The following is a 54,878-nucleotide window of genomic DNA, read 5'->3' on the forward strand; positions in this document are numbered from 1 at the left end:
GCTTCACGGCAGCGCCCCGAAAGACACCACCACGCTCTAAAGCAAAACACCAAGCGCCCACACTTATCGGCTGTTAGTTTTTAAAGAACATTCACCAAAACCGCAGCATCCCATCCCTCAGAACACCACCGCTTTCGCGTCGCTGCGTTTGCAGCACAGAAACGAGATTATGTAGAACGTTTCGCTTTTCGTCAACAGGTTTTTTACTCAACCCGTGACTTCCGAATTTGCTGCAAGGCCCGTCCTGCTTGGCTCTGCGGCTTCCTCTTGCGCGCCACTGCACCTGCACTTTCTCACTTCCCTTCGCCTCGTTGTGAAGCGAAGGAACGGAATTCTAGTGCCCGTTTCAACACTGCGCAAGGGGTTCGGGAAAAGAATTTTATCGATGCTTAAAATCAGGTTTCCGCTTCTCTACAAAAGCCGCCATCCCTTCCTTCTGATCCTCGGTCGCAAACAGCGAATGGAACATGCGGCGCTCGAAATGAACCCCCTCCGCCAGCGTTGATTCGTATGCGCGGTTGACTGACTCCTTCGCCATCATTACTGCAGGCAAGGAGAAGCTCGCGATTGTCGCTGCAGCCTGCATGGCGTCATCCAGCAGGTTCGCTGCCGGAACGACGCGCGACACCAACCCTGCCCGCTCGGCTTCGTCGGCATCCATCATTCGTGCAGTCAGACACATGTCCATTGCCTTCGCCTTCGATACAGCGCGCGGCAGCCGCTGCGTACCGCCGGCGCCGGGGATAACGCCGAGCTTGATTTCGGGCTGGCCGAACTTGGCGGTATCGGCGGCGATGATGATGTCGCACATCATCGCCAATTCGCAGCCGCCACCGAGGGCGAATCCGGCAACAGCCGCAATGATCGGCTTGCGAATGGTGCGCACCGTTTCCCAGTTACGCGTGATGTAGTCGCCCTTGAACGTATCCATATACGTGTAGTTGGCCATCATGCCGATGTCCGCCCCCGCTGCGAACGCCTTCTCGCTGCCGGTCAGCACGATGGCGCCGATGTTTTCGTCGGCATCGTATTGTTTAAGGACAGTGCCGAGTTCATCCATCAGCGCGTCGTTGAGCGCGTTGAGCGCTTTGGGCCGGTTCAGTGTGATCAAGCCGACACGCCCGCGCACTTCGGTCAACAGATTCTCGTAAGACATTCACTCCTCCTATATGAACTCGCGCGAAATCGCTTCGCGCACGCGTCTCGATAATGCTAACATTCGCATACCAACCGGTCGGTTAATTAATTTTCGAGCGACCCTCATTACAACCAAATCCTTTTGCCGCCATGACCCATCCGCTCTTCACGAAGCACGAAGCGACGCTTACTCAAGCGCTTGCCGCTATTGCAACGCGCGGCTACTGGAGTCCGTTTCCCGAAATGCCGAGTCCCAAAGTGTACGGTGAAACAGCAAATCCGGATGGGGAGGCGGCCTTCAAAGCGCACCTGAACCGCGCGTTCGAACTGGATCAGCCCTCGACCGGCGAGACAGTGGGGAACGAGCGGTCGCCTTTCGGATTCGCGCTCGGCGCTCGTTATCCTAAAGCGGACGTGGACGCGCTGCTCAAAGCCTCCGGCTTGGCGCAACGCCAGTGGCGCGCCGCCGGGCCTGAAGCTTGGGCCGGCGTAAGCCTCGAGATTCTGTCGCGGATCAACAAAGCCAGTTTCGAGATCGGTTACAGCGTGATGCACACGACCGGACAGGCATTCATGATGGCGTTTCAAGCGGGTGGCCCGCACGCGCAGGACCGCGCGTTGGAAGCGGTGGCTTATGCGTGGAATCAGCTCCGCCAAATTCCTGACGAAGCTTATTGGGAAAAGCCGCAAGGAAAGAACCCGCCGCTCGCCATGCACAAGCAATTCACCGTCGTACCGCGCGGCACGGGGCTCGTGCTCGGGTGCTGCACCTTCCCGACCTGGAACGGTTATCCCGGCATGTTCGCTGATCTGGCTACGGGTAACACTGTCATCGTCAAGCCGCATCCGGGTGCGATCTTGCCGCTTGCCATCACCGTGCGCATTGCGCGTGAAGTTTTGCGTGAAGCCGGATTCGACCCGAATGTGGTCACTCTGCTGGCTACCGAAGGGAACGACGGTCCCCTCGTACAAAATCTTGCGCTGCGCCCGGAAATCAAGATCATCGACTTTACCGGCAGCACGCAGAACGGCAACTGGCTCGAACGTAACGCGCATCAGGCTCAGGTCTACACCGAGAAGGCGGGTGTGAATCAGATCGTGATCGATTCCGTTGACAACATCAAAGCCGTCGCCAGCAATATTGCGTTCTCGCTGGCGCTTTACTCGGGCCAGATGTGCACGGCGCCACAGAACATCTATGTTCCCCGCGACGGCATTCGCACGAGCGAAGGCCAAATGAGCTTCGACGACGTTGCGAAGACGCTCGCAGCGGCGGTAGAAAAGCTGATTGCCGATCCGGCCCGCGCCGTCGAATTGACCGGTGCGATACAAAACGACGGCGTGATGGGTCGTATCGCCGAAGCCCGGCAATTGGGTGAAGTGCTGACGGATAGCCAATCGCTTGCTCATCCAGTTTTTCCCGATGCTCAAGTGCGCTCTCCCCTGATGTTGAAGCTCGACGTGAACGCTGATGCCGCGAACTTCACGCGCGAGTGGTTTGGTCCAATTTCGTTTGTCATCGCCACGGATTCGACGGCCCAATCGCTCGAGCTGGCCGGATCGATTGCAGCCGAGCACGGCGCGTTGACCTTCTCCGTGTACAGCACGGACGACGCAGTTGTGGAAGCAACCTATGAAGCTGCCATCCGTGGCGGCGTCGCGCTGTCGATCAATCTGACCAGCGGCGTCTTTGTGAATCAGACGGCCGCATATTCGGACTTCCACGGCACAGGCGCCAATCCTGCCGCGAACGCAGCGCTGTCGGACGCCGCGTTTGTCGCCAATCGCTTCCGGGTCGTTCAAAGCAGAGTCCATGTTGCGCCAAAGAGCGCGCCGCCGGTAGTCAGCCAAACGGCATAGGCGACCGCCCCAGGAAATCGCGGCGAGTCCTAGGCCGTTCAGCCGAATAGCAACTGTAGCCGGGCGCGATTAGTATCGAAGGCATGGGTGTTTGCGCTCATTAGCCAAAGGAGACTTCATGTCTGATCAGAGCAGCTCGATTGTTTTGAACGTCGACAAAACCACGCACGTGGCCACGCTGACATTGAATCGCCCTGAGAAGCTGAACAGCTTCACGCGGACAATGCACGAGGAGTTGCGTGCAGCGCTGGACGAGATCGAAGGCAGTCACGCCCGTGCGCTCGTCATCACGGGCTCGGGCCGCGGGTTTTGTGCCGGTCAGGACCTGGCCGACCTCGACTTCACACCCGGAGCCATGACCAATCTGGGCGCCCTGATTGATCAGTATTTCAACCCGCTGGTGCGTCGGTTGCAGGCGTCACGTCTGCCAGTAATTGCGGCTGTGAACGGAATCGCTGCAGGCGCGGGCGCCAACCTGGCGATGGCTTGCGACCTGATCGTGGCCGCTCGTTCCGCGAGCTTCATCCAGGCTTTCGTAAAGATTGGCCTGGTTCCGGACTCCGGCGGCACCTGGCTATTGCCGAGGCGAGTGGGCGAGGCGCGCGCCATGGGCCTTGCACTGACTGGCGACAAATTGAGTGCGGAACAAGCCGAAGCGTGGGGGCTGGCGTGGAAGGTAGTCGACGATGTCGAATTGCAGGGCACGGCGCTCACACTTGCAGCGCACCTCGCGCAGCAACCGGCGAAGGCCATCGCGGCGATCAAACACTCGATCCGCGCAGCAGCGACCAATACACTCGATCAGCAACTCGATCTTGAACGCGACGTTCAGCACGAACTCGGCGACTCGCACGACTATGCGGAAGGCGTCGCTGCGTTCAAGGAAAAGCGTGCGCCGCGATTCGAAGGCCTTTGACAATCAAACACATCGCTTTTGGAGACGGCAGCAATGAACCCTCAGAAACTCGCCGAAGCAACCGCGCAAACCATGTACGAAGCAGACGCGTGCAGCCGTGCGCTCGGCCTGGAACTGAAGGAAGTACGGCCAGGCTATGCGCGAATGCAAATGAACGTGCGCGACGACTTTCTCAACGGCCACGGGATTTGTCATGGCGGTCTCATCTTCACGCTGGCCGACTCAACGTTCGCGTTCGCTTGCAACTCGTACAACATCAACACGGTCGCGGCCGGCTGTTCAATCGAATTCTTGCGTGCCGTCAAAGGCGGCGATCGTCTGACTGCTGAGGCAACGGAACAATCGCTCACCGGTAGAACGGGTATCTACGACATCCGCGTGACGAACCGTGATGAAGAAACGGTCGCCATGTTTCGCGGCAAGTCCTCCCAGATCAAGGGCAATCTGGTTGCTACCGGGTCCTGACCTGTTTCACACGATGCGCTGAAAAACCATAGCGTCCGAGCAAATTTGATTCGGGCCGCCAACAGATATTTGGAAGGAGACATTTGATGACCGCCCCGCTTCCACTGGACCCTATAGAAACGGCCAGTCGCGACGAACTCACCGCGTTGCAGCTTGAACGCCTCAAGTGGTCGATCGCGCACGCATATGAGAATTCGCCTGTGTACCGGCGCAAGTTCGATGAAGCGGGCGTGCATCCAGGTGACATTAAAAGTCTCGCCGATATCGCGCGCTTCCCGTTCACTACAAAAAAGGATCTTCGCGATAATTACCCGTACGGAATGTTCGCGGTGCCGCACGATCAGGTCTCGCGTATTCATGCATCGTCGGGGACCACCGGAAAGCCGACAGTTGTAGGCTACACGGCAAAAGACATTGATACATGGGCGAACCTTGTCGCGCGCTCCATTCGTGCGGCTGGCGCGCGTCGTGGCGACAAGGTTCATATCAGTTACGGATACGGTCTCTTCACGGGCGGCCTCGGCGCTCATTACGGCGCGGAACGGGCTGGCTTGACCGTGATTCCGTTCGGCGGCGGCCAGACCGAAAAGCAAGTGCAGCTCATCCAGGATTTTCGCCCGGACATCATCATGGTGACGCCCAGCTACATGCTGTCCATTGCCGATGAACTCGAACGCCAGGGCGTTCACCCAGCCGACTGTTCGCTGAGGATCGGGATCTTCGGCGCCGAGCCGTGGACCAACGATATGCGCGCGGCCATCGAGAAGCGCATGGGTATCGACGCCGTGGATATCTATGGACTCTCGGAAGTCATGGGACCGGGCGTGGCGTCGGAATGCGTGGAAACAAAAGATGGCCCGACGATCTGGGAGGATCATTTCTATCCGGAAATCATCGACCCCAACACTGGCGAAGTGCTGCCCGATGGCGAGCTGGGTGAACTTGTGTTCACGTCGCTGACAAAGGAAGCGTTGCCGATCATCCGCTACCGGACGCGCGATCTCACCCGGCTCTTGCCCGGCAGCGCCCGAACCATGCGGCGCATGGAAAAAATCACCGGGCGCTCGGACGACATGATGATCGTGCGAGGCGTAAATGTTTTCCCGACGCAGATCGAGGAGTTGCTGCTCAAGCAGCATGCGCTGGCGCCGCACTACCAGATCGTGCTGACCAAGGAAGGACCGCTCGATGTGCTCACGCTCAATGTCGAACCGTGCCCTGAGACAGCGCCGGATGTCGCCGTGCTGCAGCAGGCGAAGGCCGCCCTTGCATACGATATCAAGGCGTTGATTGGGGTCAGCGCGGTGATCGAGTTGCTGGGAGTGAACGGGATCGAGCGTTCTGTTGGAAAGGCGCGGCGCGTAATCGATCGCCGCAAGGCAGCAATCTGACGTCCGGCGTTGCGCTGAAAAGCAGCCGGTCCGAACGGAACGGCTGCCAGAGTCTTACAAGAGAGTATTGCAAGAGATCCCTACGAATTCGGCAGCAAGAGCCACATGCGCCCGCCCTGCTTCATCCGGCCGGCGAGATCGCCTGCGTCATCGCCCAATCCCCAAAAATAGTCCGCGCGTACACCGCCTTTGATTGCGCTTCCCGTGTCTTGCGCAAACACTAGGCGGTTCATCGGCGAATTGCTCAGAGGGCGCGTGGTCTGCAGGAAAACCGGCGTTCCAAGCGGGATTGCCGAGGGATCGACGGCAATGGAACGCTCCGGCGTCAATGGAACACCCAATGCGCCGACGGGCCCCGTCCCTACGCCTGCGGCGAGAGTCGAAGCCGCCGGCATTTCGCGGAAAAACACAAAACGCGGATTCACGTCGAGCAAGGCATCCACACGCGCCGGATTCGCTTTCGCCCAAGCCTTGATGCCTTGCATCGTGGCCTGTGCGGGCGTCAATTCGCGCCGGTCCAGCAGTTCGCGGCCGATCGATTTATACGGCTGGTTGTTGGTCCCGCCGAAGCCAACGCGCATGGTCGTGCCGTCTTCCATCACGACTTGCCCCGAACCCTGGACCTGAAGGAAAAACGCTTCGATAGGATCATCGACCCAAACCAGTTCGTTGCCATTCAGCGCGCCTGAACTTTCAAGCTGAGCGCGCGACGGTAATGTCGTGCCGGTCTTGAACCGATACGGCCATCGATACAACGCATATTGGTACGCTCCGTGCCGGGTGCGCGAGCCGCGCAGCAACGGCTCGTAATAGCCGGTCACGAGTCCGTCCAGCGTGCCGTCGGTGTTGGCCAACTGGAACGGCGTGAAGTAGGCCTCGAAAAATTCACGAGCCGCGTTCATGTCAAGGTCGTCGAGCCGTTGCGCCGCCGCGCACGCGCGCCGCCAGGTCGGCTGCTGTGCGAGCCGGCTGCAGTTCTGACGCATGGCGGCAGTTGCGCCAAGCAGTGAATCGTCCTGCCAGCCGGGGACCTGCTGCCAGCTCACGGCGGTCAGCCGGGTAGCCGCGCGCTGTCCCGTGACGATCGGTGCGCCACTCGGCGGAGCTTGATAGCCGGATTTGATGGCGCCACCGCCGCCACACGATGCCAGTAATACGGCCGTGGTCAGGGAAGCCGCCCAAGCCGCCAATCCGGCGAGCGAAGAGGTGAAACGCTTACAATGTTCGTTCTTGATGAGAACCGCCATGTCAGATCTATTCGACGAATATCCAATGCTTGTTTTTGCGCTCGAGTCACTCGTGGCGCTGCTTCTGCTGATTTTTATCGTCGCGTGGACGGCGTCGGGCAAAAAGAAAAACAGGCGTTAGCAGGACCCAACGCATGCTCAGTGCAGCGTGCGCGGCATGTGCAGCGCGAACTCGGCAATGGGCGCCTCGAAACGCTCGCCGTCTTCGGCCACACAGAAATACGATCCGCGCATGGTGCCGACCGGCGTTGCGATCACGGCCCAACTCGTGTACTCGAACTTCTCGCCCGGCGGCAACAAGGGCTGGTTGCCAACCACGCCAAGCCCTTTCACTTCCTGGACCACGTTGTCGCTATCCGTGATGATCCAGTGTCGCGAGATCAGTTGCGCGGCAACCTGACCGGTGTTTCGAATGGTCAGCGTGTACGCGAACGCAAACTGGTGAGCATCCGGTTCCGACTGTTCGGGAAGGTATTGCGTCTGGACCGCTACGCTGAATTCATACTGGCTCATCGCTTTTCCAATTCAAAATATGCTGCGCGCAGCGACGCCCGGCAGGGCGAACAGCGGCACGATTACGCGAATTTGCGTGAACATCAGGTGACGCATTCTGCTTGATGCAGCCGGTACCCGCAACCAACTGCGGTGGCTTGCGACGGCTTTGTCATGCGCCTGAAACGTTGCCGGAATCCTGCGACGACGGGAAAAGCGCCCGCAGCCGGCCCCGCGCGTTAGCCGTTCGGCCGACGGTCAAAAACGGCGTGTCGCGGTAAAATGTGTTTCCCGCTTGCAACCGGCAGACGTCATGACGCAATTCCGCTTGTCCCCCAGTATCTTGTCCGCCGACTTCGCCATTCTCGGCGAAGAGGTTCGCAATGTCGTCGCCGCCGGCGCGGACTGGATCCATTTCGACGTCATGGACAACCATTACGTTCCGAACCTGACAATCGGCCCCATGGTCTGCAAGGCGCTGCGGCCGCATACGACCGTGCCTATCGACGTGCATTTGATGGTGCGTCCGGTGGACCGTATCGTGCCTGACTTCGCGGAAGCCGGTGCGAATGTGATCAGCTTTCACCCGGAAGGTTCGGATCATATCGACCGGACGCTTTCACTGATTCGCGATCACGGCTGCAAGGCTGGCCTGGTGTTCAACCCGGCGACATCGCTGAATCACCTGGATCACGTGATGGACAAGGTCGATCTCGTGCTGATCATGTCGGTGAACCCGGGTTTCGGCGGCCAGTCGTTCATTCCGGAAGCGCTCAATAAGCTGCGCGAAGCGCGCCGGCGTATCGATGAATACAACGAGCGGACGGGACGCGAGATTCATCTGGAAGTAGACGGCGGCGTGAAGATCGAGAACATTCGTGAAATCGCGGAAGCAGGCGCGGACACATTCGTGGCGGGGTCGGCGATTTTCGGGCATCACAACTACGCCGAGATCATCGGCAAGATGCGCGAGGAACTGGCCAAAGTGAACACCGGGGATTCAAGATGAGCGAACTCAGCGCCGAGCTTCCGGCATTCACGAACAAGACGTTGCGAGCGGCGATCATCGACCTGGACGGCACCATGGTCGATACGGCAGACGATTTCACCGCGGCGCTGAACGGCATGCTCGCGCGCATCGGCGCGAAAGCGACTGATCGCGACGAGGTGATCGGCTATATAGGAAAAGGCTCGGAGAATCTGATCCGCAGCATTCTGGCCGTGCGGTTTTCGGCGCTCGAGGCATCCACGAAATTCGAAGATGCCCTCGCGATCTATCAGATCGAGTACGCGCGCATCAACGGACAGAGCGCAACGCTTTATCCCGAAGTCGCCGAAGGGCTGAAGGCGTTGCGGGATCTCGGCTTGCCGCTCGCGTGCGTAACGAACAAGCCGCACCGGTTCGCGGTCGAATTGCTGACGAAGTTCGGCCTCGCGGAATACTTCAAGGTCGTACTCGGTGGCGACTCGGTCCCGCAGAAAAAGCCCGATCCGGCGCCCATGCTGATCGCCTGCGAACGCCTGGACGTTTTGCCGCGGGAAGCGGTTGCCATCGGCGACTCGGAGAACGATGCGCTGGCGGGCCGAGCGGCCGGAATGGCGACGCTGACGGTGCCTTACGGCTACAACCACGGCAAACCCGTGCACCTCGTGAAATCCGATGGTATAGTTTCTTCCCTGCTGGCTGCCGCACAGGCAATCGCAGCAACCATGGCCGCGCCCGAAGCACCCGGCGCGACAACATTGACTGACTAGCTTAATCCCTCATGTTTCTGAACAAAAAACGGAGTCTGAGCAGCATCGACCGGGGAGCCTGGCCCTGGCGTCGCTGGTCGCGCTAACCTCGCCTGAGGTCCGCTGAAGCTCGTCTTCAGCACCGTTTTTTGTTTCGCTGCGCACTCCGCGCGCCGATCCCGCTGACTTGCCTTATCTTTGATGCCCGGCTTGATGCGCATCATTCGCTGCGCCCGATTGTGTCGTGAGTGTCTCGAGTCCACACGGTTCCCGTGAACGGCCCGAGCCCTGATAATCGGACATGCAGTGCGTGAAGCCCCGGCCGACGCACAAACCCAAGCGGGTTAAGCGCCGCGCGGTGAATTTTCCGCAGCGCCCAGTATGTGCTCGATGTCGCAAAACCCAACAAGCGACACGCAAAGGATCAGAACATGACCGAACTCGAATTCCAATCGCTGGCGAATGAAGGCTTTAACCGCATTCCGCTGATCGCCGAGGCGCTCGCCGACCTCGAAACGCCGCTTTCGCTTTATCTCAAACTCGCTCAGACCGAGCGCAATGGCGCCAACTCCTTCCTGCTGGAATCCGTGGTCGGCGGCGAGCGCTTTGGCCGTTATTCGTTTATTGGCTTGCCGGCACGCACGATGATTCGCGTGCAGAACGGCGTGTCGGAAGTGGTGAAGGATGGTCAGGTAATCGAAACGAGCGAAGTTGATCCGCTGACGTTCATCGAAACATTCCAGAAGCGGTTCAAGATTGCGCAACGCCCGGGATTGCCGCGCTTTGGCGGTGGTCTGGCAGGGTACTTCGGCTACGACGCCGTGCGTTATATCGAGAAAAAGCTGGCGCACTCGGCGCCGCGCGACGATCTCGGCCTGCCCGATATCCAGTTGCTGCTGACCGAGGAAATGGCGGTCATCGACAACCTCGCCGGCAAGCTCTATCTGATTGTCTACGCCGATCCGACCGTGCCGGAGGCTTACACGAAAGCCAGGCAGCGCCTGCGCGAACTGCGTGCGCGTTTGCGTACGACCGTGCAGCCGCCGGTGACGTCGGCGAGCGTGCGTACGGAGACGTATCGGGAGTTTGCGAAAGAGGACTACCTGAACGCCGTGCGCAAGGCCAAGGAATACATCGCGGCGGGCGAGTTGATGCAGGTTCAGGTCGGCCAGCGCCTCGTGAAGCCGTTTCGCGATAATCCGCTTTCGCTGTATCGCGCGTTGCGGTCGCTGAATCCGTCGCCGTACATGTATTACTACAACTTCGGCGGTGAATTTCATGTGGTCGGGGCATCGCCGGAAATCCTGGTGCGCCAGGAAAAGCGTGGCGACGAACGTATCGTCACCATTCGTCCGCTCGCCGGCACACGGCCGCGCGGCAACACGCCCGAGCGCGACGCCGAACTCGCCACCGAATTGCTCAACGATCCAAAGGAAGTCGCCGAACACGTGATGTTGATCGATCTGGCGCGAAACGATGTCGGCCGGATTGCGCAAACGGGTTCGGTGGTCGTGACGGACAAACTGGCGATCGAAAAGTATTCGCACGTTCAGCACATCGTGAGTTCGGTGGAAGGCAAGCTGAAACCCGGCACGACGAACTTCGACGTGCTGCGCGCGACCTTCCCGGCCGGCACGCTTTCGGGCGCACCGAAAGTGCGGGCGATGGAAATCATCGATGAACTGGAGCCAGTGAAGCGCGGCCTGTACGGCGGCGCTTGCGGGTATTTGTCGTTCACGGGCGAGATGGATCTCGCCATCGCGATTCGCACGGGCCTGATTCACAAGGGCAATTTGTATGTGCAGGCCGCCGCCGGCGTGGTCGCGGATTCGGTGCCCGAGTCCGAATGGCAGGAGACGGAGAACAAGGCGCGTGCAGTTTTGCGCGCCGCCGAGCAAGTGCAAGACGGCCTCGATAGCGACTTCTGATCCGGAGAAAGACCATGCTGCTGATGATCGATAAGTACGAAGTGCATTTTTCGGCATTTTGATGCATTTACTAAATGTTAAAAATCAACGACTTATCGGCGTAATCATTTTTTTGCATTTCGTTGCATTTAAAAAATTGGGGCTAAACGGGGGCTAAATTCCGGGTATGCTGGTTCACAACTAGCATTCACCGGAGGTCCCTGAATGACCGCAAAAGCCCTGACCCAATCGGCGATCAACGCCGCGAAGCCGAAAGACCGCCCGTACAAGCTGAGCGACCTTGACCGCCTGTTCGTGCTTGTGAGCACAGCGGGTTCGAAGACGTGGAAATGGTCCTACCGCCTCGACGGCAAGGACTGCACGTACACAATAGGCCGCTTCCCCGAAGTGACAATTGTCGCGGCCCGTGCGGCACGCGCGGCGGCGGCAAAGCTTGTAGAAGCCGGGCAGCACCCCGGCGCGGTCAAGGCCGAGGCAATCGCCGCCGTAGCGAAAGAAAAATCGAAAGTGTTCTGGCCGATCTGTCAGGAATGGATCGATGAAAACCGCGCTACGTGGTCGCCCTACTACCTACAGCAAGTCCAAAATTTCATGGGCCGCTACGTGCGCGACGGCGAACTAGGCCCCCGCCCTATCGGCGCAATCGAAACCCCGGAAATCGTTGCCCTGTTGAAAAGCGTGGCGTCACGCACGAAGGCGACCGGCGCGGAACGCAAGCAAACGGGTAGCCCGACCATCGCCGTGCTGTTGCGCATGTGGATATCGGCGGTGTTCAGTCACGCGATGATCGACGGGCGCTGCAAGGCAAACCCGATTGCCGGTGTGAAGGCGTCGAAAATCATCAAGCGCGCGCCCGTCAAAAACAATCTGGCGCTTAGCGAAGCCCAGTTCAAAAATTTGCTTGACCGCGTAGACACGTACGGCGGCAACCGTGCGACGCGGATCATGATCGAATTGCTTGCCTTGTTCTTTTGCCGTACCGGCGAACTCCGGCAAGCGCAATGGCCTGAATTTGACTTTGACGCCCGCCGCTGGACTGTCCCCGCCGTACGCATGAAAAAGAAAGGGTTCGGCGACCACATCGTGCCGCTTAGCGATCAAGCCATCGTCTTGTTGATTGAGCTACGGTCGATCACCGGAAAGGCGAAGGAAGGCCCTGACTACTTGTTCCGAAACACTCGGCGGTCCGAGGCGTGCATGTCCGCGACGACAGTCAACCGTGCGCTTGAAAACATGGGCTTCAACGGCGCGGAAACAATCGGTTTCAGCGCACACGGCTTTCGCGGAACGGCCAGCACGCTGTTGCACGAACGCGGTTTCAAGCCGGACGTGATCGAGGCACAACTAGCGCATCATGAAAAGAACGCCGTCAAAGCCGCGTACAACAAAGCCGTGTATTTGCCGGAACGTATTGAATTAATGGCGCGCTGGTCCGAGTTCGTAACCGGTCTTAAAACCGACATCGGCGAAAACGCAACGGCCTGAGAACATTTTGTTTACTTTCGTTGTGTCAAGCGTTAATCTGGTCGGGTAGTAAAACACCATACAGCAAGGAGTGCGAGCCGGGTTCATTCGGCAAAGGGTGTCAATAGGTCCGCAATGGATCACCTATGCACTCCGGCGCTCAAATTTCCCTGAGCATTGTTTTGACGCCGGTTTTCACTTTAACCGGCGGCGCTTGTGCGTCCGCCATTAGCATGCGGAGCAAAAAATGTGGGATGCCAACGGAAATTTGTGTACGGAGCTTTCGAAGATAGATACCGAAACACTTGAAAACACACCCAAAGGGTACGCAGTCGTGCCGTCCTGGGTTCACTCCATAGACAACAGTCAAGCCTCAGTTCTAACCGAACGACTGAAAACGGATAAGTTTAAGGCGGCTAAAACGCTGGTTGATTACGCTAAAGAGATTAGAGAGCTTGCCGCCACAGCCGATATTCTCGCTAGGGTATGGGAAATAGACGCGCCCGCGTTTGCGCGGATAGCAACGAATGCTAAATCAACCGTGAAGAACCTGAACGGTATAGCGGACGCCGCGACAGTTATTCAGAACGCACAGTGCCCTAACTAATCTCGGCTCCAATCGTACATAGCGTGGATAATCATGACTGATATAGAACAGCGTCACGAGAAGAACCTCGAAGCCCGTGCACGTCGCGCCGCACAAGCGGCGGGTTTGATCGCAAGAAAGACCCGATGGCACGCGAACACCAGCGATAACTACGGGGGTTTTATGCTGGTTGACCCGTACACAAACTTCGCGAAGGCTGGTTTTCAATTCGACTTGTCTGCCGAAGCCGTAATTGAGTACTGCCACGAGCCCGAAGACGAAGAAGACGAACGCGAATCCGAAGCGGTGCCCGCTTAATCCGACTTAACAATGCCACGGAGGGCGCAATGCAAGGAATGTCATGCCGATCAGATTTAAAGCACCCACGCCCGCCGTCATTGTCCCGGCAAAGCCGAAACGTAAGTCTTGGAACGTTCAGCCTAAAGCACCGTTGATTTCGCTGGACCAGCCGGGCTATATCCGTAACGCAAACTTTCAGGCGTTGCTGGGTAATCTGTCCTCGCCCGCGTTTTTTCAGCGCCGCAAGAAAGGCCTGATACCGCCGCCTGACGGCTTTGACCCGCGCCCGTTTTGGCGGACCGAAACGGTCAAGGCGTTCCTTACGGCTTGCGGAGAAACGAAATGACCGCCGCAAAAACATTCTTAGTAGCCTTAGGTTTTTTGACCGGATTCACAACAGTGTACGCGGTAACGACTGTCGGTTTTCAGCCTAAATCCACTGTAATGGTTCAGGCGGTTTTTCATCATCGGGCAACTCGCTAACGCAACTAGACGTTTCGTCAATTGAATCAGAATTGCAGTCAAGTGCATTCTGGGGACGCATCAGATGGTTCGCCCCATTTCGGCTGACGAACGGCAAGACGACGGCTGTAGACATTTTTGACACTCCATTGAAAATATTTTGCGCGGGCGCGGAATGCGCAAACGCATAAAAACCCCGGTAAAACCGCTGTTATTGTCTGTCTGCGTTTCTAATTAGTTTTAATGCGCGGAACAGCCGAATTTTGTTGCTGGCGGTTATGTGCCTGAATGTGTAGGCTACACGATATCTTAACACGGAGGTAAATCAACCATGGCCGAAATTAGCCCCCTTAATACCCGCGCACATATTGTTATTCCGAAAGCGCTGAAGAAACAAGTTGCCGAGATCACTAGTGAAACCGGTGCACCGTTTTCGGCAATCGTGCGCATTGCGCTTGAGAAACACGTGGCGTCAAAAGAAAAACAACAACCGCAAACGGAGGCAGCATGATTAAGGTACAAGGCCGCAAGTTTTATACGATAGTACCGGCAGCACCGGATACATACGTTATTCCTAGCGATCAGGGTGGAATTATTGCGGAAGAAGTTTTGATTGAATATCCGGACTACTTAACGGCCCGTCAGCCCGAAGCTGACAGATGCGCGCGCATTTATGCTACGCCGGTAATAGCTTGGGCAATCGAGAAAGACAACGAGGAATGCCGCAATGCCGGTATCGATATGACCCCGGTCCCCATATGCATCGGCGGCTTATATACTGACAGTTATATGATGCTTTGCAGTGACGGCAGAGTTTTGCGTAACAGCGATGAGGCTTGGGATAGTCTCGGTCTTTTTATCTGGCTTCAGGTATGCGAACGAAAAGGGATTGACTCGGATACGGGCAAGCTCTCAGAAAATGATTAAAAATAAAGCCCGATCCACGCAAATGGTATCGGGCTTTTAAAACAGGTTGTCCGGCAAAGAACGACCCCTGCATCGATTATATACGATTTCAGGGGAATTGAAACATAATCGATTGGTAATCCCCATGTCAGCACTTCCTAGCGCCGCCCTTTTCAAAGAATTCATCTTTATCGATAACGCGGTACGGTGCAAAACCACCGCCGCGCTTGACCTCACCCCGGCTAAGCCTACGCCAGTTAAAAAGCCGGAACGGCGCTATGACTTCGCCGTGCGCGATGACAAGGCCGAACACACGTTCGTACAGTTCCGGGCCGAGTACGTTGAACCCCTCCATAACGAAATCAATGCGGCGCTCATGCTGTCGGCGCTCGTAGGCTGGTATCAGCCGAACGGCAAGGGTGAAAGCAAGCTTCGCAAGCAAGACGGCAACGGCGTGTGGTGGATCGCTAAATCACATTCGCACTGGCTCACCGAACTCGGGCTGTCCCGCAAGGAAAGCACACGCGCCACGGAAATCCTTGTGAAGTCCGGTGTCATCGAGGTATGGAAGTACCCTTTCGACGGTCACGCGTGCAATCACTACCGGCTGAAATGCGCTGACGGCGGTTCGATGCTTGACGGCGTACCGTCATTCAAAGAACTTGCCCATGTACCCGGAGGGCACACGGCCATGTACCCGGCGGGTACATCATCATGTACCCCGGGGGTACAACTCATAACAGACATACAAACAAAGACTACTTACACACCTACATGTAAACAAGCCGTTTCCGAAGAAACGGCAGAAGCAGGACAGGCACCCGGACAGGGGAAAGGCGAGCCAGGGAAGAAGGGAAGTGTCAAACCCGTACCCGAATACGAATACCTGAGTCAAAGTAAAACCCCGCACCGCTTAGACCTGTTCAACAGGATCATGGATAAGCACGGATACTCGACCCTGAAATTTGAAAAGTTCTGCCAGCAGGACAAATACGAAAAGGCCCTGTGTGCTGTTGAGGAAGCGGTGACAGGCTCGAAGCACTACAACACGCTAGAGACGTTCCTTGAGGCTACCGCTGACGATTGGGAACTGTACAAGGCTGTCTTCGAAGACCTTTTGCCGAACAAGTACGTACCCGAGCAACCCCGGCCCGTCTTTCTTAGTCAGCACATCGGCGCGTTGCTTAAACACTTTGACGCGGTCACCGCTGAATCCGTTGAACCCGAGGCACCTGTTACCGCACCGGAACCCGTCACGCCCCCGGCAATCGCATTAGAACCGTCCGCGCATCAACTGTTCTTGGATAAGGCGGAGATTGAGGGATGGGCGGCATCTAACCAAGCGAAGAAAGACGCCGAAGCGGCAAAGAAGGCGAAGCAAACATTCCATGCCTAACGGCTTGCCGCGCCCCGCCGTATACCCGCCCCGCCGCCCGCCCGGGTTCGGATAGGCCGACATAGCCACTTGCCCCGGCGGCCCGCTACAGAGGCGAGGCGCCGAGTCTGCCCCTAATATGCAATCATTGCAGTCAAGGCATCCGTTTGACAAACGTGATAATTTCATTAGTTAGGACGACGAAAATATTTTCGTTAGATGTTCCCCGTTAGAGGTTGAATCCGGACAATGAAACAACTGTTCCATGGAAATGAAAATGCACCACACACCTGAACCGACCGAGGCACCAGTGGAGTCTTTTCCCTCGCCAATTATCGAAGACGTTTTGAGGCAAGTAGCGGCGGGCCGTTCCCTTGTTAGCGTGCTTGATTCAAACCCCGCCTACCCTAGCCGCACGTCGTGGTATCGCGCCGTCGCCGCTAACCCGGTGTTCAGCGCGCGTTATGTCGCGGCGGTGCAAGCCGGAGTGGGTCAACGCAGCTACGTAACGATTTGAGGACTTTATATGACCTACGGAAATTCGATCAGCCTTACCGGTCCGCTGTACACACCCGGACCGATCAACGAACCCGCGCAAACCCGTGCCGATTCCGTTCAGCCGGGAAAGCTCGTAGAGCGCGTCACGATTTGCCCGGAAACCGGCAGAAAAATCCGTGAGTTCACCGGCGACAAACGTGTGTGGATGGCCCCGCATATGGGCGAAGCGCGTTTGATGGTCAGGATCAACAAAAACCCGGCACCGAACCCATACCTTATGTTGAAGGGAGGCAAGTAATGGCCTATGAGATTGTTGAAATAATCGCCGAGCCACATCGTTTCGGCGCTAATTCGTACACGAGCGAGCAGCGTCAGCAAATCAAGGTGGTGCAAACGCGTGCCGACGCGGTGTTTCGTGAGTACGGGCGCGTGTCCCCTGAGCCGAACACCGGCGAAACGCCGTTCGCATATCGCAAGCGGCTTGCCGAAACACTTGCGCGTGAAACCAAGTTGCACCGGCGCGGGCTTGATATGTCCCGTGTGCCCGACGTCGCATCGTTTGAACGCAAAGAAGCGGCGATCTATGCGGACGCCCGCGCACAGGCACGGCACCCCTTGGATTTGAAGGTCGGCGAATTTCGCGAGGTTCGAAAGACTCAGGGCGGGCGCGCGTATTCCGAGTTTGTCACCGGCGCGAATGCCGACGGCACCACGCGCGGCGCGTTCAAAGCCTTGTATGCGGCCCATATCGCGGTCCCGCAAGGCAATGCTATCGGCCCCGGCTTAGGTTCGGATGACAAGACGGTTGTATCGATTCCAAACAACATTCCCGGCAGATAGAGTCATGGCGCAAAAGCTAATCATCGAAGTTTCGGTCACCGGGTTCGGACTCGCGGATTTGGTCGATAAAGGCCAGATTACGCAATACGATGCGGACCAGATTGAAGCCGACGCACGGCAGGAATTGCATGATGTCCTCGCTGCGCATTCGCACCTTGCGCGTCACCGCTATGTCGTCAGAACCGGTGCGCAACGGCAAGACATTGACGACCTGTAACGGCCATGACGACAAAGCTTTGCTCAAAGTGCCGTGAAACCAAGCCTGTTACCGCGTTCAGTGCGGACGTGCGAACGAAAGACGGCAAGTGTCTGCGGTGCAAGGCGTGTGCGTCGGCGGCTTTCGCGGCTTGGTATTCACGCAATGCCGAGGCTGAAGCATTACGTACGGCGGCATGGCAACGGGAACACCCGTTAAGCGTCCGGCAATACAACTTGCGGAAACGTAAACATACAGGTGCGTGATATGGACGGTGATAAACGTGAATACAAGGTCATGCATCGGGGCCGCACCCCTTTCGACCTCTCCAATATCCGCCGCCCGCCCGCGCGCAAGCTGACGGTTAAGGAGCGGGAGGCGTTGAACCGTTCGCGCTGGGACGTCGCAAAGATCATTGCAAATACAGTGCGCAACGGATCGGAGGATACGCCGTGACATGCCTTGCCGATGTTGTGACCGAATTGAACACCGGCTGGCGCGCCCTCAGTGCCTTACGCGCGTCGCCCGATGCCAGCGATGACGTTGTGCTTGCACGCGCCGAGGCCGAAGCGCTCGTGCACGCGGCGAAACGTCTAGGCGCGTTGTGCACGGCTGAACCCCATGACCTTTATGTCCGTTCCGTCGAGGTAACCATCGCGCGCCGCGCATGTGAAGCCGTGGGACGACTAGCCGCGTTGCAAAGGCATGAACGCCGCGACGCTTTTAACGATTACCTGAATTACGGATTGCGGAGCGGCAATGACTGAAGTCGAAGAATTTTTGATTACCACGGGCAAATTGCTGACCGAGCTTGAACGTGCATACGCGCTGCGTGGCGGTGCGCCGATGTTCGCGGATGCAATCGCAGATGTACTTGACGAAACGCACCGGATTTTGGCCGGGCTGTACGAGGTGCGCCCTGATGCCGAAATTGCGCAAGCGCTTGAAATCATCGCGCCGCACCGTGCGTTTGCCCATGACCGTCTCGCCGTGATAACCCGGACGCTCCACTAGCGCAACATCAGCGTTAGTCAAATTCTGCACTTGATTGCAATTTTTAGGATTACCAAATGGACAAGCCGGTCATCGTCATAAACATTGACGACACAGCGTTCACTCAATTTCAGGATCGGTACAACAAGTACTATGAATCGCTCGAAACCATGCCCGCGTTATGGAAAGACATTAATGCGGAAATGGCGGTGACCAACGCGTCCATGGACAAGCTTGCGAATCAGGCGAAGGCCGAAAAGAAGCCCTTAGACCCGCGCGCCGAAACACTCGATAAAGCAAAAACGCTGCGCCTGAAAGAAGATGAAAAATCTTGGGCAAAAATTCAAAAGCACGCGACGACGACAAGTCGGGAAGTCAGCGGTCTTGCCCGGATGACCATCGGCTTGGCTAGCGGCGGCAAACTCGGTAGCCTCGGCGCGGGCTTAGGTGTTGCGGGTGCCTTCGGTGCGCTTTACGGTGCAATCGAAAGCGCGGCTAAAAGCCTTGCCGCCTTAAATTTGCAAGGCCGCGCATTGAATCTTGCGCCGGGGCAAGCCCAAGCGTTCACCACCGCGTATTCGGGTATTGGCGCGAGCGAAGACCTGTTGTCAAAACTCGCCTCGGCAAAAATGGATTCGACAAAATGGACGCCTCTGTTAGCCGCCGGGTTGACGCCTGAGCAAATTCAGAGCGAGGACCCGATTGAACTATCCGAAAGCTTGTTTAAGGCCGTGCGCAAGGGCGATTTAGAACGCGGGGTGTTAGGCGGCGGCCAATGGCGTCGCGGCACAGGCATTTCAAACCTTATTGATGACGCACAGGCAAATCGTCTTTCGTCGTATAGCGATGACGATTTGAACGGCATGCACGCCGAGTACCTTAAGGACGTGCCGAAGTTTGCCCGCAGTCAAGCGGACGCCGACGCCGGGACCGGCCTGAAAAATCACCTTGCCGAAAACTGGGCCGATATTTCAAAGTCGTTTGATCACGCGGCGATCATCCTTGCCCCGCAACTCGAAGCATGGTCAGACGCGGCGACGAAGTTAAGCAAAGACGTCCTCGAAAAATTGCCGGGCTGGCTGAAAAAAGCCGAAGACTTCTATGATAAGGACGTCGCCCCCGTCATGCCGAAACTCGGCACCGGCGGTGACGCACTCGATGACGCGGCTATCACCGTCGGGCGAACACTGACCGACAAAGACAAATGGAAAGCCCTGTGGAGCGGCGTAAAGAATTCGGGTATCAAATCCGGCGGCGCTTCACTGAAACCCGCATGGGACATGGATCACCCCTTTGGCACCTGGAATCACTCGCAATCCGCTGACCCGGCGGGTGACGCCACGGGCACGGACGCACGGCACAACCCCGGCAACATGCGCCCCCGGGCGGCACGGGTTTTCAGACGTTCAAGACCGACGCCGAGGGCGTGCGCGCGGCGGACCGACAGCTACAGCTTTATTACTACCGCGACAAGATCAGCACCGCTGACGGTTTCGCCAACAAATGGGCACCGGCCAGCGACGGTAATCACCCGCGCGAATACGCGGCGTTCCTTGCTAAGGGCATGGGCGTTGCCACGAATGATGAACTGGATTTCAACGACCCCCGGGTGCGCGCGAAATTCGAAAGCCTTGTTTTCCAGTTCGAATCGAGTAAGCATCGTGACTTGACGCCCGAACGCGTGGCGGCGATGTACAACCCGGACTACACCGACGCACCCAAGGCCGCCCCCGGTGATGACAACGCCCGCGCGGTTAAGTCGGCGTCAGGTGAAGCCCAAGACATGACAATCTATGCGGAGAACGATCCGGCGCTGGCCGCGCACGCCGAAACGCGTCGCGTCTTGAAAAAGATCGCATCACAAAAGATCGACCCGCAGATTATCCAGATTGACGATGACGGCAAAGACAAACCGATGCCGCCGATCTTGCAGCGTCCGCCGGGCATGGGTCAGTTCCCCGCCGCACAGAATATCAATGTGAAGGTCACGGCACCGGCGGGTTCGAGCGTTGCCGTTACATCGTCCAATTTTCCGGGGTAATCATGCGGTATTACGAGGTGGCGGTAACCGATCCGAAAACCGGGGAAATCTTTGTGCCGAACGTCGGCGGGCGGCCCGGGTTTTCGCGGCAAGACAAGGCGAAATTCCCGTGGACATATTGTTCGCTAAATGACGGCGCAAACGTGTACACGATTGCGGGTACGAATCCGGCGGCGCAATGCGTTGAAATGGACATAGCCACGTCCTACCTGCATACGCCGACGCAAAACGGCTTTCTGCGTATCAACGGCATCGGCCTTGCCGAAACGGGTCAAGCCGTGAATCTAAACGGCATGAACATCAGCGTTCGCGGCGGCATGTCGCGCGGCCTACCGTTGGCAAATCCCGCACAGGCAAATCTTCTAGTCAGCGGTCAAGTCGGCGCGTGTTTCGGCAACTGGGTCGGCACTAGCCAGACCCTCGATTTTACTATCATTTCCGGCGGTAGCTCGCCGTCCTCGAATCAATCATCGGGCAACCCCTCAACGGCGGACACGACGCCGCTGCCGTCAACCAACGCCGCGCCGTCTAATATCATCTGGCAATGGAAAAACGGGCAACCTTTTGCCGACGCGTTAGTGTCTACGCTATCCGTGGCCTATCCGAAATACAAAGTGATCGGCGCGGTGAACCCCGGCCTTGCATGGACTAGCGGTAGCGCGGACACCGGGTTTTTCGCGACGTTGACGCAATTCGCGCGGTACGTCCACGACTTAAGTCTTAAGGTGATCGGCGGGGCGATCCCCGACCGTAGCAAATACCCCGGGGTATCGATCAACCTGCTAGGCGGTTCGTTGATCGTAGGCGACGGCACAACGATCACCGCGCCCAAACAAATTCAATACGTTGACATGGTCGGGCAACCTAGTTGGGACGGCCAAAACAATACCGTGCAAATCACGTGCAGACTTCGCGGCGATATTCTTGCCGGTGACTACATCAAACTACCTAATGTGCCGGGGGCATCACAGGTAGGCCTAGGACTAGTCAGCGCGGCATCGCAATCGCAATTCTTCAACGTGCAACCTAACGCCGGGGGCTACGCCAATCAGAAAAGCGGCAGCGTTTTTACCGGGACATTCGCGGTGCGTAGCGTAAGACACGTCGGTAACTCAAGACAGCCTGATTGGCTGAGTTGGTGCACGGTAATCGATTGTTATCTGGCGAGCGCCCCCGGTGACGCAACCGTAGACGCGTTGCCCACGCTGTACGCCGGAAGCACGACCGCTAATTTTTACTTACCGAGATAAGGACAACGAATCATGGAACACTTTGAAATCAGCGATGCCCTAGCGGCAACACACGACGCCGCAACGCCGGAACAGCGCGCGGCGACACGTGATGACCTGAAAGCAGCGGCGGCGTCACTCGCTTTCGCGGCGCGGCGCATTATCAGATTCTCACCGGCGCGGGGTGATGACGTGTTGGTGGCGCGGCTTTTAGAGATGCAGGATTTCATCTTAAAAAGCGCGATTTTGTTTGATTTTGCGAGCGCAGCGGAAGCCCAAGAATCGCAGGTGTTTGCTGGTATAGACATGAGCACAACGCCAGCCCAAGCAATCGCAATTGATCGCAGCGCCGACGCGTGACCCGCCCTCGCCCTACCGCTGCAAAAACCCGCGAAACAAGGGCAAAACCATGCGTCTGCGTTTTACAAACGGGGGGTTGCGCCGTGGGTTTGGAAACAGGGAAAAACTTGGGAACACACTCCCAAGTTAAGACAGCGATGAGTACAGTGGGACTGCTGTTATCAAGCGATAGAAAGACGTAGATAAACACGTAAAAACACGCGGCTGAGATCGCGTTAGGGCAACTATCGGCGGCGCACACGCATGTAGACACCGGACAGTAAAACCCTAGTTAAGAATAGACAGGCGAAAAGGCCATCATGGCAGTGAACATTAAGGCTAATACCGGCAAGGCATCGAAAGCGAAAAGCCGGAAAGCCGACACCCCCGCAGATAGCACTCTATTAGAAAGCAGCCTTCTAAAAAGCAGCCTTCTAGAAAGCAGCCTTCTAGAGTGTACGCATGCGCGCGCGAACGATTCCGAAAAGATTTTATCTGAGGCGGGCGCGGGAGCGGGCGTAGGCGCAGTCGCTAGAAAGAAAATCAAGACGGGCCGTCCCCGCAAGTACGACAGGGCCGTCTTAGACGCGGTGCTGACCGCCGTCGCGAACGGTATGACGCTGACGAAAGCATGCGCGGCTAACCCGGCATGGCCCACGCGCGCCACCGTGTACGCCTGGATTCAAGACGACCCCGCGCTTAAGGCCCGGTATGAAACCGCGCTTGAATTTCAGTTCGCGTGCTGGGGCGATCAAATCATCGATATCCCCGACGCGATACAGGTAGGCGATCACACGCAGACCGCGCAGGACGGCACGCGCGTAAAGATCAAAACCAGCGACAAGATAGCGAAGGCGAAGCTACAGGCGCTAGTCAGGTTACAGGTACTAGGCAAGCTATCGGCTAAGTACCGAAACATAGGCAACACGTCCGAAGACGCGCAGACGTTCCGCGTGTTGAACAGCCCTGACTTAGACGGCGACGGCGAGGCATGAAGTGCGAACTATTGACGCCACCGCGCAATAACCTGTGATTTAGCCCCCGATTTAGCCCCGTGCCCCAGCCGTGAGTTAAGTGTGCGGAGTAAACGAATTTCAGAATGGCGAGTCTGACAGGCAATCCCATCCTGATTACCTGCCTGCCGATGAAATGTGCTGTTGAACTGACCGAAGCGGAGACGAAGACCTTGCAACAACTCTCGCGCAAGCATCCTCATCAAGACTTTCGAACCCGAGGGCTGGGTCTGCTGGAGCTTGGCAGCGGCCGACGGGTTCATGAGATCGCCGTCGAGCTCGATGTGAGCGACAAGTCGGTGTACAACTGGGTGCATTCCTGGAACGACAGGGGCCTGTGTGGTTTGCTGACCGGGCATAAAGGCGGGCGGCCTCGCGCGTTGTCTGATGCCTTGATCGCCACTGCCATCGAAGCGGCCCGCACCGAATCGATGACGCTCAAGCAGATCGCGCTGCGCATTGAGGAGGTGCATGGCCAGCCTTTGCCATGCCGCCTGGAAACGCTGTCGGTGGCGCTCAAGCGCGCGGGGTTTTCCTACAAACGTGGCCGCTACTCGCTCAAAAAAAGCGCGACGAACTGGAGTTCGCCGTGAAAGCAGGCACGCTCTCAAAGTTGCAGCAGGCCGCTCGTGATGGGGCGTGCCGCCTGGTCTACTTTGACCAATCAGGGTTCTGCGCTTCACCGCCGGTGCAACGCGGCTGGTCGCCCATCGGCGAGCCACACCGTGTTGTTCCTCGGCCGCATTGCAGACGCTCGGTCCTCGGCGCATTTGATTTCGGCGCCAACCTTCTGAAGCATGAAGTCAGCAAGGCGACCATCAAACGCCCCGCCGTCGTTGAGTTTCTTGACCAGATCGCGAAGGACGGCTCGCCCGGTCTGATGACGGTGGTCGTCCTCGACAACGCCTCGATTCATCACAACATCGAGCAGGAAACGATCGACCGGTGGTTTCTCGAGCATCGCATGGTGCTCTTCCATCTGCCGCCCTACAGTCCCGAGCTGAACCTGATCGAAATCGTTTGGAAGCATGCAAAGTATCACTGGCGACGTTTCGTTACCTGGACCAAGGAAACCATCGATGCTGAGATCGGCAAACTGCTCGCCGCCTACGGCTCAGAATTTGAAATCCGTTTCGCCTGAACACTTAAGCCACATAATCCATACAGCCGGTTATGCCGGTTTCGATATATAACTAGGATTGCCGAGCAATGCCCGATATCAAGCTTATCCCGTTGCATAGCGGGCAAAAGCAAATCTACCGTAATCGCGGGTCGCGCAACGTCCTGCGCTGCGGACGCCGTTACGGTAAGACGACGATGTTTGAGCAATGGGCCGCCAACTGGTCCGTACACGGTAAGCGCGTCGGCTACTTCGCGCCTAGCCACCGGCTGTGGATGCCTAGCTATCAGCGCATCTTAAAGGCGATACAGCCCGCCGTAGAAAGCGCGAGCAAGACCGGGGCAATCATCGAATTGAAAACCGGCGGTGCCGTTGAATTCTGGACGCTGAGCGATCCCGACGCCGGACGTAGCCGCTTTTATGACGAGGTGATCATTGACGAGGCTAGCTAGTGCCGGGCCTACGTGACATTTTCGAACAATCGATAGCGCCGACACTACTTGATCGCAACGGCAACGCCAGCATGGGCGGCACGCCGAAAGGCGTAGACGACGAATCGTTCTTCTATCAGGCGTGTTCAATCAAGGAACCGAACGACGACTGGCCCGAGGTCTGGCGCGAGTTCTACGCGCCGACGTCAGCGAACCCGATGCTAGACGCCGCCGCCGTCGCCGGGCTGAAGGCTAAGAACGCCCCGCTCGTCTGGGCACAGGAATACAACGCCGAGTTCGTGTCATGGGCGGGCGAAGCCTTCTTTAGCCTCGAAAAGCTAACCGCCGAGGGCCGGGGCGTGGCCTACCCCGTGCATTGCGATTACGTGTACGCCACGATTGATTCGGCGATGAAAGACGGTTCAGGCAATGACGGCACCGCCGTCGTGTACTTCGCGCGTAGCGAACACTTCGGCGTACCGCTTGTAGTCCTTGACTGGGAAATCCTACAGATCAACAGCGACTTGCTGACGACGTGGTTACCCAGCGTCTTTACCCGCCTTGAACAGCTAGCCGTGACGTGTAAGGCGCGCGCCGGTAGCGCCGGGGCGTTTATCGAGGACCGTGCCAGCGGCATCACCCTGAATCAATTCGCACAGCGCACGGGCTTGCCCGCACAGCCCATCGCCGGGGACATTACCGCACAGGGTAAAGACGGGCGCGCGATTCTAGCCAGTGCGCCGGTGCATCAGGAGCGCGTGAAGCTTAGCCAGTACGCGTTTGACAAGGTATCAACATACAAGGGCGTGTCCCGTAATCACCTAGTGCATCAGGTGTGTAGCTACGTCATCGGCGACAAGGACGCCGCGAAACGCAGCGATGACCTTTACGACGGTTTCGCGTACGGCGTTATCGTAGGCCTAGGCGGACCCGACGGCTTTTAACAGTGTTTTTAACGTTTTGCATTACTAACCGAGGACTTTTGAAATGACCACGAAGACAACATACGCGCCCTACCCGCCCACCGGCAGTCAACTCGTCACAGGCGCTGGCACGTTGACCCGCGTTACCGCGCCGGGACCGGACGCCATCATTGAGAACACCCTGGATTCAGGCGCGGGCTATGTAGCCCTGAAGAACAACTTCGTCATGGACGCGGTGATCTATGACTCAGCCACGGGCAAAGCCGACCTGTCCACGCCTATTCTCAGCGTGCACACCTCACGCGATACCGGGCCGCTCAGCATCGGCTTCAGCAAGGGCTTGTACATCGCGCAGAACAGCACGTCCAGCATCGCCGTCACCTATCAATAACCGGGAGCGCGACATGGCCGAAGCACACAAAGACACGCTGTCCCCCGAAGTGCGTAAGGAACTAAAAGACCATGCAACACTGTGCGGGTACGCGATGCGCGATGCCGTTGAAGTGTTGCACGCGGTAAAGGCCCTGCGTAGCGATACCCTCGCCCTACAGCTTCCCGGCTTTGACGTCTGGGGAGCCATTCTTAAGCTAGAACAAGACGTATACACATTGCTTAGCGCCGCCGCGAATTCACAGGAAATCACGACCCGGCAACTAAAAGAATAGCGTTATCACTTTTTCACTGTAAGAAACCGTTGTTTTAACCCTTTTGGATACCTAACCATGACTACCGAAATCCAGTTGCATGACCGCTACGGCAAACCGATTGACCGCCGTGTATCGACGCTTACCGCCGAACAGAAGGCCGAGGCGTTGCGCGCGGTAATCGCGGCACGACACGCCGTGTATGAAGCCTTCGCGCTCTTGTTTCAACTTAGCGGCGGCAACCCGGGCGAAGCCGGGGCGAAGCTGTTGGACGAAGCCTATGACAGCATCGTAGGCGCGAGTATCGAGATAGCGGGCGAAGCCGATGTCAGAAAGGACACGGTGTGGGCCGCACTCGGAAAAAACCCGGAGTTTCTCGAAGGCTACAAGGCGTTTCACGCGAAGTACACCGCCGATGTGCGGGCGAAGATCGAAGACTACAAGCCGGTCTAAGCACGGGACAGCGCACGTGAACGTCCATAAGAATAAGTACAGCACACGCACGGCACCGCTACAGGTGACGTTTCGCGGTACCGTACACGCGGCGCTAACGGCGTTTCATGTCGCCGCACAAGCACACGCACACGCACACGCGCCGCGCCCCCGCCCTACCCCGCCGCCCGCTGACGTTCCCGCACCCGCCGACGTTGTCAGTGCAGTTGATTGCAGCGCCGCCGCGCCTTTGACAACGCCCGCGATTGCGCTAGCGGTGAAGACGTGCAAGACATGCGGCGTCGAGAAACCGTTGACGGAGTTCACGACAGTTGCACGGATGCGCGACGGGTATTTGAAGGTATGCAAACCGTGTAAGAACACCGCCTATAAGCAATGGCGCGCGGCGGCGCAAAAACCGCAACGTACCGAAACCGCCGCCGTCGTTGCCAAGCGGAAACATTTGCGCGAGTTAGAGCGCGAGAACGAACGTCTACAAAAGCAAATCGAAAAAGCCGAGTGCGAACGCGCGGAACTACATGCACGGTATGAAGTCGCCGAGAAACGCGCACACGCGGACGCCGTAAAGAAGCATTTTGGAGAAACCCGGGAGGCGGAATGCGCGGCAAGCAAAGCCGTAGCGGCCATAGCCCGGGAAGCAAGGACAGCAAGGCCCGCCCAAGCGGTAAAGGCGAAAGCGTTCAAGGCCGAAGCCGTTACGGCGGTCAAGACCATCAGCGATTTAGTGACCTTTGACAGCCTTAAGGGCACGGCACGCCGGTTAAAAGGCCAGCCCGCCGTGTACAAGCACGGGCGCACGTGCATCACCGCCGTGTACAACCGTACGCGCGATGACTTCGATTTCACCGTCAGCGGCTGGCCCGCTGGCGCTGATGACATGGCCCGCGTGTTCGCACAGATAGAAAGCGGGCAAGGCCTAAAAGGAATGTTTTGATGACAGGCGATATGCCGTTGCGCCGCTACTTGCGCGTACCCGCTAACGAATTCGCTGACGCACAGGCGCTGGGTGCGCTTTACGATCCCGCCGTGCGACGCCTATATGTGCCTAATCACCGGGACCCGTCTGTGTTCGCGCGCTGGCTTCCCCGGGCACCCGTGAGTCCGCGTGCGGACGGTACAGTAAGCGCCGCCGAGGCTAACCTTGTGATCCCGCAAACCCTTGCCTATCAACCGCCGGTGTATAGCGCGTGGTCACGGCGTAATGTCATCAGACGGAGGCGCACGTGACGCGACGCCTACGCCGTGTTGTTGAACACGTATATGACGACCCCGCCTACCCGGTTCCCGTGCGTGTGTACGGCTATGTTGCGCCCGCCGATTCGGGCTGGACGCGTCAGACGCACGGCATCCGGCACAACCCGCTAAACCCCCGGCCCGAAATCGCGCCCTCGCTTTGGGCACCGGAGTACGTAGACGTCAACGAATCCCGGTGGCGCGCCGCACTGGACTACCCATTCTCTAGAGACGGCTAATCGCTATTGTGAGGCGTCTCCCGCCTCATCCACGCGGCGCACATGAGCTTCGTGCGCTTGATTCCACATCGCCATTACCTCATCAAATACTGCATTCAATTTTTCTTGAAGGTCCTTTGTCTGCGCAACAAAACGACTCATGTCAGTTTCGACACCTAGCTCTTTACGGATTAGGCACGCAATTTCATCAAGTTCTGATGCAAGCGTGCCTGATTCCGCTCTAAGCACCTTTACGTAGTCCATCTCGGCTTCATTGATCTTAAGATTTGCTATGTCCCTTGCCTCAGAATGTTTTTTTGCCCAGTCTTGATGCATCTGAAACGCGTTATTCAATCGTTCCAGTTGTCCGTCGTCCCGAATACCGCTTTCTACAAAAGCACCCATCTGCACCAGAACCCGTTTAACTTCCGCCCGTGAATCCGTATGGTTCGTATCAGCGGTATCTCGCTCAGACTTAGCTATCATCAAAGGCATCATGATATGTAAGGACTTCATCATGAACGAACTGTATCGTCCGGCCAATGCGCGGGCTTTCAAAGCCGTGTCCTGTTCGGCAACAATGCCTATTTTTGACACCGCTATTTGCAAACCTAGAAGCCCTTCGAACAAATTTTTATTCGTAAAATCCTGCTTCGGAAGTGTCCCGAGATAGTTTTGCGCTTTTATCAATTCCTCGACGCCGCTTAGATAAACCTCGCGCCGCATTGTGGCGAGACGCTCCTTATGTGCTTCGTCGGCGGCGTGCTGCCTATCGCGTTTGGATTCCTTTCGGGAACTCGTAAGCGAAAGCACAACCCCTGACCAAGTCAGGAAACCCACCAAAGTAGTCACGGACCCGGCAACGAAACTTGCGCACAAAATCGGATTAGCCATTGCCCAAGCGATGAACCCGTGCGAAGGGTGGGATGAGGCATTTACGGTAGCGGCAACCGACGATGCGGCGGGCGCGTAGAGATTGACCAGAGCCGAAGATGCGGGGGTAACCGGGTTTGCCATGTCGATGTTATACGTATGAGGACTTGCGAAGTCTACTGCAAGTCCTAGGCGGCAATGCCCGGCGCGACAAGCCTGAGGTAGAATCCTGAGCATGTACTTGTCGAATCGTTTCCCCCTTCTGCTGCACTGCTGGCGACCCTGATCGCTACGCGTCACCGCGCCCGTACGGGCTAAATTGTCACGTCTATACAACACGGGGCTAAAACGGGGCTAAAAGCCGTTTTCCCGACCGCATAAAGACGTGAAAATTCAATATAATCAAGCAGATAGGTGCTAAATTGTTATTAATGATCGACAACTACGATTCGTTCACCTATAACCTGGTTCAGTATTTCGGCGAACTGGGCGAAGACGTGCGGACGTTCCGCAACGACGAAATCACCCTCAGTGAAATCGCGAAACTGAATCCCGAGCGGATCTGCCTTTCGCCGGGGCCGAGCAATCCGCAACACGCGGGCATCACGCTCGACGTGTTGCGCGAATTTTCCGGCCAGATCCCCATTCTTGGCGTGTGTCTTGGCCATCAGGCCATTGGAGAGGCATTCGGCGGACGGGTCGTGCGCGCGCAAACCATCATGCATGGCAAGGTCAGCACGATCGAAACCGATTGCCGCGGCGTGTTTGCCGACCTGCCCAAGCATTTCAGCGTGACGCGGTATCACTCGCTGGCAATCGAGCGTGAATCGCTGCCGGACTGCCTGGAAGTATCTGCGTGGACACCCGATGGCGAAATCATGGGCGTGCGTCACAAGGAACTTGCGGTCGAAGGCGTTCAGTTCCACCCCGAATCGATCCTGTCCGAGCATGGCCACGCGCTGCTCGAGAACTTCGTTAAAAGCTCGAAGCAGGGCGAACGCGTGTGAACCGGGATCAGAACATGACTATTACGGCCCAGGAAGCGCTGCAACGGACCATCGAGCATCGTGAAATTTTCCACGATGAAATGCTCCACCTCATGCGCATGATCATGCGCGGCGAGATGTCGCCGGTGATGTCCGCCGCGATCATCACGGGATTGCGCGTGAAGAAGGAAACCATCGGCGAAATCGCAGCGGCGGCAACCGTCATGCGCGAATTCGCCAATCATGTGACGGTGCCGGACAGCGATAACCTCGTGGATATCGTCGGTACGGGCGGCGATGGCTCGCACACGTTCAACATCTCGACGGCAACCATGTTCGTTACCTCGGCCGCCGGCGCGAAGGTTGCGAAGCACGGGAATCGCGGGGTATCGAGTAAATCGGGCAGCGCGGACGTGCTCGAAGCGCTCGGCGTGAATATCGACTTGAAACCGGAACAGGTCGCGCAATCCATCGCCGAAACAGGCATGGGTTTCATGTTCGCGCCGAACCATCATCCGGCGATGAAAAACATCGCCGCCGTGCGACGTGAGCTCGGCGTGCGGACCATCTTCAACATTCTTGGCCCGCTGACCAACCCGGCAGGCGCGCCGAATCAGTTGATGGGCGTGTTTCATGAAGACCTCGTCGGCATCCAGGTTCGCGTGATGCAGCGCCTTGGCGCAAAGCACGTGCTGGTTGTGTACGGCAAGGACGGCATGGACGAAGTCTCGCTGGGAGCCGCGACGGTTGTCGGCGAACTGCGCGATGGGCAAGTCCGCGAATACGAGATTCATCCGGAAGATTTCGGCTTGCAGATGGTGTCGAACCGAACGCTCAAAGTGGCCGACGCGCAGGAATCGAAGACCATGCTGCTCGGCGCGCTCAATAACAAGCCGTGCGTGGCGCGCGAAATCGTCACGCTGAACGCAGGAACGGCGCTTTATGCCGCGAACGTCGTGGAATCGATCGAGGACGGCATGCGCCTCGCGAAAGAAGTGATCGCGAGCGGTCAGGCGCGCGAAAAAGTCGATGAACTCGTGCGCTTTACGCAGCAATTCGCCAAATAACGGAATCCGATATGAGTGACATTCTCGACCGCATCATCCAGGTCAAGCGCGACGAAATCCGCGTTTCACAAGAAAGCATTTCGGTGGAGGCGCTGCGTTTGCAAGCGAGCACGCGCGACTCGCGCGACTTCGTCGGCGCCTTGCGTGCGAAGCATGCTGAAGGTAAAGCGGCGGTGATTGCCGAGGTGAAGAAAGCGAGTCCGTCCAAGGGCGTACTACGCGAAAACTTCGTCCCCGCCGATATCGCCAGGTCGTATGAACGTGGCGGCGCCGCGTGTCTGTCGGTGCTGACCGATGTGCAGTTCTTCAAGGGCAGCGTCGCGTATCTTGAGGAAGCGCGCGCCGCGTGCAACTTGCCGGTCCTGCGCAAGGACTTCATCGTCGATCCGTATCAGATCCTCGAAGCCCGCGCGATGGGCGCCGATTGCATCTTGCTGATCGCCGCTGCGCTTCTGCCCGAACAAATGCGTGACCTCGAAGCCTATGCCCATTCACTGGGCCTCGCGGTGCTGGTCGAGGTTCACGATGAGAATGAGCTTGTGCAGGCGCTAACGCTGAAAACGCCGCTTATCGGCATCAACAACCGGAACCTCCGCACATTCCAGACGTCGATAGATACAACCATCGGCATGCTGGAAATGGTGCCGGAAGAGCGCCTTGTGGTGACCGAATCCGGAATCCTGTCGCGCGTGGATGTCGAACGGCTCCAGGCAATGGACGTGCAAACGTTCCTTGTCGGCGAAGCGTTCATGCGCGCCGACGATCCCGGCACCGAACTTGCGCGAATGTTCTTCTGACGCTGTTGCACGGAGTTTATTTTGGGTATTGAACGTGAGATCAAGCTGGCGCTGCCGACATCGGACCACGAAGAGATCGCAAGGGATCTGACGAAGCGAACGGGCCAGGAAGGCCGGAAGATTCACCTGACGAACGTCTACTTCGACACCGCTGACCGCGCGCTCGCCAAAGCAAAGAGCGCGGTGCGGCTGCGCGGCGCACCGGATCAATGGCTGCAGACGTACAAGACCGCAGGTGAGTCGAGTGGCGGCCTGCATAACCGGCACGAATGGGAAATGCCGGTTGCGGGCGAAGCGCTGGAGATCGACAAGCTGCTCGAACTTTGCGACGACGAACACGCGCGCAACGCTCTGCGTGACGCCGCGCCTGAGTTGAACGCCCTCTTCCGTACGGACTTTGACCGCGTGATATGGAACGTCGATATCGATGGCGCGACAATCGAAGCCGCGCTAGATCTTGGCGAAGTCGTAACGGATATCGATGGCGAGCGCCGCACCACGCCCATCAGCGAACTGGAACTCGAACTCAAATCCGGCGACGAAGCCGGAATGACCAACCTCGCCGCCCAGATGCGTGGCGCGTTTCTCTACCTCCAGCCTGAAGATGCGAGCAAGGCGCGCCGTGGTTACGAATTGTGCGAGCCAAAGGCGGAAGGTTCGAACGGTGGCGTGAAATGAACCAGGCGTTGTTGTTCGAGGCCGAAGGCGCTTCGGAAAGTCATCCGTTCACAACGCTTGAGAGCCAGTTCGATGCATTGCCGGCCGATTGGCGCAAGCACCTGAAGGCGTTCATCGAAAGTCCGCATTACGGCGCGTTGTGCGCGTTCGTGGACACTGAGCGCGCCGCCGGCAAGACCGTGTATCCCGCCGATGTCTTTCGCGCCTTGCGTCTGACCAGTCCCGCCGACGTCAAAGTGGTGATTCTCGGACAAGATCCGTATCACGGCGAAGACCGTGGCGCACCGCAGGCTCATGGCCTCGCGTTTTCGGTTCCGGCGCCGGTCCGTCCGCCGCCGTCGTTGCGCAACATCTTCAAGGAAATCAACGCGAGCCTCGGTTTTGCCGCGCCGAATCACGGTTGTCTCGACGCGTGGGCGCAGCAAGGCGTGCTGTTGCTGAACACATCGCTGACCGTGGAACGCGATAAAGCCGGCAGCCACGCCAAACGGGGCTGGGAACATTGCACCGACACGCTGATTCACGAGCTTGCGATGCGGCACGAACATCTCGTGTTCATGCTTTGGGGCGCGCATGCGCAGGCGAAACGCGGATTGATCGCGTCTGCCGTGGCAGCGGGAAAAGCGCATTGCGTGCTCGAGGCGCCGCATCCGTCGCCGTTATCGGCACATCGCGGATTTTTGGGCTGTGGGCATTTCGCGTCGGCGAATGCTTACCTGGAAGAAAATGGACGGCGGGCCATCGACTGGCGTTTGCCTGATCTGCCAAACTGAAGCGCCAAGAAAAAGCCCGCCGTGTCTATCAAACACACGGCGGGCTTTTTTAAAGCTGAAGCAACTTACAGTGCAGCGATCGAATCCCGAGCCGTAGCCAACGCGGCGCCGGCAGCGTCCGGACCCATTGCCAGGCCTTCAGCGAACACGAAGCTGACATCGGTCATGCCGAGGAACCCGAGGAACGACTTCAGATAAGGCGTTTGCGAATCGTTCGGCGTGCCGCTGTACTTGCCGCCACGTGCCGACACAACGATCACCTTCTTGCCCGTCACGAGGCCCTCCGGGCCGTTCGCGCCGTATTTGAACGTGATGCCGGCGCGTGCGATCCAGTCGAAGTAAGCCTTCAGTTGCGATGAAATGCCGAAGTTGTACATCGGTGCTGCGATCACAACGATGTCAGCCGATTGCAATTCGGCGATCAGCGCTTCGCTCTTTGCATGAATGGCGTTTTGCTCGGCGGTGCGGGCATCGGCCGGCGTGAAGAACGCGCCTAGCGTGGCGTCGTCGAGATGCGGGAGGTTATTGGCGAGAAGGTTGCGAACCACGAGCTTCGCGCCAGCATGCGATTGCAGCAGCTTGGCCGCGACTTCGTCGGCGAGCAACGTGGACTGGGCGCCTTGCGAGCGGGCAGCGGAATTGATTTGAAGAATGGTCGTCATGATGACTCCTGTCCCTTGGTTGAGTGCGAGCGCGAAAACGCTCTGACAGGACGCATTCTTCGTGGTTAATCGATCGGGAAAAAGCTGTGCACCCATGACGGATCGTTGCACTGATAGAACAATCCGCCTTTTGGCCGCTATTGCTGCATCAACCTTTCAGCCAGCGTTCACGCCATTGCTTCGTCTGAGCGCTGGAATCGGCCGTGGAAAGCACGTGACGGGACACGTCCGGCGCGTCGAGTTTCACCTGCGTCACGCGCAATTCGTCGCGACGGAATGCGTGAACTTCAACCCTCGCGCCGGGCAGATAACGCGAAAGCAGTGAATCGAGATTGGAACCCGTGACGCGCAGACCATCGATTGCAACCAGCACATCTCCCGCCGATAACCCCGCCTTCTGCGCCGCACTGTTCTCGTGGACGGCCGCAAGCACGCAATCCGCGCCGCCGCGAATGCGTGCGCCAAGCGACGGCTTGCCTGCCGTGCCGTTCGTGGCGATATCGGCGGCGAGCTTGATGCCGAACGGTTCCAGCAAGGTCTCCAGCGGCAGATCGCGGGTGCCGTGCACGCCCTCGCGGAAGAGCTTCCTCAGATCGGCGCCGGTGGCTTCGGCAAACAGCGCTTCGACTTCGCTCTCTTCAATGCCGCGCGCCCGGCCGTTGTAGAAATCGCGGCCGTAGCGCTGCCACAAAAGACGCATCACGTCGTCGAGCGACTTCTTGCCTTCCGTTTGCGCGCGAATCGACAGATCGAAAGCGAGCGCGACAAGCGAGCCCTTCTGGTAATAACTGACGATGGCGTTCGCCGCGTTCTCATCCTGCCGATAATATTTGACCCAGGCATCGAACGAGCTTTCCGCTACGGTTTGCTTCAACCGTCCCGAGCCGCGCAACACGCCGCCGATCGTCTTGCCTAGCAGCGCAAAATAATCGCTTGCGCTGATCGAGCCGGTGCGCACGAGTATCAGGTCGTCGTAGTACGACGTGAACCCTTCGAACAGCCACAGCAACGACGTGTAATTTTCCTGCGATAAATCGTATGGCGCGAACGCTGCAGGTTTGATGCGCTTCACGTTCCACGTATGGAAATATTCGTGACTGCACAGCCCCAGATACGTCCTGTATCCATCGGTCATCTCCGGCCGTCCGGTGACGGGAAGGTCCGCGCGATTGCAGATCAACGCGGTCGATGCACGATGTTCCAGCCCGCCATAACCATCGCCGACGGCAACGGTCATGAACACATAACGATCGATAGGCGCCTTCTTCGTGCGCGGCTCGAAGAGCGCAATTTGCGACTCGCAGATGCGCTTGAGATCGGTTTCGAGACGCCGCATATCGAGCGCGGTCACGCGGCCCGAAATCACGATGTCATGCTTCGCGCCGTGAGCATCGAAGGAACCAAGCGCGAACTCGCCGAGCGTCACGGGATGATCGATCAGCGCGTCGTAATTCGGCGCTTCGTACGCGCCAAAGCCATAGCGCTTCGTGCCGCGCGCTTCCGGCAACGCCGTGGCGACGCGCCAGCTTGCATACTGCGCGCCCGAAGGCTTCTGAATATCCACGATGCACGGCGCATCCGCCTGCCCTTCCACGGCCAGGAACACGCTCGTGCCGTTGAAGAAGCCGATGGTGTCATCCAGATGCGCCGCTCGCACCGACAAATCCCAGCCGTAGACCTCGTAACGCAGCATGATCGGGCCGTCGTGCGGCGCGGTTTGCCATGCGTGTTTGTCGGTCTTCCCGATGCCGATCTTTCGTCCCGCTGCGTTGAACGCCTGCAACGTCACGATATTGCGCGCGAATTCGCGAATCATGTAGCTGCCCGGAATCCACACGGGCAGCACGAAGCGCTGGCCGGCCGGATCGGGTTGCGCAACGGTCAACGTCACTTCGAACACATGCGCTGCGGGATGTTTCGGAACGATGGTGTATCGGATGGCGTTCATGCTTCGAGATCCTTTCTTCTTATCGCCGGCGAGGCTGGCGTTGGATGCCTGTTTGAAAGCGAAAGAGGCGCATCGCGCGCCTCCTTTCGTGGATCGGCCGCTACGTTCAGCGAACCGCCGACAATTCCTTTTCCAGCCGGTCAGCCGGAATGGCGCCGGGGAGACGGCGTCCATCGGCGAGGAAGACCGTAGGCGTGCCGGTCACGTTCATCGACTGGCCGAGCTTCAGGTTTTTATCGATGGCGGTCGTATCGCAACTTGCCGAAGCGGTCGGCGCGCTGTGGTCGAGCATCCAGCCTTCCCATGCGTTCGAGCGATCCTTCGAGCACCAGATGGACTTGGACTTGGACGTAGAATCCGGCGATAAAACCGGGTACAGGAACGTGTAGACGGTGACGTTATCGACGGATTTCAGCGTGGTTTCGAGTTGCTTGCAATACGGGCAGTTCGGGTCCGAGAACACCGCGATCTTGCGTGCGCCGGTGCCCTTCACGACCTTCACGGCGTTCTCGAACGGCAGCTTCGCAAAGTCGATCTTGTTGGTTTCCGCGAGACGCGCTTCGGTAAGATTCGTGCGCGTGCGGGTATCGACGAGATCGCCCATCAGCAAGTAATTGCCGGTCGCGTCCGTGTAGACGATCTGGGCGCCGAGGTTCACCTCGTACAGGCCCGGAACGGGCGACTTCTGGATGCTCTTGATATCGGCGTCGCCAATACGCGACTGCAGCGTGGACTTGATCTTGTCGGTGGTCTGATCGGCCTGGGCCGCGATGCCGATGCCAAACACCGCTGCCAGCGTGGCGGCAGCGACCAGAGCGCGGCGAAGAATGATTTTCATTCGGATTCCTGTGATGCTGAAAAGTGAATAGGTCTTTAGCCAAGCGCAGCTGAAACGAGCCAGCGCTTGATCTGCGGCTGCGCGCCAACGAGCGCCATGCCCGTATTGCGCACCGCGCTTGCAAGCGTGCCGGGCACGGCAAAGAGTCTTTGCAGGCCATCGCACGCGATGGTCAGTTTTTGAATGTCCTCGCGGCGGGCGCGTTCGTATCGGCGGAGTAAAACCGGATCGCCCGCGGAACGGAAGGCTTCCTTGCCGGCGAGTGTATCCGCGAGCGCGGCGACATCGCGCAAACCCAGATTCATGCCCTGCCCCGCAAGCGGATGAATCAGGTGTGCAGCGTCACCGACCAGCGCCACACGCGGCCCGACCAGACGATCCACCGTTTGCAGCGCAAGCGGGAAACCTTGCGCCGGCGTCACGCATTCCAGCGTGCCGAGCATGTTTTGCGTGGCTTTCTCGACTTCGGCCGCGAGTTGCTCGGGATCGAGCTTCAGCAGGGCATCGGCATGATCGGCTTTCGCGGACCAGACAAGCGACACGTAATCGCCCGGCAACGGCAACAGCGCGATGATTTCGCTGTCGCGGAACCATTGGTATGCAGTTTCGGCGTGCGGTTTCTCGCACTTGAAATTCGCGACCACGCCGGTCTGCCGATATTCCCTCCGATGCATCTTCGCGCCCGTCTGCGCACGCACCCAGGAGTGCGCACCGTCGGCGCCGACCACGAGATCGGCTTCGAGCGTGTCGCCGTTGGCGAGCGTGAGGTGCGCGGCGTCATCGTGAATCACGAGGCCCTGCGCGCGCGAATCGATCCACGTGAGGTTCGGCTGGAAACGCAGCGCGGCATCGAGCGAACGTTCGATCAGCGACGACTCCGCAATCCACGCCAGTTGCGGCACGGCGGCCTGGAACGCGGAAAAGTGCAGTTCGGCGAAGGCATCGCCGAAAACGCGCATGTCCAGCACCGGCCCGAGCTTTTCACGCTCAAGTGCCTGCCAGACGCGCAAACGTTCGAGCAGCGCCTGCGAACTCGACGAAAGCGCGTAGATCCGCGAATCGAAGCTGCCGGCAGCGGGCGGCGTTGCGGCGGGCATTGCAAGCAATGCCGTACGCAAGCCGGATTGCGTCAGCGCGAGCGCCGCCGTCTTGCCGACCAGGCCGCCGCCAACCACGACCGCGTGGAAATTTCGAGAGTGGAAAGTCATGCGGGCATTATAGCCGCGGGGGTATTTCGAGATTTGATGCGCAACACGGTGTTTCGACCGTGGATCCCCGCGCGCCCAGCGTGCCGGGCCAGAGCGGTACAATATGGGTTTGTCCGGCCCGCAAGACGTGGCCGCCCGCTGCACAGCGAAATGCAGCGTTGACCCACGCGGCGCACGCCGTTTCACCAGTTCGAAGGATCCCATGAGCCTCCAATGCGGCATCGTCGGCTTGCCCAACGTCGGCAAGTCCACACTGTTCAATGCACTGACCAAGGCCGGCATCGCCGCCGAAAACTACCCGTTCTGCACGATCGAGCCGAACGTCGGCGTGGTCGAAGTACCCGATCCGCGTCTCGCCGCCCTGTCCGACATCGTCAAGCCCGAGCGCGTGGTGCCGGCGATCGTTGAATTCGTCGATATTGCCGGCCTCGTCGCCGGTGCGAGCAAGGGCGAAGGTCTCGGCAACAAGTTCCTCGCGAACATCCGCGAAACCGATGCCATCACGCATGTGGTCCGCTGCTTCGAAGACGAGAACGTGATTCACGTCGCGAACAAGATCGACCCGCTGGCGGATATCGAAGTCATCAACACCGAACTGGCGCTGGCGGATTTGTCGACGGTGGAGAAGGCGCATCATCGTTATGCGAAATCGGCGCGTTCCGGCAACGACAAGGAAGCAGCGAAGCTCGTGCCCCTGCTCGAAAAGATCCAGGCGCAACTCGACCAGGCGAAGCCCGTGCGCGGCCTGGACCTGAGCGAGGACGAACTTCTGCTGATCAAGCCGCTGTGCCTGATCACGGCCAAGCCGACCATGTACGTGGCGAACGTGAAGGACGACGGCTTCGAGAACAATCCGCATCTGGACGCGGTGCGCAAGTACGCGGAAGCCGAAAAATCGCCGGTGGTGGCCGTTTGCGCGGCTATCGAAGCGGAAATCGCCGATCTCGACGACGCCGACAAGCAAGAGTTTCTCGCCGATATCGGCATGGACGAGCCGGGCCTCGACCGCGTGATTCGTGCGGGCTACACGCTGCTGGGATTGCAGACGTATTTCACGGCAGGCGTGAAGGAAGTGCGGGCGTGGACGATTCATATCGGCGATACGGCCCCCCAGGCCGCGGGCGCGATCCATACGGACTTCGAGCGCGGCTTCATTCGCGCACAGACCATTGCGTTCGATGATTTCATCGCGTTCAAAGGCGAACAGGGCGCGAAGGAAGCCGGGAAGATGCGGGCCGAAGGGAAGGAATATGTGGTCCACGACGGCGATGTGATGAATTTCCTGTTTAACGTGTGATCTCTATTTTTGGGAGAACGCGGGACATTGGTCCGTTGGGTTCCGCGTTCTTTCTGCAAATCCCGGATCAGATCCGCGTCTCAGGCGGTGACACCCTATACCCGAAGTTTCATCTCGCGGACGAGCGCATCGACCTGTCCAAAGGCGTCGCGTTGCCACTGGTCCGGGGTCCGGTCGCCCAGTATCCTTGAATCCTCGACGAACTTCCGCACGGAGGTCGGCCCGTAGCTATCGACTTCGTCGAATTTTGCAGCAATGTACTGAAATCCCGCTACGCCGCTTGCATGCTCAAGCAGAGGCATGCAGTCTCCGGCCAAAGCCGCGATTCCGTCAGGATAGTTCCGGACACAATAGTAGATGTCATAGGCGTCCTTCGTCTTCAGGCGGCCGTTCAACGCATGTCCTTTCATCGCAAGCAAAGCGGGGATTGAACACACCGCGACTTCGACCTTGTTGCTGCCGCCATCCGGCATCGCCCCGGAAATTGCCACTAGCTGATAGAAGCGGGTTGCGAGGTCAGCGCCATCAGCACGCTGAACGGCAAAGTTATCGATCAGCGGCGGGATGTTTTTGACGATGTCCGCATGACGCGGCATCAGGAAATCGACAATTACACCGATGGCAGCGCCTCCGTCATTCGCTGGAACCTCTCGCACCAGCTGGAACCGCTTCAATCCTTCGCGTTGATGATAGCCATGGCGCATCAGGGCTTCTATCAGGGTGGTGTACTCGTTGTCTGCCAATGCCTCTGCGTTGAGGCTTAAGTCGACATCGAGCGTGCCTACGTGGCGCATCTCTTCGCTGTCGAGCAACAGCCATGGCACAGCTCCACCGATGACTGCGAACTTGCCTTTGAAAGTGCCAAGGACCTGTCCGATCTCCACCAGCACTGATTTAACGGCTGCCGTCGTGCGATCGTCGTAGTCGATTGCGGAATTCGGCTCCTGCGAGACTCTCATCACCATGTCATCCTTTCCTGACGTAAATACCGGGCCGCTTCCTCGCCGCGTTCACCTGCAAGAGTGAGATCCAGATACGTCTGGACCAGCCCTGTGCAGATTGCCCCGGGAGCCGGCTCGATTGTGTCGATGAACACACCCTGGTCTTTGGGTATCGTGACGACGATATTTTCGCCCTTCGACGCAGGTTCCAGATTGAGTGCCGATGTGAGCTTTCCCAACCCTCCTTCGGTCGCGTAGAAATAGTGCGTGCCGGTGCGCGCGTAGGGCGCGATCCAACCTGCCGCGGAGAACGAAGCAAAGGCAGCGCTCCCCCGGGTATCGGCTGCTCCCAGCGCACCGCGTGCTGCCTCGACAAGGGCGGTTCCATGCAAAGTCGTATAGAAGCTCCTTCGATCGCCGGGTTCAGGACTGTAGCTATCCCGCCACGAGTCCAGCAAAGCCGAAGGGTTTGAGAGGAACAACCCGTCTTTGTCTGTCTCGGCCCACTGACGGTCAAGTAAGCCTGTTCGAACATTGCTGACATGGCCCAAACTGACGCAGGCGGCGTCGGCGAGCGCTGTGACTCTCCAGCGCCGATCCGGTTCACGCAGCAAGATACGCAAAACCTGTGCAGATTTTGGCCTGAAAAGGGACTTGAGCTCGCGACGCTCTACGGACGGTTTATCCGATAACTGACGATCGATAAACACGGCCCCAAAAGCGAGTCGCGCATTTCCTTCCAGATCGATATAGCCAACTCCGCTTCGGTGGCACATTTCTCGGGTCGACGGCGAGAAGTACGGAGCAACAAGGACGGGCACAATATTGAGTCCTCCAATGGACAAGTGTTCGCGCGCCCGCAGTAAGCCAATATCCACGTATCGCGGTTGGCCATTGACCAGAACTTCGCAGGCCAACGTATAGGACTCGCCTCCGGTTCGTACGGACGCAGCGAGGTCGACTCGGCGATCTCCAATGCGCTGCTCCAGGCGCACACGTGCGATTTCGATAACAGGTATTTGTGCGAGCAACGTTTTCAGCGCAAGTTCAGCGGTTCGCAGGATGTCTTTCACTTTTTATCCGTGTTTCAACGTATGCTGAATGTCGCATCTCGAGTGAAAATCGGCAAGATAATTTTCACTGAAGCGATCAGTTTCAGCAAACGTTGAAAGTTTAACGAAACCGAAAGATTCGGCGTTCGCGTTCGCGCAACTAACACCACAGCACAATCGCTTGTTTTCACGGCCACTCCAGCCCGACGAATCCGACCTCGTTACCCAACAGTCCTACCGCAACCGCGACGGCCAGACCGTCATTCCCCGGCACATTCCCGCTCGGGCGTGACCCCGATGGCGCCACCGCCCGATGCCGCGACGGCACCTGGGTTTCAGCAGCCATCACAGCGGAACGTGCTCCCGGCACAGCGGCGCAGCGGTCTGGCGCTGAATCGCCGGACTCCACGCCGACCACCGGTATCCATCGAAGTACAATGTCGGCATGTTCCTGCTGCCTTGGGACACGCATCGTCGCGTATTGAATCGAGGTGCATCGCTGCAGCGGCTTGAAACGCCAGCCGCCGTCAGCCGAAGCCAGCCTCGAAAAGCAAAACCCCGAAAACCTCAAGACAACCGAATCCGCAAATGGCCCAATACGTCTTCACCATGAACCGCGTCGGCAAGATCGTGCCGCCGAAACGCCAGATCCTGAAGGACATCTCGCTGTCGTTCTTCCCGGGCGCCAAGATTGGCCTGCTCGGCCTGAACGGCTCGGGTAAATCGACGCTGATCCGCATCATGGCGGGCGTCGACAAGGAAATCGAAGGCGAAGCCACGCCGATGCCGAACCTGAACATCGGCTACTTGCCGCAGGAACCGCAACTCGACCCGCAGCAAACCGTGCGCGAAGCAGTCGAAGACGGTCTCGGCGACGTCTTCACCGCGCAAAAGAAACTGGACGACATCTACGCGGCCTACGCTGAGCCCGACGCCGATTTCGACGCCCTCGCCGCCGAGCAAGCCAAATACGAAGCCATCCTCGCAACGAGCGACGGCGGCACGCCCGAGCAACAGCTCGAAGTCGCCGCCGACGCGCTGCGTCTCCCCGCGTGGGACGCGAAGATCGAACATTTGTCCGGCGGTGAAAAACGCCGCGTGGCGCTCTGCAAGTTGTTACTGCAAAAGCCCGACATGCTGCTGCTCGATGAACCGACCAACCACCTGGATGCAGAATCCGTCGATTGGCTCGAGCAATTCCTGACGCGTTATCCAGGCACGGTCGTCGCCGTGACCCACGATCGCTATTTCCTCGATAACGCCGCCGAATGGATTCTCGAACTCGACCGCGGCCACGGCATTCCGTGGAAGGGCAATTACAGCAGTTGGCTCGACCAGAAGCAGGACCGGCTGAAGCAGGAAGAATCGTCGGAATCGGCGCGTCAGAAAGCGCTGAAGAAGGAACTGGAATGGGTGCGCCAGAACCCGAAGGGACGTCAGGCGAAATCGAAGGCGCGTATAGCGCGGTTCGAGGAACTCAACAGCCAGGAATACCAGAAGCGCAATGAAACGCAGGAGATCTTCATCCCGGTCGGCGATCGTCTGGGCAATGAAGTGATCGAATTCAAGAACGTCAGCAAGGCATATGGCGACCGTTTGTTGATCGATAACCTCAACATGAAGATCCCGGCGGGTGCGATTGTCGGAATAATCGGGCCAAATGGCGCAGGGAAATCCACATTGTTCCGCATGCTCACGGGTAAGGAGCAGCCGGATTCGGGCGAGATCGTGACCGGCCCGACCGTGAAGCTGGCTTACGTGGATCAAAGTCGCGACGCGCTAAATGGCAACAAGACCGTGTTCGAAGAAATTTCGGGCGGTGCGGATGTGCTGACCGTGGGCAAGTATGAAACGCCGTCGCGGGCGTATATTGGCCGGTTCAACTTCAAGGGCGGCGACCAGCAGAAGACGGTCGGCGCATTGTCGGGCGGTGAGCGTGGCCGGTTGCACCTGGCAAAGACGCTGATTGAAGGCGGCAACGTATTGCTGCTGGATGAACCGTCGAACGACCTGGACGTGGAAACGCTGCGCGCGCTGGAAGACGCGTTGCTGGAATTCGCAGGATCGGTGCTCGTGATCTCGCACGATCGCTGGTTCCTTGACCGCATCGCAACGCACATCATCGCGTTCGAAGGCGATTCGCAAGTGACGTTCTTCGATGGCAACTATCAAGAGTACGAAGCCGACAAGCGCAATCGTCTCGGTGACGAAGCCGCGAAACCGAAGCGCCTGCGCTACAAGCCGATCATCCGCTAAACGCGGCAGATCGAGAATAACGACCAACAACGCATCGGCTCGCCGCCCGTGCGCGGCTTGATTTGGAGACATCGGGATGGCGGGTTCGAAGGCGCAGCGCGTGGTGCTGTGGGCGGGCGCGGTGATCGTGATTCTGCTGCTCGCGGCGGGCGGCGGCTGGCTGTACGTCATGCACGAGATGAAGGCCCGTGTCGTGGAAGCGCTCGGGCCGCTCGGATCAGTCGAAGATGTCGATGTCGGTTACTCGCGGATCACGCTGAGCCGTCTGCGTTTGCGCGGCCCGCAGGGCTGGCCCACGGAAGACGCATTGCGTGCCGAACGCGTGACGCTCAACGTCGATATGCGCTCCGTGCTGACCAGCACGCTGCATCTGCGTCACATCACGGTCGATGGCTTTTATCTCTCGGTAGCGCGTTTCCCGGACGGCCGTGTCGACCTGCTTCCCAACCTCAAGCAGTCCACGCGCGAGGCGCAAGCCAGTTCAACCGAAGCCGCCGAGCATGCGCGCGAAGACCGCCTGATCGATCATGTCTCGTTCGAGCGCGGCGCCATGGAATTCTTCGACGAATCGGTACAACAGCCGCCGTATCGGATCCTGATTTCAAATGCCCGCGCAACAGTTGACAACTTGCATCTCCCCGCGCTCACGGAGCCGACCAAGCTCGACATGACCGGCTCGATCAAAGGGCAGTCGCACACGGGAACGGTTGCGTTCAACGGCTGGATGAAGATTGCGAACAAGGATTCGCAGACGCATACGACCTTGCGTAATGTCGATATCGCCACGCTCGATCCGTATCTGATGAAAAAGGCCGGCGCGCGCACCACGGTGACCGGCGGCACGATCGATCTCACGCTCGACGCCACCGTGCAGAATTACACGATCCACGCGCCGGGATCGGTGCTGCTGAACCATTTACAGTTATCGGATAACGGGAATCCGCTCGACACGTTCCTCTCCATCCCCACGAAGATCGCAATCGCGGCGTTGAAGAATCACGATCAGATCAAGCTCGACTTCGAACTCGATGGCAACCTGCGCGATCCAAAGTTTTCGCTCAACGAAAGCCTGACGAAGAAACTCGCAGCAGGTTTCGCGAAGGCGCTTGGCGTGAATGCGGAAGGCGTCGCCAGGAACGCGGGCGGGGTGGTCAAGAACATTGGCGACGCGCTGAAGAATCTGTTCGGGAAATGATCAGACTGGCAAGCCGAGCGCTCGCAGACGCGCTTCGTTCTGCTCCGCGTTCGTGTGATGCACGGCGTTCCAGCCGAGTGCGGTCGCGGCGGCGATGTTCTTCGCGTTATCGTCGATGAAAACGACTTCCTGCGGTTGAATGCCCGGAAAATGCCGGTCGATTTCCTTCCACATCAACGCGAAAATCGCCGGATCGGGCTTCGCAACCAGCACGCGTCCCGATACCACCACTTCCCGAAAACGCTGCAGCACCGGAAAACGTTCCCACGCCCACGGGAAGGTTTCCGCCGACCAGTTGGTCAGCCCGAACAGCGGAATATCCGCCGCTTCCAGCTTGTCCACCAACGCTACGCCGTCTTCCAGCACGCCCGCCACCATCTCCTGCCAGCGCTCGTAGAACGCGCGGATCAGCGCCTCATGCTCGGGAAACTTCGCGATCAACTCGGCGTTGCCATCGGCTATGGTCTGCCCCGCGTCCTGCTGCAGCACCCAGTCCATGTGCACGACGTTGTCCATGAACCAGCGCCGCTCAGCCGCATCCGGAATCAGGCGGCTATACACGTACTCGGGATTCCAGTCGATCAGCACGCCGCCGAAATCGAACACCACTGCCTTGATCGCCATGCGCTTTGAGCTCCGTTAAATAGCCTGCGTGCGTTTTTCGAGCCACGTTTTTGCCGCGCCGGAAACATGCGGCGAAACGCGTTCAAGCACAGTTGCGTGATAGTCGTTGAGCCACGCGCGTTCGTCGTCGCGCAGCAAGGTGAGGTCGATGCAGCGTGTATCGATCGGACACAAGGTCAGCGTTTCGAACTTGAGGAAATCGCCGAATTCGGTTTTGCCGGCGGCTTCGTTCATCACCAGGTTTTCAATGCGAATGCCCCATTTCCCCGGCCGATAAAGCCCCGGCTCAATCGACGTGATCATGCCTTCTTCCATCGCCGTGAAAGGCTCGGCCGGTGCGTAGTGCGAGATGACCTGCGGACCTTCGTGCACGTTCAGGAAGTAGCCCACACCATGTCCGGTTCCATGCCCGTAGTCCGCGCCCGCTTCCCAGATGGGCGCGCGGGCGATGGCATCGAGCATCGGCGAACGGATGCCGCGCGGGAAACGGGCGCGCGACAACGCGATCGTCCCTTTGAGCACGACGGTGAAGTCGCGCTTGTGCTCGGCGGTGATCTTGCCGATGGGCACCACGCGCGTGATATCCGTCGTGCCGCTCAGGTACTGCCCGCCTGAATCGATGAGCAACAAACCGTTGCCTTCGATCACAGAATGCGAGTCGTCGGTGGCGCGGTAATGCGGCATCGCGCCATTTGCGTTGAACCCGGCGATGGTCGCAAAACTCAGCGTGACGAAACCCGCGCGGCGAGCGCGCGCGGCTGTCAGTTTTTCATCGATGGTCAGTTCCGTGATCGTCTCGCGCCCGAGCGCGTCTTCGAACCACGCGAAAAACTCCGCAAGCGCCGCGCCGTCCTGTTCCATGGTGGCGCGAATGTTGACGGCATCGGCGGCGGTCTTGCGCGACTTGGCGAAGGTCGACGGATTCACCGACTCCACGATCTTCACTTTCGCCGGCACTTTCTCGAGCGAGCCGAACGTGACGCGGCGCGGATCGACGAGCAACGTGGAGCCTGCCGGCAACGCGGCAAGCGCATAGCCGGTTTTGGCGTATGGTTCGACATACACGTTGTCTTTCAGCAGCGACGCTTTCAATTCGGCGGGGATTTTTCCATCGCCGACGAACAATGCCGCGTCATCCAGCCCGATCAACGCATGCGCGACGAACACAGGGTTGTAGGTGACGTCGGCGCCGCGCAGGTTGAAAAGCCACGCGAGGTCGTCGAGGGTGGAAATGAAATGCCATTGCGCGCCTTTCTCGCGCATCACACGGCGAACATCGGTTAATTTATCCGCGCGGGACACGCTCGATTGGGGCGCAACGTGCTCATAAACGCTGTCCGACGGCAAACCCGGCCGCTCCGGCCAGACGGCATCGAGCAGATCCAGATCCGTGCGCAACACGATCCCGCGCGCTGTCAGCGCGTCCTTCAACGTGCGTGCGGCGGCTACGCCGAGCACGGTGCCGTCGACGGAAACCGTATCGCCCGCCGCAACATTTTCGGCAAGCCAGTCCACGTGAGGCGCCGACTGCTGGCCGGCCATCATCTTCACAAGCGTGATGCCGGTGCCGGCGAGTTGCGCTTCAGCTTGCGTCCAGTAGCGGCTATCGGCCCAGACGCCGGCGAAATCGGGCGTCACGACCAGCGTTCCCGCCGACCCGGTGAATCCTGACAGCCACTGCCGCGCCTGCCAGCGCTCGGGCAAATATTCCGAGATATGCGGATCCGACGACGGCACCAGCACTGCGGCCAGCGCCTCGCGCGCCATGACACCGCGCAGCAGCTCGATTCGCCGGGCGAAGGTCTCGGCATTGGGGGAATTCAGTCGATCGTTCATGGAGTCACCTGCAGAAATTATTTAACGCCGCGCCGCCAGCCCGACCGCGACGCTCACCGCGACGAGCGCGACCAGCGCGCACGCCAGCCACTCGAGCGAATCGCCATCGTGAAAAGCGCCAGTGACGTTGCCCAACATCTTCGCGACGACTGCGCCAAGGACGGCGGCAGCCAGGGCCAGCCAGAAACGGCCGGCGCGTTTTGCGCCCGACCGGCGCAAGGGATGCAGCCACCAGCCCGCCAATCCGATCACGAGTCCGAGAAAAACGATGCCAAACCAACCCATCAGGAATTCATCCGGACCGAATTCAGACTAAACCTATGTGTCGAATCGGATGGGTGAACTAGCATTTTCAATCCTGTGTTATTAGAAGGTTTGGAAGGCGCTCGCAGCGCAGCGGTTGAGTTTAGGGGGCTGGAATGGCGATGGCAAGCACACGCCGCGCCGTGCGGCCCTCTTACTCGAAGCACGCGGCGGCGTAAGAAATCATGCGAATCGCCATCATCGACGCGGACGTTCAGCACGCCGCACTCATCCGCCGGACTCTCGTCCTGGACGGCCATTTCTGTCATTTCTTCCCGACTCCGCCGGCGCTGCTCGACCGTATGCGGCACGACACGTTCGACCTGCTGATCACCGCCAATGAAACGCGCGACATGATCGGCGCGGAAATCATCGAACGGGTCCGGCATCTGGCGCCGCAGCTTCCCATCGTGCTGATGGCATCGAGCCAGAGCGAGGCCGACGTGGTGGCGTGCCTGAAGGCCGGCGCGGACGACTGCGTCTCGAAACCCGTGCGCTTCGACGAACTCGCCGCCCGAGTGGAAGTGCTCGCCCGGCGCAGCATGGTGCGTACGCCCGCAGCCGAGCATTTCGGCGACTACCGGTTCAATTCGTCTGAACTGAGCGTCAGTTTTGCTGACCAGCGGGTTCTGCTCACGCCGAAGGAGTTCCGCTTCGCACGGCTGTTGTTCACCAACCTGTCGCGCGCCGTGTCACGGGCCCACATCATAGAAGTAGTGTGGCCTCGGGGCAGCGACATGGCGTCGCGCACACTCGATACCCATGCATCGCGCCTGCGCTCGAAATTGCATCTTCGTCCGGAAACCGGATACCGGCTGACGCCGCTTTACGGCTATGGCTACCAACTGGACCGGATCGAAGCCTCGGAAATGCCAGGCGGCTTGTCTGGCATGGGTTTCGCCGGAGGTCCGCCGGGAGGAACTGAAGAGTTTCGTGAAAGGCTATAATATTGGGTTAATTCTTAGGCATTTTTAAAGGCCATCAGCTCAGGCCCACAACATGCAGCTCCTCGCGATCGGAATCAACCACCACACTGCGCCTGTCGCCCTGCGCGAACGCGTGGCGTTTCCGCTCGAACAAATCAAGCCGGCCCTCGGCGCGCTGAAGGACCTGTGGCTCGGGTCCATGGGCAAGGCGGCGCCGGAAGCCGCAATCCTCTCCACGTGCAACCGCACGGAGCTGTATTGCGCGACCAGCGACAAAGCGGCACGCGACGCCGCCGTCCACTGGCTTTCGAAGTATCACAACTTGCCAGTCTCCGAACTCGCGCCGCACGTGTACGCGCTGCCGCAGTCCGAAGCCGTTCGGCATGCGTTTCGAGTCGCCTCCGGGCTCGATTCCATGGTGCTCGGCGAGACGCAGATCGTGGGGCAGATGAAGGATGCGGTGCGCACCGCCTCCGAAGCTGGCGCGCTTGGCACGTATCTCAATCAGTTGTTTCAGCGCACGTTTGCCGTCGCCAAGGAAGTCCGCACGACGACCGAAATCGGCGCGCAATCGGTTTCCATGGCGGCTGCCGCCGTGCGTCTCGCGCAGCGGATCTTCGAAAATATCTCCGGCCAGCGCGTGTTGTTCATTGGCGCCGGCGAAATGATCGAGTTGTGCGCGACCCATTTCGCCGCGCAAAAGCCGCGTGAACTCGTGGTGGCAAACCGCACCGCCGAACGCGGCGAGAAACTCGCGGATCGTTTCAACGGACGCTCCATTCCGCTGTCTGAGCTTCCGGCACGCATGCATGAGTTCGACATCATCGTGTCGTGTACGGCGTCCACCTTGCCCATCATCGGGCTGGGCGCGGTCGAGCGGGCGGTGAAAGCCCGCCGCCACAGGCCGATTTTCATGGTCGATCTCGCCGTACCACGCGACATCGAGCCAGAAGTGGGCGAGTTGCAGGACGTGTTCCTCTATACCGTCGACGATCTCGGCGCGATCGTGCGCGAAGGCAGCGCGTCGCGCCAGGCGGCGGTGGCGCAGGCCGAGTCGATCATCGACACACGCGTGCAAGGTTTCATGCAATGGCTGGATGCACGCAGCATCGTGCCGGTGATCCGTCACATGCACACGCAAGCCGATGCCCTGCGCCGCGCCGAAGTCGAACGCGCTCGCAAGATGCTCGCGCGCGGCGAAGATCCGGCAGCCGTGCTCGAAGCGCTGTCGCAGTCGCTTACCAACAAGCTGATCCATGGTCCCACGCACGCGCTCAGCCGTGCCAGCCATGAGAACCGCGACCAGCTCATCGAATTGATGGGTGGACTCTACAAACACGGCCATCCGGTGGGATCGAACGATCCCACGGAGAATTAGCGCCCCTCGCCCGCCTTTAGCGGTTACAGCCGCCGTCTCGTCTTCAATAGCGCCGTATTTTTCGGCCGCTTTCCTGATCGCAGTCTTCCCCGGAGCCTCGCTCCAGCACCCCATGAAAACGAGCATGCAAAGCAAGCTCGACCAGCTCACTACCCGGCTGGCCGAACTCAATGACCTGATGAGCCGCGAAGATGTGACCGCCGATATGGATCAGTATCGGAAGATCACGAAGGAAAATGCGGAGATCGGGCCCGTGGTCGAGCAATACGCGTTGTGGCGCCAGGCAGCGAACGACGAACGCACCGCCCAGGAACTGCTCACAGATCCTTCCATGCGCGACTTCGCAGAAGAGGAGATCGGCGAGGCGCGCGAGCGGATGGCGGCGATCGAACGCGATCTGCAAGCCATGCTGCTGCCGAAAGATCCCAACGACGACCGCAATATCTTCATCGAAATCCGCGCGGGCACGGGCGGCGATGAATCCGCGTTGTTCGCCGGCGACCTGCTGCGCATGTATCTCCGATACGCAGAGCGCAATCGCTGGACGGTCGAGATGATGTCGGAAAGCGCGTCGGATCTGGGCGGTTACAAGGAAGTGATCGTGCGGATCGCGGGGCTCAATGTGTATTCGAAGCTGAAGTTCGAGTCGGGCGGGCATCGCGTGCAGCGGGTTCCGGCGACCGAAACGCAAGGGCGCATTCACACGTCGGCGTGCACGGTCGCAGTGATGCCGGAAGCCGATGAAATCGGCGAGGTCGTGATCAATCCGGCCGACTTGCGCATCGATACCTTCCGCGCTTCGGGCGCGGGCGGCCAGCACATCAACAAGACCGATTCGGCCGTGCGCGTGACGCACTTGCCGACGGGCATCGTCGTGGAATGCCAGGACGACCGCTCGCAGCACAAGAACAAGGACCGTGCGCTGAAAGTGCTCGCCGCGCGGATCATGGACAAGCAGTATCACGAGCAGCACGCGAAGGAAGCCGCGACGCGCAAGAGTTTGATCGGATCGGGAGACCGGTCGGAGCGCATTCGCACGTATAACTTCCCGCAAGGGCGGATGACGGATCATCGGATCAACCTGACGCTCTACAAGCTCGACGCAATCATGGACGGCGATATCGGTGAACTCGTGGCCGCGCTCGTCAGTGAACATCAGGCCGAGTTGCTGGCCGCGCTGGGCGATGCCGAATGACAACCGTTGCCGGGCTCTTGCGGGCATCACCGTTGCCTGCGCTTGAAGCGCGGATCCTGCTCGAGCATGTGCTCGGCTGGCGGCGCACGGAACTGATCACGCGCGATGACGAGGAACTGCCCGAGGAAAGCGTCGACCGCTTTGAAGCGCTTGCTCGACGACGGACGGATGGCGAACCGATCGCGCAGCTTGTTGGAACGCGCGAGTTTTTCGGGCTGTCATTCGATGTGACGCCCGATGTGCTGATTCCCCGCCCCGAAACCGAATTGCTGGTCGAGATCGCTTTGGCGAAGATCGAGGGAATGCACGAGCCACGCGTGCTCGATCTCGGTACGGGCAGCGGCGCGATTGCTGTCGCGATCGCCTCGTCCCGCCACGACGCAAAAGTCTGGGCCGTCGATCGATCCGCGGAAGCGCTCGCGGTTGCGGCCGCGAATGCATCGAAGTTGCTCGGCATCGACCGGTCGCTGACCTTCGTCCAAAGCAACTGGACGGAGGCGTTGGACCCGGCGCAGCGGTTCGAAGTGATCGTGAGCAATCCGCCGTACATCGCGCAAAACGATCCGCATCTGGCCGAAGGCGACCTGCGTTTCGAACCGCGCGCCGCCCTCACCGACGAAGCCGACGGACTCAGCGCAATTCGCACGATCATCCAGACGGCGCCGTTTTTTCTCGCCGCGAATGGTTCTCTGTGGCTGGAACACGGCTACGACCAGGCGGAGGACGTCCGGGCGCTGCTGACGGCGCGCGGCTTCTCGGATGTCCGTTCCGAATACGATCTCGCCGGAATCGAACGCGCCAGCGGCGGCGTGTTCGCGGCATGAGCTCGGGCGCGCTCAAGCTGCGCCGATTGAAATCCGCTATCATTTCAGACACGTTGGCGCATAAATCTCGCGCCGCTCGACCCCCAAATCAACCCGCATTACAACGCATCGCAGGAAAGACCATGGATACGCAAGAACGCATCAAGCAAATCGTCGATGTAGCACCGGTCGTGCTGTTCATGAAAGGCACGGCGCAATTCCCGATGTGCGGTTTCTCCGGCCGCGCCATTCAGGTCCTCAAGGCTTGCGGCGTGACCGAGTTGAAGACGGTCAACGTCCTGGAAGACGAAGGCGTACGCCAGGGCATCAAGGAATTCTCGAACTGGCCGACCATTCCCCAGCTTTATGTGAAGGGTGAGTTCATCGGCGGGTCGGACATCATGATGGAAATGTACGAATCGGGCGAATTGCAGCAATTGTTTGCCGCTGCCTGAGTCTGTCTCGAGCTTGGTAGCCGACCGTACTTCGCCCTCCGACCCCGTACCGCGACGGCTGATCGTCGCGATCACCGGCGCCACGGGTTCGATCTACGGCGTGCGACTGCTTGAAACGCTGCGCCGCCTCGGCGGCGTGGAAACGCACCTGTTGATATCGAATGCGGGTTGGCTGAATATCCAGCACGAACTGACACTCGATAAATCCACCGTCCACGCGCTCGCGGACGTCGTGCACAACGTGCGCGATGTCGGCGCAAGCATTGCATCAGGATCGTTTGCGACGGACGGCATGATCGTCGCGCCCTGCTCCATGAAAACGCTGGCGAGCATCGCGCTGGGGTTATCGGACAATCTCATCACCCGCGCGGCTGATGTCGTGCTCAAAGAACGCCGGCGCCTTGTTTTGATGGTGCGCGAGACGCCGTTCAACCTCGCGCATCTGCGCAATATGACGTCCGTCACCGAAATGGGCGGCGTGATTTTTCCGCCGCTGCCGGCGTTTTATCACCGGCCGGGTTCTATCGATGAAATGGTCGATCAGACGGTGGATCGCGTCATCGACATGTTTGCTGTCGGGCGTCCCATCGCGACCGCTTGGCCCGGCCTGAAGAACGCCGAGCATTAACAACAGGCGCGACACAATTCATCTCCTCAGCGACCGTTTATCAACGCGCTGAGTAGCCGTATATTCATGGCAACCACTCGTATAGAGGCTCGCTGCCATGTCCCGGCTTCCTACCGTCTTCATCTCCCACGGTGCACCGACACTGCCTATCGACCCGTCGATGCCATCGGCGGAGTTCGCTTCGTTCGCTACGCGTTTCGAGCGCCCGCGTTCAATCCTCATGCTCTCCGCTCATTGGGGCACGGCGCAGCCGGTCGCGAGCATCGCGGAACAACCGGAAACCATCCATGACTTTTATGGCTTTCCGCGAGCGCTGTACGAGATCCGCTACCGCGCGCCCGGCGCGCCTGAACTCGGAAAGCACGCCGCTACGCTTTTGACGCAAGCGGGCATTGCGTCGGCGGTCACCGAACACGGCCTGGATCACGGCGCGTGGGTTCCGTTGTTGCTGATGTACCCGGATGCGGCCATTCCGGTCGCGCAACTATCGATACAACCGCATCTCGATCCGGCGCACCACTACCGCATAGGCCGTGCGCTGCGGGCATTGCGCGACGATGGCGTGATGATCGTGGGCTCGGGCCAGATCACGCACAACCTGCGTACGGCCGATTTCGGCGCGCGGCCGGAAGACGGGGATCCGCGTGTGACGGAATTTACGAACTGGTTCGAAGACAAGATGGCGAAGCGGGATATTGCGGCGCTGCTGGACTATCGGAAACAGGCGCCTCATGCCGTCCTGATGCATCCGACCGATGAACATCTGCTGCCGATTTTCGGCGCATTGGGCGCTGCGGGCGACGATTTCGGACTCGATATTCACTCGCTCGGCACATTCCAAAAAACGCTGGCCATGACGAATTACGTTTTCGGCGACGCTTGATTGACGCAAAACACGTCGATTTGCCGCGAATGAAAAAAAACCCGCCTGCAAGTCCAGGCGGGTTCCTATGGTCAGGTATTCAAGCCGTCAATTCAATGACCGATACCTTCCAGGATTTCATCGTGGCTTTCACGCTCTTCGAGATATTGCGTCCTGTACCCGGTATGCACGCCCCAATAATAAAACGCGAGCGCGAGAACTGCCACAAGGGCCATATCCCAGCCATACGGCAATAATCCACGGCCGCCGAATTCCTTGCTGCCGATCAGCGATAAAACCGCCATAGACGGCAAATATGCCACCAGCCACCACGAGGCTTTCAGGTCATTTCCCCAAGTATCGAAACCAGTTTTAGCCTGATAGTAGAAATAAACTGGCAGCGCAACCACCATCAACACGATGATTTCACCGGTCAGCGGCCATTTCGCCCAATACAACACTTCAGACGCGCACACGAACGCGAACGGCGCAATGATGCTCATGCCCGGAATCGTCAATGGCCGATGTAAATCCGTCGCCGCCCGGCGCAACGCCATCAGGCTGACCGGTCCGGTCAGATAGGAGATCACGGTGGCAACCGAAATCACCGCCGCCAGCGAGCTCCACCCGCGGAAGAAGAACATGAAGATGAACGCGATGATCAAGTTGAAGAACATCGCCGGACGCGGCACGCCGTAAAGCGGATGCACGCTGCCCAGGAACTTCGGCAACGTGTTGTTACGTTCCATTGCGTAGATCATGCGCGACGTGGTCGCCATATACGTGGTGCCGGTGCCGCTGGGACTCACGAATGCATCGACATAAAGCAGGAACGCAAGCCAGTTGAGGTTCAGCGCCAATGC

At 58.8% G+C, this 54,878-nt stretch carries 64 protein-coding genes (1 of these 64 running past the window's edge); 49 read left to right on the forward strand and 15 right to left on the reverse strand.

Annotation, left to right across the window (positions count from 1 at the left end):
- Positions 1 to 379: 379 nt before the first annotated feature.
- The gene (locus AX768_RS13295; protein ID WP_062000347.1) at positions 380 to 1,156 is read right to left on the reverse strand and encodes an enoyl-CoA hydratase; all 777 of its coding nucleotides are present in this window, start codon (positions 1,154 to 1,156) and stop codon (positions 380 to 382) included.
- A 131-nt stretch (positions 1,157 to 1,287) separates the two neighbouring features.
- On the opposite strand from AX768_RS13295, the gene paaN reads away from it, so the two are divergent.
- From paaN to paaK, 4 genes are all read left to right on the forward strand, one after another.
- Complete coding sequence (gene paaN, locus AX768_RS13300) at positions 1,288 to 2,997, forward strand: phenylacetic acid degradation protein PaaN (protein ID WP_062000348.1); 1,710 nt, start codon at positions 1,288 to 1,290, stop codon at positions 2,995 to 2,997.
- A gap of 118 nt (positions 2,998 to 3,115) precedes the next feature.
- Positions 3,116 to 3,913, forward strand: coding sequence for a 2-(1,2-epoxy-1,2-dihydrophenyl)acetyl-CoA isomerase PaaG (gene paaG / locus AX768_RS13305; protein WP_062000349.1), 798 nt, complete (start codon positions 3,116 to 3,118; stop codon positions 3,911 to 3,913).
- Between the two features lie 33 nt (positions 3,914 to 3,946).
- Complete coding sequence (paaI, locus tag AX768_RS13310) at positions 3,947 to 4,378, forward strand: hydroxyphenylacetyl-CoA thioesterase PaaI (RefSeq protein ID WP_062000350.1); 432 nt, start codon at positions 3,947 to 3,949, stop codon at positions 4,376 to 4,378.
- 86 nt (positions 4,379 to 4,464) lie between these two features.
- Entirely contained in the window at positions 4,465 to 5,769 is a 1,305-nt protein-coding gene (gene paaK, locus AX768_RS13315) for a phenylacetate--CoA ligase PaaK (RefSeq protein ID WP_062000988.1), read from the forward strand.
- Positions 5,770 to 5,849: 80 nt separating this feature from the next.
- Here the strand turns inward: paaK and mltA are convergent, their stop codons facing one another.
- On the reverse strand, positions 5,850 to 7,016 hold the full coding sequence (gene mltA / locus AX768_RS13320) for a murein transglycosylase A (RefSeq protein ID WP_062000351.1): 1,167 nt from the start codon (positions 7,014 to 7,016) through the stop codon (positions 5,850 to 5,852).
- Between mltA and AX768_RS34105 the strand changes: the two genes are divergently transcribed.
- The gene (locus AX768_RS34105) at positions 7,015 to 7,137 is read left to right on the forward strand and encodes a hypothetical protein (protein WP_255581283.1); all 123 of its coding nucleotides are present in this window, start codon (positions 7,015 to 7,017) and stop codon (positions 7,135 to 7,137) included. The two genes, mltA and AX768_RS34105, sit on opposite strands and share 2 nt — an antisense overlap.
- Before the next feature lie 17 nt (positions 7,138 to 7,154).
- Here AX768_RS34105 and apaG read toward each other — a convergent pair whose 3' ends face one another.
- Entirely contained in the window at positions 7,155 to 7,529 is a 375-nt protein-coding gene (gene apaG / locus AX768_RS13325; protein ID WP_062000352.1) for a Co2+/Mg2+ efflux protein ApaG, read from the reverse strand.
- A 292-nt stretch (positions 7,530 to 7,821) separates the two neighbouring features.
- Between apaG and rpe the strand changes: the two genes are divergently transcribed.
- The 29 genes from rpe to AX768_RS32775 all read left to right on the forward strand — a co-directional run bounded on the left by rpe (position 7,822) and on the right by AX768_RS32775 (position 28,210).
- Positions 7,822 to 8,517 (forward strand): ribulose-phosphate 3-epimerase, encoded by a 696-nt coding sequence (gene rpe, locus AX768_RS13330; protein WP_062000353.1) that lies wholly within the window; start codon positions 7,822 to 7,824, stop codon positions 8,515 to 8,517.
- Positions 8,514 to 9,263 (forward strand): phosphoglycolate phosphatase, encoded by a 750-nt coding sequence (locus tag AX768_RS13335; protein ID WP_062000354.1) that lies wholly within the window; start codon positions 8,514 to 8,516, stop codon positions 9,261 to 9,263. The genes rpe and AX768_RS13335 overlap by 4 nt, the downstream gene beginning before the upstream one ends.
- 410 nt (positions 9,264 to 9,673) lie before the next feature.
- Entirely contained in the window at positions 9,674 to 11,170 is a 1,497-nt protein-coding gene (gene trpE, locus AX768_RS13340) for an anthranilate synthase component I (protein WP_062000989.1), read from the forward strand.
- 204 nt (positions 11,171 to 11,374) lie between these two features.
- A complete protein-coding gene (locus AX768_RS13345) occupies positions 11,375 to 12,655 on the forward strand; it encodes a tyrosine-type recombinase/integrase (protein ID WP_062000355.1) in 1,281 nt (426 codons plus the stop codon).
- Positions 12,656 to 12,881: 226 nt separating this feature from the next.
- Positions 12,882 to 13,241 (forward strand): hypothetical protein, encoded by a 360-nt coding sequence (locus AX768_RS13350; protein WP_062000356.1) that lies wholly within the window; start codon positions 12,882 to 12,884, stop codon positions 13,239 to 13,241.
- A 33-nt stretch (positions 13,242 to 13,274) separates the two neighbouring features.
- Positions 13,275 to 13,538, forward strand: a complete 264-nt coding sequence (locus tag AX768_RS13355; protein ID WP_062000357.1) for a hypothetical protein — start codon at positions 13,275 to 13,277, stop codon at positions 13,536 to 13,538.
- Between the two features lie 775 nt (positions 13,539 to 14,313).
- Entirely contained in the window at positions 14,314 to 14,493 is a 180-nt protein-coding gene (locus AX768_RS13365; protein WP_062000359.1) for a hypothetical protein, read from the forward strand.
- Positions 14,490 to 14,909: a hypothetical protein gene (locus AX768_RS13370; protein ID WP_062000360.1), complete on the forward strand. Its 420-nt coding sequence runs from the start codon at positions 14,490 to 14,492 to the stop codon at positions 14,907 to 14,909. Before AX768_RS13365 ends, AX768_RS13370 begins: the two co-directional genes overlap by 4 nt.
- Positions 14,910 to 15,033: 124 nt before the next feature.
- Positions 15,034 to 16,284, forward strand: a complete 1,251-nt coding sequence (locus tag AX768_RS13375; RefSeq protein WP_062000361.1) for a hypothetical protein — start codon at positions 15,034 to 15,036, stop codon at positions 16,282 to 16,284.
- A gap of 505 nt (positions 16,285 to 16,789) precedes the next feature.
- On the forward strand, positions 16,790 to 17,059 hold the full coding sequence (locus tag AX768_RS13380) for a hypothetical protein (protein WP_062000362.1): 270 nt from the start codon (positions 16,790 to 16,792) through the stop codon (positions 17,057 to 17,059).
- Positions 17,059 to 17,601, forward strand: coding sequence for a hypothetical protein (locus tag AX768_RS13385; RefSeq protein ID WP_062000363.1), 543 nt, complete (start codon positions 17,059 to 17,061; stop codon positions 17,599 to 17,601). Before AX768_RS13380 ends, AX768_RS13385 begins: the two co-directional genes overlap by 1 nt.
- A gap of 4 nt (positions 17,602 to 17,605) precedes the next feature.
- Positions 17,606 to 17,818 carry a hypothetical protein gene (locus AX768_RS13390; RefSeq protein ID WP_062000364.1) on the forward strand — a complete coding sequence of 71 codons (213 nt, stop codon included), beginning with the start codon at positions 17,606 to 17,608 and terminating at the stop codon, positions 17,816 to 17,818.
- Positions 17,819 to 18,064: 246 nt separating this feature from the next.
- Positions 18,065 to 18,253, forward strand: coding sequence for a hypothetical protein (locus AX768_RS13395; protein ID WP_062000365.1), 189 nt, complete (start codon positions 18,065 to 18,067; stop codon positions 18,251 to 18,253).
- On the forward strand, positions 18,250 to 18,564 hold the full coding sequence (locus tag AX768_RS13400) for a hypothetical protein (protein WP_062000366.1): 315 nt from the start codon (positions 18,250 to 18,252) through the stop codon (positions 18,562 to 18,564). Before AX768_RS13395 ends, AX768_RS13400 begins: the two co-directional genes overlap by 4 nt.
- The gene (locus AX768_RS13405) at positions 18,557 to 18,811 is read left to right on the forward strand and encodes a hypothetical protein (RefSeq protein WP_062000367.1); all 255 of its coding nucleotides are present in this window, start codon (positions 18,557 to 18,559) and stop codon (positions 18,809 to 18,811) included. Before AX768_RS13400 ends, AX768_RS13405 begins: the two co-directional genes overlap by 8 nt.
- 56 nt (positions 18,812 to 18,867) lie before the next feature.
- Positions 18,868 to 20,460 carry a hypothetical protein gene (locus tag AX768_RS13410; RefSeq protein WP_062000368.1) on the forward strand — a complete coding sequence of 531 codons (1,593 nt, stop codon included), beginning with the start codon at positions 18,868 to 18,870 and terminating at the stop codon, positions 20,458 to 20,460.
- Positions 20,457 to 20,831: a hypothetical protein gene (locus tag AX768_RS13415; RefSeq protein WP_062000369.1), complete on the forward strand. Its 375-nt coding sequence runs from the start codon at positions 20,457 to 20,459 to the stop codon at positions 20,829 to 20,831. The genes AX768_RS13410 and AX768_RS13415 overlap by 4 nt, the downstream gene beginning before the upstream one ends.
- 2 nt (positions 20,832 to 20,833) lie before the next feature.
- Positions 20,834 to 22,081, forward strand: coding sequence for a hypothetical protein (locus tag AX768_RS13420; protein WP_062000370.1), 1,248 nt, complete (start codon positions 20,834 to 20,836; stop codon positions 22,079 to 22,081).
- Between the two features lie 12 nt (positions 22,082 to 22,093).
- Positions 22,094 to 22,420 (forward strand): hypothetical protein, encoded by a 327-nt coding sequence (locus tag AX768_RS13425; protein ID WP_062000371.1) that lies wholly within the window; start codon positions 22,094 to 22,096, stop codon positions 22,418 to 22,420.
- A gap of 299 nt (positions 22,421 to 22,719) precedes the next feature.
- Positions 22,720 to 23,394: a hypothetical protein gene (locus AX768_RS33685; RefSeq protein WP_062000372.1), complete on the forward strand. Its 675-nt coding sequence runs from the start codon at positions 22,720 to 22,722 to the stop codon at positions 23,392 to 23,394.
- Between the two features lie 104 nt (positions 23,395 to 23,498).
- Entirely contained in the window at positions 23,499 to 24,005 is a 507-nt protein-coding gene (locus AX768_RS13435; RefSeq protein WP_231941265.1) for a helix-turn-helix domain-containing protein, read from the forward strand.
- Positions 24,002 to 24,553 (forward strand): IS630 family transposase, encoded by a 552-nt coding sequence (locus AX768_RS13440; protein ID WP_197672636.1) that lies wholly within the window; start codon positions 24,002 to 24,004, stop codon positions 24,551 to 24,553. The genes AX768_RS13435 and AX768_RS13440 overlap by 4 nt, the downstream gene beginning before the upstream one ends.
- A gap of 68 nt (positions 24,554 to 24,621) precedes the next feature.
- Positions 24,622 to 24,984, forward strand: a complete 363-nt coding sequence (locus tag AX768_RS33465; protein ID WP_197672638.1) for a hypothetical protein — start codon at positions 24,622 to 24,624, stop codon at positions 24,982 to 24,984.
- Between the two features lie 71 nt (positions 24,985 to 25,055).
- Positions 25,056 to 25,907 carry a hypothetical protein gene (locus tag AX768_RS33690; RefSeq protein ID WP_231941278.1) on the forward strand — a complete coding sequence of 284 codons (852 nt, stop codon included), beginning with the start codon at positions 25,056 to 25,058 and terminating at the stop codon, positions 25,905 to 25,907.
- A 43-nt stretch (positions 25,908 to 25,950) separates the two neighbouring features.
- A complete protein-coding gene (locus AX768_RS13450; RefSeq protein ID WP_062000373.1) occupies positions 25,951 to 26,277 on the forward strand; it encodes a hypothetical protein in 327 nt (108 codons plus the stop codon).
- 13 nt (positions 26,278 to 26,290) lie between these two features.
- A complete protein-coding gene (locus tag AX768_RS13455; RefSeq protein ID WP_062000374.1) occupies positions 26,291 to 26,551 on the forward strand; it encodes a hypothetical protein in 261 nt (86 codons plus the stop codon).
- Positions 26,552 to 26,608: 57 nt separating this feature from the next.
- Positions 26,609 to 26,983, forward strand: coding sequence for a hypothetical protein (locus tag AX768_RS13460; protein WP_062000375.1), 375 nt, complete (start codon positions 26,609 to 26,611; stop codon positions 26,981 to 26,983).
- A gap of 292 nt (positions 26,984 to 27,275) precedes the next feature.
- The gene (locus tag AX768_RS13465; RefSeq protein WP_155524236.1) at positions 27,276 to 27,917 is read left to right on the forward strand and encodes a hypothetical protein; all 642 of its coding nucleotides are present in this window, start codon (positions 27,276 to 27,278) and stop codon (positions 27,915 to 27,917) included.
- Positions 27,917 to 28,210 carry a DUF5710 domain-containing protein gene (locus AX768_RS32775; protein ID WP_155524237.1) on the forward strand — a complete coding sequence of 98 codons (294 nt, stop codon included), beginning with the start codon at positions 27,917 to 27,919 and terminating at the stop codon, positions 28,208 to 28,210. The genes AX768_RS13465 and AX768_RS32775 overlap by 1 nt, the downstream gene beginning before the upstream one ends.
- A gap of 248 nt (positions 28,211 to 28,458) precedes the next feature.
- Here the strand turns inward: AX768_RS32775 and AX768_RS13470 are convergent, their stop codons facing one another.
- Entirely contained in the window at positions 28,459 to 29,451 is a 993-nt protein-coding gene (locus AX768_RS13470; protein ID WP_155524238.1) for a hypothetical protein, read from the reverse strand.
- 278 nt (positions 29,452 to 29,729) lie between these two features.
- Between AX768_RS13470 and AX768_RS13475 the strand changes: the two genes are divergently transcribed.
- The 5 genes from AX768_RS13475 to AX768_RS13495 are packed head-to-tail and all read left to right on the forward strand — an operon-like array spanning position 29,730 to position 33,608.
- Positions 29,730 to 30,314, forward strand: coding sequence for an aminodeoxychorismate/anthranilate synthase component II (locus AX768_RS13475; RefSeq protein WP_062000378.1), 585 nt, complete (start codon positions 29,730 to 29,732; stop codon positions 30,312 to 30,314).
- 14 nt (positions 30,315 to 30,328) lie between these two features.
- Entirely contained in the window at positions 30,329 to 31,360 is a 1,032-nt protein-coding gene (gene trpD, locus AX768_RS13480) for an anthranilate phosphoribosyltransferase (protein WP_062000990.1), read from the forward strand.
- An 11-nt stretch (positions 31,361 to 31,371) separates the two neighbouring features.
- A complete protein-coding gene (gene trpC / locus AX768_RS13485) occupies positions 31,372 to 32,157 on the forward strand; it encodes an indole-3-glycerol phosphate synthase TrpC (protein ID WP_062000379.1) in 786 nt (261 codons plus the stop codon).
- Positions 32,158 to 32,178: 21 nt separating this feature from the next.
- The gene (locus AX768_RS13490) at positions 32,179 to 32,835 is read left to right on the forward strand and encodes a CYTH domain-containing protein (protein WP_062000380.1); all 657 of its coding nucleotides are present in this window, start codon (positions 32,179 to 32,181) and stop codon (positions 32,833 to 32,835) included.
- Positions 32,832 to 33,608: a uracil-DNA glycosylase gene (locus tag AX768_RS13495; RefSeq protein WP_062000381.1), complete on the forward strand. Its 777-nt coding sequence runs from the start codon at positions 32,832 to 32,834 to the stop codon at positions 33,606 to 33,608. Before AX768_RS13490 ends, AX768_RS13495 begins: the two co-directional genes overlap by 4 nt.
- Positions 33,609 to 33,673: 65 nt before the next feature.
- Here the strand turns inward: AX768_RS13495 and AX768_RS13500 are convergent, their stop codons facing one another.
- The 4 genes from AX768_RS13500 to AX768_RS13515 all read right to left on the reverse strand — a co-directional run bounded on the left by AX768_RS13500 (position 33,674) and on the right by AX768_RS13515 (position 38,264).
- Entirely contained in the window at positions 33,674 to 34,270 is a 597-nt protein-coding gene (locus tag AX768_RS13500; RefSeq protein ID WP_062000382.1) for an FMN-dependent NADH-azoreductase, read from the reverse strand.
- Positions 34,271 to 34,418: 148 nt separating this feature from the next.
- Positions 34,419 to 36,218: a M61 family metallopeptidase gene (locus tag AX768_RS13505; protein WP_062000383.1), complete on the reverse strand. Its 1,800-nt coding sequence runs from the start codon at positions 36,216 to 36,218 to the stop codon at positions 34,419 to 34,421.
- 106 nt (positions 36,219 to 36,324) lie between these two features.
- Positions 36,325 to 37,056, reverse strand: a complete 732-nt coding sequence (locus AX768_RS13510; protein ID WP_062000384.1) for a DsbC family protein — start codon at positions 37,054 to 37,056, stop codon at positions 36,325 to 36,327.
- 35 nt (positions 37,057 to 37,091) lie between these two features.
- Complete coding sequence (locus tag AX768_RS13515) at positions 37,092 to 38,264, reverse strand: UbiH/UbiF family hydroxylase (protein WP_062000385.1); 1,173 nt, start codon at positions 38,262 to 38,264, stop codon at positions 37,092 to 37,094.
- A gap of 202 nt (positions 38,265 to 38,466) precedes the next feature.
- Here AX768_RS13515 and ychF point away from each other — a divergent pair, with 202 nt between their 5' ends.
- Positions 38,467 to 39,561 (forward strand): redox-regulated ATPase YchF, encoded by a 1,095-nt coding sequence (gene ychF, locus AX768_RS13520; RefSeq protein WP_062000386.1) that lies wholly within the window; start codon positions 38,467 to 38,469, stop codon positions 39,559 to 39,561.
- Between the two features lie 95 nt (positions 39,562 to 39,656).
- Here the strand turns inward: ychF and AX768_RS13525 are convergent, their stop codons facing one another.
- The 3 genes from AX768_RS13525 to AX768_RS33250 form a co-directional block, all read right to left on the reverse strand.
- Complete coding sequence (locus tag AX768_RS13525) at positions 39,657 to 40,526, reverse strand: nucleotidyl transferase AbiEii/AbiGii toxin family protein (protein ID WP_062000387.1); 870 nt, start codon at positions 40,524 to 40,526, stop codon at positions 39,657 to 39,659.
- Entirely contained in the window at positions 40,520 to 41,575 is a 1,056-nt protein-coding gene (locus AX768_RS13530; RefSeq protein ID WP_062000388.1) for a type IV toxin-antitoxin system AbiEi family antitoxin, read from the reverse strand. The genes AX768_RS13525 and AX768_RS13530 overlap by 7 nt, the downstream gene beginning before the upstream one ends.
- Before the next feature lie 166 nt (positions 41,576 to 41,741).
- Positions 41,742 to 41,900, reverse strand: coding sequence for a hypothetical protein (locus AX768_RS33250; RefSeq protein ID WP_172811950.1), 159 nt, complete (start codon positions 41,898 to 41,900; stop codon positions 41,742 to 41,744).
- Positions 41,901 to 42,142: 242 nt separating this feature from the next.
- Between AX768_RS33250 and ettA the strand changes: the two genes are divergently transcribed.
- Both ettA and AX768_RS13540 read left to right on the forward strand, forming a co-directional pair.
- Positions 42,143 to 43,810 (forward strand): energy-dependent translational throttle protein EttA, encoded by a 1,668-nt coding sequence (gene ettA, locus AX768_RS13535; RefSeq protein WP_062000389.1) that lies wholly within the window; start codon positions 42,143 to 42,145, stop codon positions 43,808 to 43,810.
- Positions 43,811 to 43,886: 76 nt separating this feature from the next.
- A complete protein-coding gene (locus AX768_RS13540) occupies positions 43,887 to 45,005 on the forward strand; it encodes a DUF748 domain-containing protein (protein WP_062000390.1) in 1,119 nt (372 codons plus the stop codon).
- Here the strand turns inward: AX768_RS13540 and AX768_RS13545 are convergent, their stop codons facing one another.
- From AX768_RS13545 to AX768_RS13555, 3 genes are read right to left on the reverse strand one after another with little or no spacing between them, the layout of a single operon-like run.
- On the reverse strand, positions 45,006 to 45,629 hold the full coding sequence (locus AX768_RS13545) for an HAD family hydrolase (RefSeq protein WP_062000391.1): 624 nt from the start codon (positions 45,627 to 45,629) through the stop codon (positions 45,006 to 45,008).
- Between the two features lie 15 nt (positions 45,630 to 45,644).
- On the reverse strand, positions 45,645 to 47,465 hold the full coding sequence (locus AX768_RS13550; protein WP_062000392.1) for an aminopeptidase P family protein: 1,821 nt from the start codon (positions 47,463 to 47,465) through the stop codon (positions 45,645 to 45,647).
- A gap of 21 nt (positions 47,466 to 47,486) precedes the next feature.
- Complete coding sequence (locus AX768_RS13555; RefSeq protein ID WP_062000393.1) at positions 47,487 to 47,750, reverse strand: hypothetical protein; 264 nt, start codon at positions 47,748 to 47,750, stop codon at positions 47,487 to 47,489.
- A gap of 203 nt (positions 47,751 to 47,953) precedes the next feature.
- Between AX768_RS13555 and AX768_RS13560 the strand changes: the two genes are divergently transcribed.
- The 7 genes from AX768_RS13560 to AX768_RS13590 all read left to right on the forward strand — a co-directional run bounded on the left by AX768_RS13560 (position 47,954) and on the right by AX768_RS13590 (position 54,036).
- Positions 47,954 to 48,715: a response regulator transcription factor gene (locus AX768_RS13560; protein ID WP_082778829.1), complete on the forward strand. Its 762-nt coding sequence runs from the start codon at positions 47,954 to 47,956 to the stop codon at positions 48,713 to 48,715.
- Between the two features lie 52 nt (positions 48,716 to 48,767).
- Positions 48,768 to 50,072: a glutamyl-tRNA reductase gene (hemA, locus tag AX768_RS13565; protein WP_062000394.1), complete on the forward strand. Its 1,305-nt coding sequence runs from the start codon at positions 48,768 to 48,770 to the stop codon at positions 50,070 to 50,072.
- Positions 50,073 to 50,184: 112 nt separating this feature from the next.
- Positions 50,185 to 51,267 (forward strand): peptide chain release factor 1, encoded by a 1,083-nt coding sequence (gene prfA, locus AX768_RS13570; RefSeq protein ID WP_062000395.1) that lies wholly within the window; start codon positions 50,185 to 50,187, stop codon positions 51,265 to 51,267.
- Positions 51,264 to 52,091: a peptide chain release factor N(5)-glutamine methyltransferase gene (gene prmC, locus AX768_RS13575; protein WP_062000396.1), complete on the forward strand. Its 828-nt coding sequence runs from the start codon at positions 51,264 to 51,266 to the stop codon at positions 52,089 to 52,091. Before prfA ends, prmC begins: the two co-directional genes overlap by 4 nt.
- Before the next feature lie 122 nt (positions 52,092 to 52,213).
- Complete coding sequence (gene grxD / locus AX768_RS13580) at positions 52,214 to 52,525, forward strand: Grx4 family monothiol glutaredoxin (protein ID WP_062000397.1); 312 nt, start codon at positions 52,214 to 52,216, stop codon at positions 52,523 to 52,525.
- Positions 52,526 to 52,538: 13 nt separating this feature from the next.
- A complete protein-coding gene (locus tag AX768_RS13585; protein ID WP_062000398.1) occupies positions 52,539 to 53,153 on the forward strand; it encodes a UbiX family flavin prenyltransferase in 615 nt (204 codons plus the stop codon).
- A gap of 97 nt (positions 53,154 to 53,250) precedes the next feature.
- The gene (locus AX768_RS13590) at positions 53,251 to 54,036 is read left to right on the forward strand and encodes a DODA-type extradiol aromatic ring-opening family dioxygenase (RefSeq protein ID WP_062000399.1); all 786 of its coding nucleotides are present in this window, start codon (positions 53,251 to 53,253) and stop codon (positions 54,034 to 54,036) included.
- A 92-nt stretch (positions 54,037 to 54,128) separates the two neighbouring features.
- Here AX768_RS13590 and AX768_RS13595 read toward each other — a convergent pair whose 3' ends face one another.
- Positions 54,129 to 54,878 carry the 3' end of an APC family permease gene (locus AX768_RS13595; RefSeq protein ID WP_062000400.1) on the reverse strand. Its footprint extends 843 nt past the window's final position, so the window shows 750 of its 1,593 coding nt (coding positions 844-1,593); its start codon lies beyond the right edge, outside the window; it ends in the stop codon at positions 54,129 to 54,131.

The organism is Burkholderia sp. PAMC 28687 (assembly GCF_001577465.1).
In the GTDB taxonomy this organism is placed as follows: Bacteria; Pseudomonadota; Gammaproteobacteria; order Burkholderiales; family Burkholderiaceae; genus Caballeronia.

What these genes read in the sequence shown, in the direction of transcription:
- AX768_RS13435 (WP_231941265.1), top strand. Translation starts at nt 23,499, where the DNA reads ATGGCGAGTCTGACAGGCAATCCCATCCTGATTACCTGCCTGCCGATG.
- AX768_RS13345 (WP_062000355.1), top strand. Translation starts at nt 11,375, where the DNA reads ATGACCGCAAAAGCCCTGACCCAATCGGCGATCAACGCCGCGAAGCCG.
- AX768_RS32775 (WP_155524237.1), top strand. Translation starts at nt 27,917, where the DNA reads ATGACAGGCGATATGCCGTTGCGCCGCTACTTGCGCGTACCCGCTAAC.
- ychF (WP_062000386.1), top strand. Translation starts at nt 38,467, where the DNA reads ATGAGCCTCCAATGCGGCATCGTCGGCTTGCCCAACGTCGGCAAGTCC.
- trpC (WP_062000379.1), top strand. Translation starts at nt 31,372, where the DNA reads ATGAGTGACATTCTCGACCGCATCATCCAGGTCAAGCGCGACGAAATC.
- AX768_RS13545 (WP_062000391.1), bottom strand. Translation starts at nt 45,629, where the DNA reads ATGGCGATCAAGGCAGTGGTGTTCGATTTCGGCGGCGTGCTGATCGAC.
- trpE (WP_062000989.1), top strand. Translation starts at nt 9,674, where the DNA reads ATGACCGAACTCGAATTCCAATCGCTGGCGAATGAAGGCTTTAACCGC.
- AX768_RS13370 (WP_062000360.1), top strand. Translation starts at nt 14,490, where the DNA reads ATGATTAAGGTACAAGGCCGCAAGTTTTATACGATAGTACCGGCAGCA.
- grxD (WP_062000397.1), top strand. Translation starts at nt 52,214, where the DNA reads ATGGATACGCAAGAACGCATCAAGCAAATCGTCGATGTAGCACCGGTC.
- AX768_RS13390 (WP_062000364.1), top strand. Translation starts at nt 17,606, where the DNA reads ATGGCGCAAAAGCTAATCATCGAAGTTTCGGTCACCGGGTTCGGACTC.
- AX768_RS13525 (WP_062000387.1), bottom strand. Translation starts at nt 40,526, where the DNA reads ATGGTGATGAGAGTCTCGCAGGAGCCGAATTCCGCAATCGACTACGAC.
- apaG (WP_062000352.1), bottom strand. Translation starts at nt 7,529, where the DNA reads ATGAGCCAGTATGAATTCAGCGTAGCGGTCCAGACGCAATACCTTCCC.
- rpe (WP_062000353.1), top strand. Translation starts at nt 7,822, where the DNA reads ATGACGCAATTCCGCTTGTCCCCCAGTATCTTGTCCGCCGACTTCGCC.
- AX768_RS34105 (WP_255581283.1), top strand. Translation starts at nt 7,015, where the DNA reads ATGTCAGATCTATTCGACGAATATCCAATGCTTGTTTTTGCGCTCGAG.
- AX768_RS13515 (WP_062000385.1), bottom strand. Translation starts at nt 38,264, where the DNA reads ATGACTTTCCACTCTCGAAATTTCCACGCGGTCGTGGTTGGCGGCGGC.
- paaG (WP_062000349.1), top strand. Translation starts at nt 3,116, where the DNA reads ATGTCTGATCAGAGCAGCTCGATTGTTTTGAACGTCGACAAAACCACG.
- AX768_RS13505 (WP_062000383.1), bottom strand. Translation starts at nt 36,218, where the DNA reads ATGAACGCCATCCGATACACCATCGTTCCGAAACATCCCGCAGCGCAT.
- AX768_RS13555 (WP_062000393.1), bottom strand. Translation starts at nt 47,750, where the DNA reads ATGGGTTGGTTTGGCATCGTTTTTCTCGGACTCGTGATCGGATTGGCG.
- AX768_RS13500 (WP_062000382.1), bottom strand. Translation starts at nt 34,270, where the DNA reads ATGACGACCATTCTTCAAATCAATTCCGCTGCCCGCTCGCAAGGCGCC.
- mltA (WP_062000351.1), bottom strand. Translation starts at nt 7,016, where the DNA reads ATGGCGGTTCTCATCAAGAACGAACATTGTAAGCGTTTCACCTCTTCG.
- hemA (WP_062000394.1), top strand. Translation starts at nt 48,768, where the DNA reads ATGCAGCTCCTCGCGATCGGAATCAACCACCACACTGCGCCTGTCGCC.
- paaK (WP_062000988.1), top strand. Translation starts at nt 4,465, where the DNA reads ATGACCGCCCCGCTTCCACTGGACCCTATAGAAACGGCCAGTCGCGAC.
- AX768_RS13460 (WP_062000375.1), top strand. Translation starts at nt 26,609, where the DNA reads ATGACTACCGAAATCCAGTTGCATGACCGCTACGGCAAACCGATTGAC.
- AX768_RS13510 (WP_062000384.1), bottom strand. Translation starts at nt 37,056, where the DNA reads ATGAAAATCATTCTTCGCCGCGCTCTGGTCGCTGCCGCCACGCTGGCA.
- AX768_RS13425 (WP_062000371.1), top strand. Translation starts at nt 22,094, where the DNA reads ATGGAACACTTTGAAATCAGCGATGCCCTAGCGGCAACACACGACGCC.
- AX768_RS13365 (WP_062000359.1), top strand. Translation starts at nt 14,314, where the DNA reads ATGGCCGAAATTAGCCCCCTTAATACCCGCGCACATATTGTTATTCCG.
- prfA (WP_062000395.1), top strand. Translation starts at nt 50,185, where the DNA reads ATGAAAACGAGCATGCAAAGCAAGCTCGACCAGCTCACTACCCGGCTG.
- AX768_RS13560 (WP_082778829.1), top strand. Translation starts at nt 47,954, where the DNA reads ATGCGAATCGCCATCATCGACGCGGACGTTCAGCACGCCGCACTCATC.
- AX768_RS13385 (WP_062000363.1), top strand. Translation starts at nt 17,059, where the DNA reads ATGGCCTATGAGATTGTTGAAATAATCGCCGAGCCACATCGTTTCGGC.
- AX768_RS13295 (WP_062000347.1), bottom strand. Translation starts at nt 1,156, where the DNA reads ATGTCTTACGAGAATCTGTTGACCGAAGTGCGCGGGCGTGTCGGCTTG.
- AX768_RS13380 (WP_062000362.1), top strand. Translation starts at nt 16,790, where the DNA reads ATGACCTACGGAAATTCGATCAGCCTTACCGGTCCGCTGTACACACCC.
- AX768_RS13540 (WP_062000390.1), top strand. Translation starts at nt 43,887, where the DNA reads ATGGCGGGTTCGAAGGCGCAGCGCGTGGTGCTGTGGGCGGGCGCGGTG.
- AX768_RS33685 (WP_062000372.1), top strand. Translation starts at nt 22,720, where the DNA reads ATGGCAGTGAACATTAAGGCTAATACCGGCAAGGCATCGAAAGCGAAA.
- AX768_RS13470 (WP_155524238.1), bottom strand. Translation starts at nt 29,451, where the DNA reads ATGGCAAACCCGGTTACCCCCGCATCTTCGGCTCTGGTCAATCTCTAC.
- AX768_RS13420 (WP_062000370.1), top strand. Translation starts at nt 20,834, where the DNA reads ATGCGGTATTACGAGGTGGCGGTAACCGATCCGAAAACCGGGGAAATC.
- AX768_RS13395 (WP_062000365.1), top strand. Translation starts at nt 18,065, where the DNA reads ATGGACGGTGATAAACGTGAATACAAGGTCATGCATCGGGGCCGCACC.
- AX768_RS13450 (WP_062000373.1), top strand. Translation starts at nt 25,951, where the DNA reads ATGACCACGAAGACAACATACGCGCCCTACCCGCCCACCGGCAGTCAA.
- AX768_RS13495 (WP_062000381.1), top strand. Translation starts at nt 32,832, where the DNA reads ATGAACCAGGCGTTGTTGTTCGAGGCCGAAGGCGCTTCGGAAAGTCAT.
- AX768_RS13355 (WP_062000357.1), top strand. Translation starts at nt 13,275, where the DNA reads ATGACTGATATAGAACAGCGTCACGAGAAGAACCTCGAAGCCCGTGCA.
- AX768_RS33690 (WP_231941278.1), top strand. Translation starts at nt 25,056, where the DNA reads ATGGGCGGCACGCCGAAAGGCGTAGACGACGAATCGTTCTTCTATCAG.
- AX768_RS13455 (WP_062000374.1), top strand. Translation starts at nt 26,291, where the DNA reads ATGGCCGAAGCACACAAAGACACGCTGTCCCCCGAAGTGCGTAAGGAA.
- AX768_RS13590 (WP_062000399.1), top strand. Translation starts at nt 53,251, where the DNA reads ATGTCCCGGCTTCCTACCGTCTTCATCTCCCACGGTGCACCGACACTG.
- AX768_RS13335 (WP_062000354.1), top strand. Translation starts at nt 8,514, where the DNA reads ATGAGCGAACTCAGCGCCGAGCTTCCGGCATTCACGAACAAGACGTTG.
- ettA (WP_062000389.1), top strand. Translation starts at nt 42,143, where the DNA reads ATGGCCCAATACGTCTTCACCATGAACCGCGTCGGCAAGATCGTGCCG.
- trpD (WP_062000990.1), top strand. Translation starts at nt 30,329, where the DNA reads ATGACTATTACGGCCCAGGAAGCGCTGCAACGGACCATCGAGCATCGT.
- AX768_RS13405 (WP_062000367.1), top strand. Translation starts at nt 18,557, where the DNA reads ATGACTGAAGTCGAAGAATTTTTGATTACCACGGGCAAATTGCTGACC.
- AX768_RS13550 (WP_062000392.1), bottom strand. Translation starts at nt 47,465, where the DNA reads ATGAACGATCGACTGAATTCCCCCAATGCCGAGACCTTCGCCCGGCGA.
- AX768_RS33250 (WP_172811950.1), bottom strand. Translation starts at nt 41,900, where the DNA reads ATGGCTGCTGAAACCCAGGTGCCGTCGCGGCATCGGGCGGTGGCGCCA.
- AX768_RS13410 (WP_062000368.1), top strand. Translation starts at nt 18,868, where the DNA reads ATGGACAAGCCGGTCATCGTCATAAACATTGACGACACAGCGTTCACT.
- paaN (WP_062000348.1), top strand. Translation starts at nt 1,288, where the DNA reads ATGACCCATCCGCTCTTCACGAAGCACGAAGCGACGCTTACTCAAGCG.
- AX768_RS33465 (WP_197672638.1), top strand. Translation starts at nt 24,622, where the DNA reads ATGCCCGATATCAAGCTTATCCCGTTGCATAGCGGGCAAAAGCAAATC.
- AX768_RS13350 (WP_062000356.1), top strand. Translation starts at nt 12,882, where the DNA reads ATGTGGGATGCCAACGGAAATTTGTGTACGGAGCTTTCGAAGATAGAT.
- paaI (WP_062000350.1), top strand. Translation starts at nt 3,947, where the DNA reads ATGAACCCTCAGAAACTCGCCGAAGCAACCGCGCAAACCATGTACGAA.
- AX768_RS13375 (WP_062000361.1), top strand. Translation starts at nt 15,034, where the DNA reads ATGTCAGCACTTCCTAGCGCCGCCCTTTTCAAAGAATTCATCTTTATC.
- prmC (WP_062000396.1), top strand. Translation starts at nt 51,264, where the DNA reads ATGACAACCGTTGCCGGGCTCTTGCGGGCATCACCGTTGCCTGCGCTT.